Genomic DNA, 57,671 nt, shown 5'->3' on the forward strand with positions numbered 1-57,671 from the left:
AACGAATCGCGCCCGTTGTTGTTGAAAAATAAAATCTGCGACGAAGTGTTTGTCAGCCAGAAACGCAGCGGCATCAGCCGTCAGCTTGCATGGATGATAGTCAAAGAATATGCCGAAGCGGCAGGTATTGCTTCGCTCAGTCCGCACGGCTTGCGCCATGCTTTTGCCACGCATTTGGTCAATCACGGCGTCGATTTGCGTTCGGTCCAGATGATGTTGGGACATTCCGACATCAATACCACGCAGATTTATACCCATGTTGCCAATATCCGTTTGAAAAACATGGTTGATGAACACCATTCCCGTTCATAAATAAAGGCGGCATCTCGAAGATGCCGCCTTTTGTTATCGAGGCCGTCTGAACGGTTATAAAGTTTATTATTTATAAAATAACAATCAAAATACAAATTTACATAGAAAAATTTCAAAACAAAAGGACAGTGCCAATATTGCAATGCAAACCGTTTTTATTTATATTTACGTTCAAGAATAAATCCTACTCTCAATTATAGAGGGTAACAAAATTATTGGAGCACATCATGTTTGTCTGCATCTGCAACGCCATTACTGACCACGACATCAAAGAGACCATCGCCGCCGGTGCAACCACCATGAGTGATTTGCAGGCTCAATTGGGCGTGGCGACTTGTTGCGGTTGCTGCGGCGAATTGGCAGCATCGTTTTTGACTGCAAGCAGTGCCCAAAATACCGTGACTGCCGGTATCAACGTTCAGTCTTAATTTCAGAATACACACAAAGGCCGTCTGAAGGCGTGATAGAAATCCTTGATTTCGTTTCGCGCCTGTTCAGACGGCCTTTGTCATGCCTGTATGGTTTGGCGGCATTTTGCTATACAATGGCCGCTTTTGTCCCTCCGAGAGTAACCGCGATGAAACTGACCTTGATGTTTCGGGAATATTGCAGCCTGTGCCACAAAATGCGCGAACAATTAAAGCCTTATCAGGAGCAGTTTGGATTTGAGCTGGATATTGTCGATGTTGATGAAGATCCGGTTTTAGAAGAAAAGTACAATGAGCTGGTGCCTATTTTGCTGGATGGCGATACCGAAATCTGCCATTGGTTTTTGGACGAAGAAAAACTGAAAGCGCATTTGAGCGCGTAACAAACCGTTGACCATATTGTCTTTCAGACGGCCTTTGGCTATTTATGCTGTCTGAACATTGATTTTATTATGACTGAAAAACTTTCTCCCGATGCGTTGATTGAAGCGGCGCTGTTGACACAAGTCGAACCCTTAAACGAAAAAGCCATGCGAGAATTGTGCGTGCCGCCGTTGTCGCAAGACAAGCTGATTGATGTGTTGGCGCAACTGAAGGCCCGCTGGCAGGACAGGGCTTTGCAACTGGTGCATACCCATGAGGGCTGGTGTTTCCAAATCGCCCAAGCCGCATTTGAACGGCTGGGCAGTCTGCAAGAGCAGCGCGCGCCGCGTTATTCCCGCGCCGTGATGGAGACGCTGGCGATTATTGCCTATCAGCAACCGGTAACGCGTGGCGATATTGAAGGCATACGCGGCGTGGCGGTGTCGCAAAATGTCATGCAAACCTTGCAGGATAGGGGCTGGATTGAAGTCATCGGCCACCGTGATTCTGTCGGCCGTCCGGCTTTGTGGGCGACAACAGCAACATTCCTAAGCGATTTGCGTTTGGAAAGTTTGGAAGAATTGCCGCCGCTGACTGAATTGGGCGAGCTGGTGTTGCCTGATTTAATGGAAACGCTGCCGACAGGCGATGAGGAAGCTGAAGAAGCAGTTGAATCAGGAAGCAGACTGATTAACTGATTTGAATGTAAAGGCCGTCTGAAATAATTGTGTTTCAGACGGCCTTTGTGTTAGTTATTCTAGCGTTTTATAGTATTAAATGAACGCTTTATATCATTGAATAAGCCAGCCAGGGTAACAATATGGCGTGGTGCGTTTAGCAGTTTCTTAAAAAATAATTTGTTTAAAATAAATATCTTAGATAAATCATAAGAAAAATCTGATTTAAACTATAAAAAATCTTAGTTATAATCAGCTTATCTAAAGCTATTCCGCATAGTTGCGGGTAATTTACTAAGGAATACTGCAATGCTGTTGGCACTTTCTTTGCGTGATTTTGTCATTGTTGAAAACCTGAATCTTGATTTTCAAAACGGCTTTACCGTTTTAACGGGTGAAACCGGCGCAGGCAAATCGATTACTCTGGATGCGATTGGCCTGTTGTTGGGCGATAAAGCCGATTACAGCCAAGTGCGCAGCGGCGCCAAAGAAGCGCAGTTGTCGGCTTTGTTCGACATCAGCGGTTTGCCCGAACTGAAAGCGCAGCTGCATGAGCAAGGCCTTTTGGAAGAAGATGCTGAAGAGCTTAGCATCCGCCGTATTATCGATGCCAAGGGTAAAAGCCGCAGTTATATCAATAATCAGGCTGCAACATTGGCGCAACTGAAAGCCATCGGCGAGCAGTTAATCGATATTCACGGCCAAAATGCCCATCATTCGCTGAATCAAGAGTCCGCGCAACGTGAGTTGTTAGATGCGTTCGCCGGCAGCAAAGAGCAGGCAGAAACGGTCAAACAGCTGTATCAAAACTGGGTCAATGCGAAAAAAGCCCTGCAAGAAGCGCAAGAGCAGGCAGAAACCATGGCCATCGAGCGCGAGCGTTTGGAATGGCAGTTTAATGAATTAAACCAATTGGAGCTCAAACCCAACGAATGGGAAACCTTAAGCCAAAGCCACGACAGCCTGGCGCATTCGGCCGAGTTGCTGCAAACCGCCGAGCAGGTGGGCGAAAGCATAGACGGCGACAACGGCATCCAACGTCAAATCTACCAATGCCAAAAACTGCTGGGCAATCTGCAAAACATTGAGCTGCGCTTTGCCGAAAGCCTGAATATGTTGGCAAGTATTGAAGCCGAGTTGGGTGAAATCAGTGCCAATATGCGCGATGTAGCCGGTCGCAGCGATATCGATCCTAATGAATTGGCCGCACAAGAAAGCCGTATGGGCGAATTGATGAGTATGGCGCGCAAATACCGCATTGAGCCGAAAGAGTTGCCGCAAAAGCTGGCAGAAATCGATGAGCGCCTGCAAAACCTGCACGCGGCTGCCGATTTGGAAGCTTTGGAGAATACAGTCGCACGCAATCTTGCCGAATACCACGAAGCCGCCCACGTTCTCTCCGCCATGCGCCATCAGGCAGCCGGCCGTTTGGGCGAAGAGACCACCGAGCATATGCAGCATTTGGCCATGAAGGGCGCACGTTTTGACATCGTCTTGTTGCCGTCTTCGCCGACCGCACATGGTCTGGAGCAGGTGCAATTCCAAGTGGCGGCGAATAAAGGCAATCCGTCCCGACCCTTGAACAAAGTGGCTTCCGGTGGCGAATTAGCGCGTATCAGCTTGGCTTTGCAAGTGGTTGCCAGCCAATATACGCAAGTGCCGACATTGATTTTTGACGAAGTGGATACCGGTATTGGTGGCGGAGTTGCTGAAATGGTCGGTAAAGCTTTGCGTGCCTTAGGTAAAAAACATCAAGTCTTGGCGGTAACCCATCTTCCTCAAGTCGCCTCTTGCGGTGAAAACCATTGGCAGGTCCTCAAGCATAGCGAAGGGGAGCAAACCGTCAGCGAAATCAGTGTTTTGAACCATCATCAGCGCATTGAGGAAATCGCGCGTATGCTGGGCGGCGAAATCATTACCGATACCACACGCAGCCATGCCGCCGAACTCTTGCATTTGGCAGCCGCTTAAAAGCTTCAAGGCCGTCTGAAAATAGAATTCAGACGGCCTTTTCTATATTTTGCCACCTTTTCAGGTAGGCAAAATACAAGGTATGATTATATCGTCTGTTTACAAGGAAATTTTGATGAAAGCCCTGTTTATCGCCGATCCAATGGCAAGTTTTAAAACCTATAAAGACACTACTTACGCCATGATGCGTGAAATGGCAAAGCGCGGTTGGCAGCTTTTTCATACCTTGAGCGGAGAATTGTCCGTCCGTGAAGGCTTGGTGGTGGCTCAGGCGGCGGCATTTGAGTTTGTCGGCGCGAAAAACGATGACGATCACGAATGGTTTAAAGCAGAGGCAAAAGTTCAGACGGCCTTAAAAGATTTCGATGCGGTCATTATGCGCACTGATCCGCCGTTTGATATGCAATATCTGTATGCGACCCAGTTTTTAACTTTGGCAGAGCAGCAGGGCGCAAAAGTATTTAACAGCGGACAAGCAATGCGCGATTTCAATGAGAAATTGGCAATTTTGAACTTCAGCCAGTTTACCGCGCCGACTTTGGTTACCACACGTTCCGCCGATGTCCGTGTCTTTTTGAAAGAACACGGCGACATCATTATCAAACCTTTGGACGGCATGGGCGGCATGGGCATTTTCCGCCTGACCGAATCCGACCCCAATATCGGCAGTATTTTGGAAACCCTGATGCAGCTTGATTCGCGCACCATCATGGCACAACGTTATATTCCTGAAATCGTACATGGCGACAAGCGCATTCTGATTATCGGCGGAGAAGTTGTTCCGTATGCTTTGGCACGTATTCCGCAAAACGGCGAAACACGCGGCAACTTGGCTGCCGGCGGCCGCGGCGTGGCGCAGGAGTTGAGCGAGCGCGACCGTGAGATCGCAGAAACCCTTGTGCCTGAGTTGAAGCGCCGCGGTATTTTGCTTGCCGGTTTGGATGTCATCGGCAGCAACCTGACCGAAGTCAACGTAACCAGCCCGACCGGTTTCCAAGAAATCATGAAGCAAAAAGATTTCGACGTTGCCGCCATGTTCGCAGATGCCGTCGCATCTTGGGCAAAACAATAAATCTAAAGGCCGTCTGAAAATTAACCTGACGGTTCTTTTTCAGACGGCATTCTAATGTTGAGTATATGATGAAACCATCTTCCTACGCATCTGAAAAAAAAGGCAAAAACGGCATCAAGCGCATCATCAATGCGTTTGGTTATTCCAAAGATGGACTGGCTGCCGCGTATCGTTATGAAAGCGCATTTCGCCAAGTTTTTTGGTTGAACCTGATTTTAATTGTCTTGGCATTGTTCCTTGATTTCGGCCTGGTCATCAAAATGGTGCTTGTTGTCGCATCGTTTATTTCACTGATTACCGAATTGTTTAATACCGCCATCGAGGCAGCCGTTGACCATACCTCTACTGAAAAACACGAGCTGGCCAAGCGTGCCAAAGATGCCGGCTCAGCCGCGCAATTAATGGCTTTGTTCATGTTATTTATTGTTTGGATTGTTGCATTAACTGCTTAGAAATGTGGTAATATGGTAATTCATTAGGATTAGATAGTATTAGTTAATCTATATCAAAGTTTTCAGACGGCCTTTGGTTGTAAGATGAAGGCTATATATCCCAGCCATTTGGCAAACACAAGGAGCAAAACATGAAAAAATTAATGGCAACCCTGATTCTGGCAGGCTTGGCAACTTCCGTATCTGCAGCCGGTATCCATATTGAAGATGGTTGGGCCCGTGCCACTGTCGAAGGTATGAAAATGGGTGGCGCATTCATGAAAATCCAAAACGATGAAGCCAAACAAGACTTCTTGGTAGGCGGCAGCAGCCCTGTTGCAGAACGCGTTGAAGTACACACCCATATTAACGACAACGGTGTTATGCGTATGCGCGAAGTTAAAGGCGGCGTGCCTTTGGCTGCAAAAGGCGTAACCGAGCTGAAACCGGGCAGCTACCACGTTATGTTCATGGGTCTGAAAAAACAATTGAAAGAAGGCGAAAAAGTGCCTGTAACCCTGAAATTCAAAAACGCGAAACCTCAAACTGTCGAGCTGGAAGTGAAAACCGCACCTAAAGCCGACATGCAGCACGATCACGGCGCACACGGTGGCGCACATCAGCACTAATTGCTTGAATTTGCATATAAAGGCCGTCTGAAAGTCATTGGGCTTGCAGACGGCCTTTTCTGTCGTCAAATCAAAATGTGCTAAAATCACGCTTTAAAAAATGTATTTGAAACCCACATTCCGCTCATGAATACTCACAACACACCAGCAAACATCATCGTCGGCCTTTCCGGCGGCGTCGATTCATCCGTTACCGCGGCCCTGCTCAAACAGCAAGGCCATCAAATCAGCGGCGTGTTCATGCAGAACTGGGAAGATGATGACAACGACGAATATTGCAGCATTAAACAAGATTCCTTCGATGCTATTGCCGTTGCCGATATCATCGGAATCGATATCGACATCGTCAATTTTGCCGCGCAATATAAAGACAACGTATTTGCTTATTTCCTCAAAGAATACAGCGCGGGCCGCACGCCGAATCCGGATGTCTTGTGCAATGCCGAAATCAAATTCAAATGCTTTTTGGACTATGCCATAGAGCAGGGTGCCGATACCATTGCCACCGGACACTATGCTCGCAAAGAAGTTCGCAACGACGTGCATTACCTGCTAAAAGGTTTGGATCAAAACAAAGACCAAAGCTATTTCCTATACCGCCTCAAGCCTTTCCAACTCGAGCGCGCGATTTTCCCATTGGGCGAGTTGGAAAAGCCTGAAGTCCGCCGTCTTGCCGAAGAATTCAAATTACCGACTGCAACCAAAAAAGACAGTACCGGCATCTGCTTTATCGGTGAACGCCCGTTCCGCGAATTTCTGCAAAAATACCTGCCGACCAATAATGGCAAAATGGTTACCCCTGAAGGCAAAGTAGTCGGCGAACACGTCGGCTTGATGTTTTACACGCTGGGCCAACGCAAAGGCTTGGGTATTGGCGGCGCAGGCGAACCATGGTTTGTCGCGGCCAAGGATTTGACCAAAAACGAACTGATTGTCGTCCAAGGCCATGACCATCCTTTGCTTTATACGCAAAGCCTGATTATGAACGATTTAAGCTTCACATTGCCCGAACGTCCGAAAGAAGGACGCTATACCTGCAAAACGCGCTACCGTATGGCCGACGCGCCTTGTGCGTTGCGTTATTTAGATGATGAAACCATCGAGCTTGTTTTTGACGAGCCGCAGTGGGCAGTAACCCCAGGCCAATCTGCGGTACTGTATGACGGCGATGTGTGCTTGGGCGGCGGCATCATCATGTCCACCGACAAGCCTGTCATCATTACTGCTTAACACAAGGGCCGTCTGAAAACGAAGCGGCAGATTAAATCAAGCCTTTCTGACGGCCTTCATTCTAAAAAAACGACTAAAACAAAGACTGATCAATATGGAAAAACTCTGGCTCAAAAGCTACGAACAAGGTGTAAACCCTGAAATCGATATCTCTCAATACAGCTCTATCAGCGATGTATTTCGTCAAAGTGTCGAGAAATTCGCAGATAAACCTGCTTTTCAAAACATGGGCAAAACGCTGACTTATGCCGAAGTGGGCAAATTGGCGACCGATTTTGCATCTTACCTGCAAAACGTATTGAAACTGCCGCGCGGTGAGCGTGTGGCGATTATGATGCCGAACGTTTTGCAATATCCGATTGCGCTTTTCGGTATTTTGCAGGCAGGTTTGGTGGCAGTGAATACGAATCCGCTTTATACGCCGCGCGAGTTGGAGCATCAGTTGAAAGACAGCGGTGCGACCACGATTGTCGTGTTGGAGAACTTTGCCAATACATTGGAGTTGGTGTTGCCGCGTACGCAAATCAAACATGTGATTGTCGCATCAGTCGGCGAGATGTTTGGCATGATTAAAGGCGCGTTGATGAACTTCGTCATCCGCAAAGTGAAAAAAATGGTGCCGGAATACCGTATTCCCAATACCGTGACTTTTCAGACGGCCTTGAAGCAAGGTGCGGCAAATACGTTCAAACCAGTCGAGTTGACACGCGACGATACTGCCTTGTTGCAATATACAGGCGGCACGACCGGCGTGGCAAAAGGCGCCGTCCTCAGTCACGGCAATATCTGCGCCAATATGTTGCAGGCAAAAGAATGGATTAAAAACAGCCTGCACGAAGGCAAAGAAACGGTTATTGCCGCGTTGCCGCTTTATCATATCTTTGCCTTGACGGTAAACCTGATGATTTTCGCCAATACCGGTTCTAAAATCATCCTGATTACCAACCCTCGCGATATGAAAGGATTTATCGGTGAATTGAAAAAAGAGCCGATTAGCGTGTTCATCGGTGTGAATACCCTGTTTAATGCGATGGTCAACCGTCCGGATTTCGTCGAAGTCGATTTTTCCCGTTTGAAGCTAACTTTGGGCGGCGGTATGGCAACGCAAAAAGCCGTTGCGGAAAAATGGAAAAAAATCACCGGTACGCCGATTGTGGAAGCTTACGGCTTGACCGAAGCCAGCCCGGGCGTATGTTGCAATCCTTTGAATATCGAGGCTTACAGCGGCGGTATCGGTTTGCCGGTTCCTTCGACCGAAGTCGAATTACGCGATGCGAACGGCAAAGAAGTGCCTATCGGACAGCCGGGCGAATTGTGGGTACGCGGTCCGCAAGTGATGAAAGGCTATTGGAACCGTCCTGAAGAAACCGCCAAAGCAATCGATGCACGCGGCTTTTTAGAGACCGGCGACATTGCCGTGATGGATGAAAAAGGCTGGCTGAAGCTGGTGGACCGCAAAAAAGATTTGATTGTGGTATCCGGTTTCAATGTGTATCCGAACGAAATCGAAGAGGTAGTAGCCAGCAACGACAAAGTCTTGGAAGTCGCCTGTATCGGCGTGGCAAGCGAGAAAACCGGTGAAGCGATTAAGGTCTTCGTCGTACGCAAAGACCCGTCTTTGACCAAGGAAGAGCTGATCGATTTCTGCCGTAAAGAGCTGACTGCTTATAAAGTGCCGAAAGACATCGAATTCCGCGACGAGTTGCCAAAATCCAACGTTGGCAAAATCCTGCGCCGCGAGCTGCGCTGATATATAGAATCAGTATGATAAGGCCGTCTGAAAACGCTGTTTTCAGACGGCCTGAAGCTTTTGCCGTTTGCCAGAATATGCTGCTTCAAGTTAAAATCACACATTCCAACATGGGTATCACATCATGACTAAATTTATTTTCGTAACCGGCGGCGTTGTATCTTCTTTGGGTAAAGGTATCGCCGCCGCTTCTATTGCTACTATTCTCGAGTCGCGTGGCTTGAACGTGACCATGCTTAAGCTCGACCCGTATATCAACGTTGACCCGGGTACCATGAGCCCGTTTCAACACGGCGAAGTATTCGTAACCGATGACGGCGCGGAAACCGACCTCGACCTCGGTCACTATGAGCGTTTCATCAACGCCACCATGACCCGCCGCAACAGCTTCAGTACCGGCCAAGTCTATGAAAACGTGATTGCCAAAGAGCGTCGCGGCGACTATTTGGGCGGTACCGTACAAGTGATTCCGCATATTACCGATGAAATCAAACGCCGTATCCATGAAGGCGCGGCCGGTTATGATGTGGCGATTGTCGAAATCGGCGGTACAGTCGGCGATATCGAATCTTTGCCTTTCTTGGAAGCCATCCGTCAAATGCGCAGCCAGCTCGGCCGCAACAATACATTGTTTGCCCACCTGAGCTACGTGCCTTATATTGCCGCTGCCGGCGAAATCAAAACCAAACCGACCCAGCATACCGTTAAAGAAATGTTGAGCATCGGTTTGCAACCTGACATCCTGATCTGCCGTATGGACAGAGAAATGCCTGCGGACGAGCGCCGTAAGATTGCATTGTTCTGTAACGTTGAAGAACGTGCCATCGTGGGCAGCTACGATGTGGACAGCATTTACGAATGCCCTGAAATGCTGCACAACCAAGGCATCGACAGCATCATTACCGAGCAGCTCCAACTGAATGTCAAACAAGCCGATTTGACCGAATGGAAGAAAATCGTTCACGCGATTCGAAATCCGAAACATACCGTCAAAATTGCGATGGTCGGCAAATACGTTGATTTGACCGAGTCCTACAAATCACTGATCGAAGCCCTGAAACATGCCGGTATTCACACTGAAACCGACGTACAAATTACCTTTGTCGACAGCGAAAGCATTGAGAAGGGTAATGGCGACGTTTCCATGCTCAAAGACATGGACGCGATTTTGGTGCCGGGCGGCTTCGGTTCACGCGGCGTGGAAGGCAAAATTGCCGCCGTACGTTATGCACGTGAAAACAACGTACCATACTTGGGCATCTGCTTGGGCATGCAAATTGCCCTGATCGAATACGCCCGCGATGTTGCAGGCTTGAAAGGTGCGAACTCTACCGAGTTTGATTTGAAATGCGCTGCGCCTGTCGTTGCCCTGATTGATGAATGGCAAACTGCAGACGGCAGCGTAGAAACCCGTGACGAATCTGCCGATTTGGGTGGCACCATGCGTTTGGGCGCGCAAGAAGTTGACCTTAAACCGGGCAGCCTTGCCGCAAAAATCTACGGCAGCGAACATATCCGCGAACGTCATCGCCACCGCTACGAGGTCAATAATAACTATGTTCCTCAGTTGGAAAAAGCAGGTTTGGTCATCGGCGGCGTATCCGCAGGCCGCGAGCGTTTGGTTGAAACCATCGAATTGCCAAATCATCCTTGGTTCTTCGCGTGTCAGTTCCATCCGGAATTCACTTCCAATCCGCGCAAAGGCCATCCTTTGTTCAGCGCGTTTGTGAAAGCCGCGTTGGGTAACAAAAAAGCCTGATTGATGTGATTGAAAAAGCACCCGTTTCCGGGTGCTTTTTTGTTTTCAGACGGCCTTAGAAGTTATTTGTTTTCATTGATTTCACGGTCGTTCAAAGGTTGTACGGGACGGTTGTTTTCGCCGCCGATAATGTCGCGCATGGCTTTAAACTGCGCCGCATCTGCCTGAACCGGAGTTTTTAAGACAACCCAAGTAACGTTTTCGCTGCAAATAGGAAAGGCCGTCTGAAATTTCTTTCAGACGGCCTGTTTTATTTGATTATGTTGTAAAAAGTCTAAACTCTAATGAATAAAAGTGTTTCTCAAGATGAAAGTAGTTGTTTGTAGCATTAGAAAACATTAATATTGCTAAACGTGTTTTCACGAGATTTTAACTTTGTTTTGGAGAGAATAATGAAAAAATCGATTATCGCTTTGGTTATTGCCGGTTTGCCGCTGGCTGCATCTGCAGAAGTGATTCTGTATGGTCAAATCAAAAGCAGCGTGACCGTCGGTCAGGTAAAAATCAAAGGTGATGCAGGTTCTGAAACCAGCGCTACCGCAACCAGCATCAATGACAATACCTCCCGCATCGGTTTCAAGGGCAGCGAAAACTTGGGCGGCGATTTAAAAGCCATTTGGCAAGTTGAACAAAAAACAGCCATTACCGGCGGTTCCCAAGGTTTTGCCACTCGTGACTCCTTCATCGGTTTGCAAGGTAACTTCGGTAAGATTCGTGCCGGTAAGCTCAGCAATATGCTGAATGAAATGGATACCATCGATCCATGGATGTACAAAACCAATGCCGCAGGCTTGGGCATCTTTACCCGTACCGGCAACCGTAACGCCGCTGTACGCTACGACAGCCCGGATTTCGGCGGATTCAAATTCAACGTGTCTTACGCACCGCGCGACAACCGCAATCCTTCAGACAAATACACGCACACCAAATCGGCCAAAGACCAATACACCGGCGGCGTGAGCTTCTCTAAAAACGGCTTTACCGCCAATGCGGCTTACGGCCACTACAACGGCGCGTACACCGACAAATCAGGCAAAGTCAAAGCGGCGCAAATCGCCAAAGTCGAAACTTATTACGATAAAGACAATCTCTTTGTCGGTGGCGGCGTACACTATGCCAAAGGCCATGAGACAGGCAACGAATATTTAGGTTATTTCACCGATGGTTTTAATGAGTACAAGGGTAGTGACATTACTGTCGATACAGGCAAATCTGAAGCCGTGAAAGTAGTTGATGCAGCGGTAACTGTCGGCTACAAATTGGGCAATGTTACACCGCGCATTACTTACGCGCACGGCTGGCCTGCCAAGGGCGTGAACAGCGGCGAAAAATTGGTGGATAAATTCGACCAAGTCGTTGTCGGCGGTCAATACACCTTCAGCAAACGCACCGGCGTAGTTGCCCAACTGGCGTATCTGAAAGTCGGCAATAAAACCCGTCTGACTGCAGCCAATAAAGGCGGCGTTGAACAAAAAGCCGCTTCTGTGGGCCTGTATCACAAATTCTAAGCCGTCTTGAATGACAAGGCCGTCTGAAAAATTTCAGACGGCCTTTTTCTTGATTAAAGTGGTTTATTTGTCGTGGTTGGTCAGCGTTGTACCGTGACGGCCGCCGCGTTCTTTCAAACGTTGTACCAAGCCTTCGACCGTTGTCGGCATACCGTCGATACAGAATGCCTGATACAGGGCGGTGTGCAGGGCGTCGTTGCGGCTGAACGCATTGCCGATCAGCTTCCAATCGCCTTTGCGCGGCTTGATCCAGCGGTGGTTTACTGTGTCGCCGTAAGCGAATACTTTGTAAGATGAACGCTTGTCTTTGCTGTAAGTAAAGGACGTGCGGGCGCAATAGAGGCCTTCGACGGAGAGGTTGTCGTAGCCTTTGTCGGAGCGCACATTCAAGACGTAGCGGATGCTGTTGTCAGGCGCAGGCATGATTTGCAGGCTGCTGAGCAGGATTTTGGGCTGCTTGCCGTAGGTTTCGTTGACATAGAGGTCGAACCAATCGCCCGATTGGGTATCGGGCAGGGGTGGCAACTCAGCTTGGTGTTCTTTAAATTCGCGTGCGGCAACTTCTTCAGGGCTTTCCTGATAACGCGTGTTGGTCAGCGTATCCTTTTGGCTGAAACCCAAAGCAAATGCTTGAGTTGCGGCAAGGCTGAGAGCGAGAAGGGCAAAACGGCGCATAGACAGCTCCAAAGTGAAAAACGGCTTTATTTTATGGGCTTGCAGGGTGGGGTGCAAGTAAGTACGGTATAATTGACGTTAATTCTGATTAATATGACGAGTTTTCATCATGAATACACAAACTCTGGATGTCATCGGTTTGAAATGCCCGCTGCCGATTTTGCGTGCCAAAAAAGCTTTGGCGCAAATGCAGGAAGGCGAAGTGCTGACCGTATTGGCTACCGATGGTGGCGCGCCCGGTGATTTTGAAGCGTTTTGCCGTCAGACCGGGCATGTTTTGTTGGAATCGAGCGAAGCCGACGGCGTGTTCAAGCTGGTGTTGAAGCACAGATAAAGGCCGTCTGAAATGTCTAAAGCCGTCACGTTGTCTGCCGCTGTATTGGCTGTCTGCCTGAGTGCATGCGGCAATGAAGGCGTTTTGCCGCAGAACGCTGCCGATTATGCCCAAAATGTAACCGACTTGTTCCGCCAAAGCTGCGTGGCCGCAGACGGCGATGCCGCCCTTGTCGGCGAGTTTGCCAATGCTAATAAACTGGTTTTATTGTCGAAAAAAGATATTGCCGATTTGCCTGCCGGAATGATGGATTTGGAGGCATTAAGCATTTGGAAGAAAACGGAAAACGGCGCAGATTATTATTTGAGCCTGACTGAAGACAGTTGTAGCGTGCGCACGGCTAAAGCCGACGACCATCTGATTTTTAAACAATTTTTGGCTTTGGCAGAAAATCCGCCGCAAGGTTTGAACGCTGAGTTGCGTACCGATAATTTGTCGAAAGCCCCGTTGCCTATGCGTCAGATTTCCTACGCATGGCGCGCGTCTGGCAGTCCGAAAGAAACCTTGTTGACCGTTAAAACAACGTCGTCCGAGCATTTTCCGGTACAGGCTGTTTTTTATTTGACCCATCATTCTTACGACAATAAGGCCGCCATTTTACCTTAGATCAGTTGACGATTGAAACATCAAATCGATAGAAACCGTTACCGCCGAATAAAGGCCGTCTGAAACATTATCAAACCAAACCACTCGAAAGTAAGCTATGCAAACCCTGACCATCATTCGCCCCGACGATATGCACTTACACCTGCGCGACGGCGATGCGCTCAAAGCCGTTGCCCCGTACACCGCCCGACAAATGGGCCGCGCGGTTATCATGCCCAACCTGAAGCCGCCCGTCGTCAGCGTTGTCGATGCCCAAGCATACAAAGCGCGCATTATGGCCGCCCTGCCAGAAGGCAGCACCTTCCAGCCGTTGATGACGCTTTATTTGACCGACAACGCCACTCCCGAACTCGTGCGTGAAGCCAAGGCTGCCGGTATTGTGGCTTTCAAACTCTATCCAGCAGGCGCAACCACCAATTCCGATTCCGGCGTAACCGACTTGTTTAAGCTGATTCCCGTGTTGGAAGAAATGGCGAAACAGGGCATTTTGTTCTTGGTTCACGGCGAAGTGACCGATCCTGAAATCGATATTTTCGACCGTGAGGCCGCCTTTATCGAACGCGTGATGAAGCCGGTTTTGGTGCAAGTGCCAAACCTTAAGGTCGTGTTTGAACACATCACTACTGCCGAAGCAGCACGACTGGTATTGGAAGCTGGCGATAATGTGGCCGCGTCCGTGACGCCGCAACACTTGCTGCTCAACCGCAACGACCTTTTGGTCGGCGGCGTGCGCCCTCATCATTTCTGCCTACCTGTACTCAAACGTGAAACCCACCGTCAGGCTTTGGTTGCCGCCGTTACCGGCGATAAGGCGCACAAATTTTTCCTCGGCACGGACTCTGCGCCACATGCCAAAACTGCCAAAGAAAATGCTTGCGGTTGCGCCGGTATGTTCAGCGCGATGACCGCCATCGAGCTTTATGCCGAAGTGTTTGAGAAAGCAGGCGCATTGGACAAACTGGAAGCCTTTGCTTCTAAAAACGGCCCGCGTTTCTACGGTCTGCCTGAAAATTCTGATACCATCACACTGGTCAAACAAACGCAAACCGTACCTGCTAGCGTACCTTACGGCGATGGCGAGCTTGTACCGATGAGGGCTGGCGGCGAGATTGAATGGACGGTGCAATATTAAATTTGCCGTCAATGAGACATAAAAAGAAACAACCTGCTTGAAAGGGCAGGTTGTTTTTTATTGTCGTTCAGACGACCTGTCATGGGGAGAGGAGGCAGACAAGGCCGTCTGAAAACCGGATTAGAGTGTGTGTTTATTCGGTCAACATGGGTTTCAGCGCTTCCCAAGCCTGCGGCAGTTGGGTAAAGCCGTCCGAAGCCATCAAATGGCCGCCTTCGGGAATATGGGTAACAGGGCTTTTGAGTTTGGCCGCCATGTCCAAAGTCAGTTCGGGCGGAACATGGGTGTCGTTGTCGGAAACCAGACAGTGTTTGGGCATGTCGATTTTGCGCAGGATGTCGAAATCGGGCGACGCTGCTTTAATGTAGGCATCGAGTGCAGGCAGGGGCGGCAGTGTATCGGCAAAACCGGCGGCAAGCAACAGACCGCCGATTTTTTGCGGCTGTTGGCGGCTGAGGAAATGAAGGAGGGTAATGCAGCCTAGGCTGTGGCCGACTAGGAGGGTATGGGCATCGGGCTTGCCGATGTGCTGGTCAAGGGTAAACTGCCACGCGGTCGTGCTTGGTTTGTCGGGATTGGGCATGGCGAGTGAGATTGCTTGTGCGCCGGTGCTTTTGACTTGGGCGCAAAGCCAGTCAAACCAGTTGCCGTGTGGATTGCCTTCAAAGCCATGTACGATATAAACGCGTCGATTCATGTTTCTCCTCCTTCAGACGGCCTGAGACTTTTGTCTAAATCTCTGCCTGTAAGCATTTATTATACCATGTTTGTTTATGTTTTATTGTTTGTTGTTTTGTCAGGATGATTGATTAAGTTTTTGTTGTTAAATGATATTTGCAAGAATAATAAAGCAAACAACACGGCAGGGGCGGATGGCTTTGCCGTGTTGTTCGGGTTTGAAATATATATGGGCCGTCTGAAAAAAAAACAGTTTAGAAATAGCCTTGCTTTTTGCGCTCTTCCATCGCTGCTTCCGATACGCGGTCATCCATGCGCGTGGCGCTGCGTTCGGAAAGGGTCGCGGCGGCGGTTTCGGCAATGATGTCTTCGGGCGTGGCGGCGGTACTGGCAACAGGGCAGGTGCAGGAAATATCGCCGACGGTACGGAAACGGACGTCGCGGATTTGGGTAACTTCTCCTTCGCGCTTCGGCGTCAATGGTGTAACGGGAACAAGTAAGCCGTTGCGTTCGACAACTTCGCGTTTGTGGGTGTAATAAATCGGCGGCAGGGCGAGTTTTTCGTGTGCGATGTATTGCCAGATGTCCAATTCCGTCCAGTTGGAAATCGGGAACACGCGCATGTTTTCGCCTTGGAACAGGCGCGTATTGTAGAGCGACCATAATTCAGGACGTTGGTTTTTAGGATCCCATTGGCCGAACTCGTCGCGGAAAGAGAAGATGCGTTCTTTGGCGCGCGCTTTTTCTTCATCGCGGCGTGCGCCGCCCATCAGCGCATCAAAGCCTTGTTCTTCGATGGTTTCAACCAGCGTAACGGCTTGGGCGGCGTTGCGTGAATCGGTTTCTCGGCGCAAGACGACGCTGCCTTTGCGGATGGACTCTTCTACGCTGCCGACCACAAGTTGTACGCCGGTACGCGCGACCGTGTCATCGCGGAACTGAATCACTTCGGGGTAATTGTGGCCGGTATCGACGTGCAGGAGTTTGAACGGCAGCTTCAGCGGACGGCCTTCGATTTGGAAGGCTTTGACGGCAAGCGCCAGCAATACGACGGAGTCTTTACCTCCGGAAAACAGCAAGGCCGGATTTTGAGCATTGGCAATCACTTCGCGGATGATGTAGATAGACTCGGCTTCGAGCCAGTCGAGGTGGTGGTTTTGGATAGACATTTTTTCTCTCTTTGCAACCTTGGCGATAGCCGATACTTTAGTGAGGCCGTCTGAAAAAGGGAAAGAATGGTTTGTTTGTTGCAAAGATGTTTTTGTTATATTGCAAGGTCGTGTTTTTCAGACGGCCTTTGCGCTTTAACTTATTTTTAACCCGATTTCTCTGACGAAGCGCCTATCTTGGCGTACACTTTGGTCTTTTATAAATGAGAATGGTTTATGTATCACGGCGAGAGATTTAATGCGTACAGCCATTTGGCCGGTTTCTTGTTGGCAGTGGCGGCGTTGGTGCTGATGCTGGTGAAAGCGGTGGAATCGGCGGACGGCTATCGGATTGCCGGTGCACTGACTTACGGAGTCTGCCTGCTGCTTTTGTATTTGGGTTCAACCTTATACCACAGTATTCCGCAGCCGAAGGCCAAGGCGATTTTGCAAAAGGTCGATCATTGCATGATTTATCTTTTGATTGCAGGTAGCTATACGCCGTTTACGCTGATTACCCTTCACGGCGGTTGGGGCTGGTCGCTTTTCGGCGTGTCGTGGGGACTGGCTTTAGTGGGTATCATTCAAGAGCTGACGATTGGGCGCAAAAGTGAGAAACGGCTGCTGTCGATGGTGATTTATGTGTTGATGGGCTGGCTGATTGTGGTGGCGGTATGGCCGCTGATACAGTCGCTTTCGGCTGGTGGATTATTTTGGCTGGTGTTGGGCGGCGTATTGTATAGCGCGGGGATTTATTGGTTTATCAACGATACGAAAATCCGTCACGGCCACGGTATCTGGCACTTGTTTGTCTTGGCAGGCAGTTTAACGCAATTTATCAGCATTTATTTTTATGTGTTGTAGATTCAGACGGCCTGAGACCTTTGCAAAATTCCTTTCCCCCAACAGCCGAAACCTAAACACAGGTTTTCGGCTGTTTTTGTTTCGAATATCCACTGATTTTACCCAAATATCCCCTTAATTCCCCCCGGATACCTGATAATCAGGCATCCGGGCCGCCTTTTAGGCGCAAACAGGCACACTTAGCCTGTTGGCGGCTTTCAATAGGTTCAAACACATCGCCTTCAGATGGCTTTGTGCACTCACTTTAATCAGTCCAAAATAGGCTGCCCGGGCATAGCGGAACTTACGGTGCAGCGTACCGAAACTTTGTTCGACCACATAACGGGTCTTCGACAAATATCGGTTGCGTTTGGTTTGCGCTTCCGACAGCGGATGTTTGCGGTGGGCTTTGCGCATAATGCCGTCCTGCAGTCGACGCTCTTTCAGATGTTGCCGGTTTTCCTTACTGTCATAGCCTTTATCGGCATAGACGGTCGTACCTTTGGGCAGTCCTTCCAACAAAGGCGACAGGTGTTTGCACTCATGGGCATTGGCGGGGGTAATGTGCAGTTTCTCGATATAGCCTTTCTCATCGGTACGGGTATGTTGTTTGTAACCGAGTCTGTATAAACCGTTTTTCTTTATCTAACGGGCATCTCTGTCTTTACTCGGCGTGGTTTGGCCGCTGACTTGTCCTTCTTCATCGACTTCTATGGCCTGGCGCTGTTTGCTGCCGGCGGTCTGAATAATGGTGGCGTCAATGACGGCAGCGGATGCTTTCTTTACTTTTAGGCCTTTTTCGGTCAGTTGGCAGTTAATCAGTTTTAGCAATTCGGACAGGGTGTCGTCTTGCGCCAGCCAGTTGCGGTAGCGGCATAAGGTGCTGTAATCGGGGATGCTCAACTCGTCGAAACGGCAAAACAGGTTGAAGTCGATGCGGGTGATGAGGCTGTGTTCGAGTTCGGGATCGGAGAGGCTGTGCCATTGTCCGAGCAGGACGGCTTTGAACATGGACAACAGGGGATAGGCGGGACGGCCGCGGTGGTCTCGAAGGTAACGGGTTCTTTGACGATTCAGGTATTGTTCGATCGGTTTCCAATCAATCAGCTGATCCAACTTCAATAGTGGGAAACGGTCGATGTGTTTGGCAATCATGGCTTGTGCGGTTTGCTGGAAGAAGGTGCTCATGAGAAATCCCCTAAATGTCTTGGTGGGAATTTAGGGGATTTTGGGGAATTTTGTAAAGGTCTCAAACTGCCTTAGCATTGAATGTCCAGATTCCCGGAATGACGGTTTAGAAGTTACCCTAAACCTCAAAAAAAACCTGCACCTTAATCAGTTGGCGGTTTAGTCCGACTTTTGGGGTGCAGATCAAGCTTTCAGACGGTATTTCCTTTAAAACTTCATTTCAAGCGCGAGGCTGAAGTTCCTGCCCGGTGCGGCATACCTTCCATAGTTACTGTCGCCGCCGTGCCGGTTTGCCGTGCTTTCCGCAGTCTGGCGCAAGGATTCCCAAGTAACGTAGCGGTAGTTGCCGATATTGTAGATAGCCGCCCTCAAGGTCAGCCGTTTTTTCAGATTAAGATAGGCGGAAACATCTGCCGTCGACCAAGCAGACGACGCTCTTTTTGCCGAATATCGTTTTTGATCGCCTGCCAGATAAGCAAGTTCATCAGGGTTTTTCCCTTTGGAATAGGTCAGCATAATGTTTGCGCCCCATTTCCCCTCGGGCTGGTCGTATCCGAACCCCAAAACATAACGCGACGGCTGTACCGCATCCAAAGCATAGCTGCGGAGGGACAGTCCCGGCCGGTTGGATACCGATTTCGGTTTGATACGGTTGTACGCCAAAGTCGTGTACAAACCTTCGGGCAGTTTGTGATACACACCGTTCCAGTCGATTTTTCCCAAGATGTTGATGCCTTGGAGCGACATATTTTGGGCATTGTAATAATCGCGTATATCAATCTCTGTCAATTGTCCTGCCTGATTCGGCAATTTGGTTTTTTGATCGGCAACGGCAATCATATCGGTATAACGGTTGCGGAAGCTGCTGATTTCCAAAAAGCCGAAATCGCCCTTCCACTGCAAACCGATTTCGCGGTTGGCTGCCTTTTCCGATTTCAGGGCAGGACGCTGCCAGCCTTTCGGATAATCGTGATAAATGTCTATCCCGAAAAGTTCTTGGAAGGAGGGCGTTCTGAAGCCGCTGGAGGCGCGGTAAGACAAAGAAAAATGCCGGTTCGGTTTGAACACGATGCCGCTGTTCCACGAACGGTCAACATACCGCCCGCTGCGGACGAGTTCTTCCGACGTGGTAAAGTTTTGCCGGTCGTACCTGCCGCCCAAGCTGAAATCGAAATATTTGCCGATTGAAAAACGGTCGTTCAAAGAAATGTGGATATTGCTGCCGTTGATTTTTCTTGGCACGCATTTGCGGGAACGCAGGGTTTCGATGTAGCCGCAGACCGACCCTTCGACGACTTCGGGCTTACCCAAAAGATACTTGTCTCCCTTATCGGTGTAATCCGAGTATTCCGAAATCCTTGCCGCATTGTGGGAAAGCTGTTCGGGGCGGGAGATCGCTTTGGAAGCATCGTAACCGAAGCCCAAAGTCAGATGGTGTTTCGTCCATTTGTTTTTCAGCGACTTCTCAAACGAGGCATTCAAAACATTGTGCTGTTCGCGGTAGTGGAAACGGTCGCTGCTGTCGTAGGAATACGGCTTGTCTGCCGACGCGCGGCAGGATTTGTCCACGGCAGGATACACGGCGCAATTCAGCTTCAGCGTGTTGTTGTCGGTTGCCACGCCCTGTTTGTCAAACGACAACACCGCCTTGTCCGCCCAATTGTCAGAATACGCTTCGTTTTCATAACGGTACAGCAAACCCATACGGCGGCGGCGGTGATGTTCGTCTATAAATTTGGTGCGGGAATATTTCAAACCTATGCCCTTGACCCATTTTTCTTTGTTTTTATCCCACGCTTCTATATTCGGCACAAAATACAAGCCGTCGCGGAAATCGTTGCCGTCGTACACCCCGCTCTTGTCGCTAAACTTTTTCGCCTCGTCCGTACCGTAATACTGTTTTTCCGTCATATCGCGGATGTCGTAACGCTGTTTGGTATCCTCAAACACGCCGCCGACATAATGCCTGCCGCCGAAGCGGTAGTCCAGCTTGGCAAGCCACGAACCGCTGCGGTAATCCATCGGATCGGGCAATATCCTGCCGCCGCCTGTGTACGATTGGGCGGACAGGTTTTCGTGGCGCGCCTGCGCCTCCCGCACCATCGCTTCTTCTTCACTGTTTAAAGCCTGACCTTTTGAACGGCGTTCTTCCACCCAGCGGTTGAGCTGGTTTTTCAAATATTTCCCGTTGCCCGCCAATTTTGCCACAGGCTTGAGCTCACTCTCGCCCTCCGCCAGGAAATATTCTGCCTTTTTATTCGGACTCTGAATATCGTATGTCTGGCGGAACGCGTCCAAACGGTCTATGCCGTATTCCACCCCGTCCGCAATATCGCCGTGCGGGCGCGTTTCCCGCCCTTGGCGTTCGGTTCGGATTAACAGCCCTTCCCAACCGTCCTTACTGAAACCCGCGCCGAGCGACTTCATAAATTGGCGGTTTTTACTGCCGTAGGCGGTTTTTGCCTGTATCCCCCAACTTTTGCCGTCTGAAATCAGGTCTGCCGCCTCTTTGGTGCGGAGGGAGACTGCTCCGCCGAGCGCACCGCTGCCGTGATCGGAAGAACCGGCACCTTTGTCGATTTCTACCGTACCGACGTTTTCATATTCGATTTCGTTGATTGCACCGCTGCCGCCGCGTCCGCCGTATCCGCTCAATGCACCCTGCACGGTAAACGCCTGTATTTGGGCAACACCGTCGACCGAAACCGCCACACGGTTTTTATCCACGCCCCGTATCGAATAACCGCCGCTCGCGCCGTTACCTTGTTCGACGACGGCCACGCCCGGATCGTAGCGCGTCAGGTCGCGGATACCGAGTACCTGTTCTTTGTTCAACGTTTCCGACGTTTTGACGATTTTGCCCAAACCGGTCGCCTCTTTCGATCGCCGTCCCACTTTGGCGGCACGGACGGTAATCTCCTTCAATGATTGACTTTGCGCCGCATCAGATGCCGCCGTTTCGGGGTTTGCCGCATATGATGGGAAAGCGGCTGCAATGGCCAAGGCGGTCAGGGTAAGCGGGAATGTATGCCTTCTGTTCATCGTGTTGCCTCCTTGTCATCTTTCTTCGCACCAAATACCACACCGATTTTTTGTTGGGGTTCGGCAAAGCTGCCGCCCAATTCCGATGCATGAGGTCCGTAAAAGCCCCCTGTTACATGAAGGTTCTCGGCTTTAAACGGTTTGGAGGATGTTGCACCCCTGCCAAGCAGGTCGATACCTGTATCACGGGTACGTGCTGCTGCATGGAAACCGTTGTGCTCAATAATACCGTTTTCAATATAGAAGGCAGGTTCTACACCATTTTTCTCCATCAGGGTGCCGGAAAGGGACTTGTTGGCAAAGTTAACGTCGAATTCGGCTTTTGCCGCTTTATCCGCATGGTTATCCCATTGGATCGGCGCGCCGATACGGGCTTCCCATGAACCTCTATAGTGGACATTCCCAATTTTGGGGATGTCTGCCTCGGAAGTGCGGATACCTTTTATGAAAAGGTCGATATTCCTGTATGCAGAAGCGGGTTGGACAGGTGATTTTCCATCCGTGCCTACGCTTTCCGCGTTGTTTCCTTCATTTTTTCCTGCTGTATTTGCTTCCCCGTTATCTTCCTCTGCCGGCAACTCGGAAGAAGCATGACCGTCATCGGTATCATTTTCCAAACCGTCTTCACCGTCTTCAGGCTCTAAACTTTCATTTTCATCATCAGGTCCCGCGCCTTCATGATCGGAATCTTCGTCCTCTGTTGCAGTCGGTTTGACGACGGGACGGTCGGTTTGCATCCGTCCGATTTTCACATAGTTCAGAAAATCGCAGCAGGTTCGGATTGTCGTTTTCCTGCCGTCGGCAAGAACGATGGTTTGAGTATCTTTGACCAAGGAGATTTCACGCCCTTCGACAAGGAGTTTGTCAGGATGGGCAAAGTCGGGCATAGGCTCGGCAATAAACGGACGTGCCTTAGGATCGGCAGCTTCGTCGGCGGCAATTTTCAGCGAATCCAAGATTTTGGTATGCGTTTCAGACGGCACGGAGCTATTTTGTTTGCCTGCGAATACGCCGAATACGCTTTTGTCGTTGCTGATAAACCGTCCGGCAAGCTCTTCTCCGTTATCGCCGAAAAAACCGCCCTCAAGCCGCTGATCGGCATCGGCATGGAAAAACAAATGCTCCTTACCGGCATGTTTTTCCGCTAAATCAGGATTGACCTTGGCACTGCCGATAAAGCGGTTGCCGTCCAATTTTGCAGTAATGTTGTAAATGATCAGCGGCTTTTTAGGTTCATCTGGATTATTCTTATTTTGCACATACTGATTTTTAATCAACTTACCTTCCAGGTTTTTTTTGTCGAAATTAACCGTATATTCGGCAGGATGTTTTTCCCTGTCGTCGGCATCCCTAGCCGCATAAGAAGTTGCACCAATATTATTACCATAATATGTGTTATAACCCAAATTCTCACTGGCAACCGCCTGACCTGTCCGATGACGTTTGGCATCGGTCATATATTGCCAGTTACCGGAATATTTCACCGTTCCCGCGCTCGGTAAAGATTGGGAGGGATGTTCTCCGGAATAATATACAAACCCGTCATAACCAAACCGGTGGGTAAACCGCTTACCACCTGAGTTCTGTTTGATTTCGTCTTCTCCTGTTTGAGTATAAACATATCCGGCCCGGACATATTTATATTGATACACAGCATCTTTTGAATCGGACGTGTAGATTTGTGCATTAGGATGCCGTCCTTTGATTTCCTTTTTAAGTTTGTCGACCTGTTCTTGCGGCGTACCGTCTAAAAACAGGATATCCTCCTCTTTAAGCGGCAGATACTCCTCTGCCTGATGCTTATCGGGAATTTCCGTACCGTCTTTGTTATAAAAAGCAATATTCCGCCTTGGCAACCGCATTGCCGCACCGACGGCGGGCTGGTTGACCGGCGTGGTTTCTATAGAAGGTTTGGCAGGAGCCGGAGCAGGAATATCCTCAGGCTTGGAAGGTTTGGAATCTGACGGGGTTTGCGCGGTCGGCGTTGATTCGACAACAGGCTGCACGCCGAAATTGCCGCCGATACAAGATGCCAAAAGTAAGGGCAACAAGACAATGCCGCCATAATTCGGTTTACACATCCCTACTTTTCCTCTATTTGATTAATAATAATTATCATTATATTAATATGCACAGATAATATCAACCCAAGACCTTTGCAAAAAAGCCCTTCCCACGACAGCCGAAATCCAAACACAGGTTTTCGTCTAATTCCGCTCCTAATTACTCCTGATTTTACCCAAATATCCCCTTAATTCCCCTTGGATACCTGATTAATCAGGCATCCGGGCCGCCTTTTAGGCGGCAACAGGCGCACTTAGCCTGTTGGCGGCTTTTAAAAGGTTCAAACACATCGCTTTCAGATGACTTTGTGCACTCACTTTAATCAGCCCGAAATAGGCTGCCCGGGCATAGCGGAATTTACGGTGCAGCGTACCGAAGCTTTGTTCGACTACATAACGGGTCTTCGACAAATATCGGTTGCGTTTGGTTTGTGCTTCCGTCAGCGGGCGGTTGCGGTGGGCTTTGCGCATAATGCCGTCCAGCAACTGATGCCCTTCCAGATGTTGCCGGTTTTCCTTACTGTCATAGCCTTTGTCGGCATAGACGGTCGTACCTTCGGCAATACCTTCCAGCAAAGGCAACAGATGGTTGCACTCATGGGTATTGGCGGGAGTGATGTACAGTTTCTCGATATAGCCTTCCTCATCGGTACGGGTATGTTGTTTGTAACCGAGTTTGTAAAGGCCGTTTTTCTTTATCCAACGGGCATCGCTGTCTTTACTCGGTGTGGTTTGACCTCTGACTTGTCCTTTGTTATTGACTTCTATAGCCTGACGCTGTTTGCTGCCGGCAGTCTGAATAATGGTGGCGTCAACGACGGCAGCAGATGCTTTCTCTACTTTTAGGCCTTTTTCGGTCAGTTGTCGGTTAATCAGTTCCAGCAATTCGGACAGGGTGTCGTCTTGCGCCAGCCAATTGCGGTAGCGGCATAAGGTGCTGTAATCGGGGATGCTCAGTTCGTCAAAACGGCAAAACAGGTTGAAATCGATGCGGGTGATGAGGCTGTGTTTGAGTTCGGGATCGGAGAGGCTGTGCCATTGTCCGAGCAGGACGGCTTTGAACATGGACAACAGGAGATAGGCGGGACGGCCGCGGTGGTCTCTAAGGTAACGGGTTCTTTGATGATTCAGGTACTGTTCGATCGGCTGCCAATCAATCACTTGATCCAACTTCAATAGTGGGAAGCGGTCGATGTGTTTGGCGATCATGGCTTGGGCGGTTTGCTGAAAGAAGGTGCTCATGGAAAATCCCCTAAATGTCTTGGTGGGAATTTAGGGGATTTTGGGGAATTTTGCAAAGGTCTCGGCCTGAAATAAAAAAACCTCTCAGTTTGACTGAGAGGTTTTTGTTTGTCGTTAACCTGGGTTTTTGTCGTGGAATTCGTGGAATTCATAGTTGTAGGTCAGCTCTTTTCCGGCTTTGGTTTGCGCCAGATAATCGTCGTAAACCGCACGGATTTCCTTACGTAGCAGGAAAAGGGCGATTAAGTTCGGCAAGACCATAAAGCCGTTGAACATATCGGACATGCTCCAAACCAAATCCACTTTGCCCAAGGTGCCCAATACGATGGCCACTAAAACCAGTGCGCGGTAGATGCCCAAGTGTTTGCCACGGAATAGGAAGCGGATATTGGATTCGCCGAAGTAGTACCAGCCGATGATGGTGGTAAAGGCGAAGAAGGTCAGACAGACGGCGAGCAATTGCGAACCGAAACCCGGGAAGGCTTTGTTAAAAGCCAGTTGGGTAACCGCCGCGCCGGTTTCGCCGGACAAGTTAGCGTCGGTCAGCAGGATAATCAGCGCAGTTGCCGTGCAGACCATCAGCGTATCGATGAAGATACCGATAAACGCGGCCATACCTTGTTGCACAGGGTGTTTGACGTTGGCGGTCGCATGAGCGTGCGGGGTCGAACCCATACCGGCTTCATTGGAAAACAGGCCGCGTGCCACACCGAAGCGGACGGCCTCGCGCATACCGATACCGGCCGCACCGCCCAATACCGCTTCAGGATTGAAGGCGGCGACAAAGATACTGTGGAACATCGGGATGATGTGGTCGGAGAATTTGAACAAAATAATTACGGCACATAAGATGTAAATCACCGCCATAAACGGCACGACAAATTGCGCGATACCGGCAATGCGGTTGATGCCGCCGATGATGATCAGGCCGGCGAATACCGCCAAAGCAATGCCGACAGCCATCGGAGGAATATCGAAAGCCAAATTCATGGCCGAGGCAATGGAATTGGATTGGGTTGCGTTACCGATGAAGCCTAGCGCGATAATCAAGGCGATGGAGAAAAAGCCGGACAGGAAACGCGCCGCACCACGGCCGATTTTCGGCGTCAGACCATGCGTAATGTAAAATGCAGGGCCGCCGATGTATTTTCCGTGGCTGACCACGCGGTATTTTTGCGCCAAAACGGCTTCTGCAAAAATGGTAGACATGCCCAAAATGGCAGACAACCACATCCAAAAAATGGCACCCGGGCCACCGGCAGTAATCGCAGTGGCGACACCGGCAACGTTACCGGTACCGATTTGAGCAGAAATCGCCACGGCAAGCGCTTGAAATTGAGACAGAGATTTGCCTTCGTGGTCTTTGTCTTTTTTGCTGAACAAGCCGCCGAAAACGGATTTGAAACCCGTCCCCAATTTGGTCACTTGCGGCGCGCCCAAGTACAGGGTAAAAAACAGGCCGATACCGATTAAGGCATAAATCAGCAGGTAGTCCCAAAGAACCTGATTGACTGCACCCACCAGAGCAGACAATATTTCTTCCATAATAAAACCTTTAATAAAAACAATAAAAATAAAATGATACGGGTAACTACTCCCACTCATTTTTCGCGTTTGGCAATATCGGCGAGCAGGCCGTTTTGCCATTCGATACCGGTTAAGTTGTTAACAATTTTGACCGATTTTGTCATCATACCGTAAACCTTCGTGAATTAAAACGAAAAACTGACAAAGGTTTGCCGCAAATGTGCTTCTTTATTTAAAAAAGTTTTTTTTGTTTTCAGACGGCCTTTTTTGCAAATATTCGGGCCGTCTGAATATTTTGGGTAAAGACAACTTATGATAAAATGCACGCCTTACAAATGAAGCAAATTCCGCCTCAACGCGTGAAAAAACGAAAGGAATCAACATGGCAGGCCATAGTAAGTGGGCAAATATCCAACACAAAAAAGCCCGACAAGATGCCAAACGCGGCAAAATCTTCACCCGTCTGATTAAAGAAATTACCGTTGCTGCCCGCATGGGCGGCGGCGATCCCGGCGCAAACCCGCGCCTGCGTCTGGCTTTGGAAAAAGCCGCTGAAAACAATATGCCTAAAGACAACGTGCAACGTGCCATCGATAAAGGTACGGGCAATCTGGAAGGCGTGGAATACATCGAGTTGCGTTACGAAGGCTACGGCATTGGCGGCGCGGCTTTGATGGTGGACTGTCTGACCGACAACAAAACCCGTACCGTTGCCGATGTGCGTCACGCGTTCACTAAAAACGGCGGTAATTTGGGTACCGACGGCTGCGTAGCGTTCAACTTCGTTCATCAAGGCTATTTGGTGTTTGAACCGGGCGTTGACGAAGATGCGCTGATGGAAGCGGCTTTGGAAGCCGGTGCGGAAGATGTGATCACCAACGACGACGGTTCCATCGAAGTGGTTACCGCGCCGAACGACTGGGCGGGCGTGAAAGCAGCATTAGAAGCCGCAGGCTACAAATCTGTTGACGGCGACGTTACCATGCGCGCCCAAAACGAAACCGAGTTGAGCGGCGAAGATGCGGTTAAGATGCAAAAACTGATTGACGCATTGGAAGATTTGGATGACGTACAAGACGTTTACACTTCTGCCGTGTTGAATCTGGATTAAACAGTTTAAAGAATAAAAGGCCGTCTGAAATTTCAGACGGCCTTTTTATATCGAAACCAATCAGATTTTTCTGGTTTTCAACCAAGCCCAAAGCAGCAGTAATACCACGAAGCTGAAATACAAAATACTCCACACCGGCAGGGCGACGCCGAATAGATAGTCCGGCTCGGCGCAGTTGCCAAAGCCGCGGACGATGGGTTCAAACCAATCGAACAAAGGCCAGTCGCGCAGGCGGAAGGTCCAAGGTGCGCCGCAAGAAGGGGCGGTGCCGGGCGGCAGGCTTTGCAACCAAATTTGATAGGCGGCGACACCGGCGCCGTAAACGGCCGGGGCGGCAATCAACAATGCCGAGAGCAAACGGGCAAATTTGGAAGATTGGGAACTGAACGCCGTAACAATGGCCAACAGCCCGACACCTAATACGCACAAGCGTTGCAGGATGCACAATACGCACGGGTTCATGCCCAAAACGTATTGGGAAATAAAGGAGCCGCAGGCGGCAAATATGGAGAGGACGACTAAAAATAAAACAGTCTTGCGGAAAAAGTTCATCACATAAAACCTTTCAGACGGCCTGGACGCAAAACAGCCGCTAAATAATGTTTACTTTAACACAAAACGCATATGCTTTTTTTGGTTTGACGGTTTTTTGCGTATGTTTGTTGGTATTGCATAACCATAAATATGGAAACAAAAATGTGTTCCATATCGAAAAGGCCGTCTGAAATGTTCAGACGGCCTTTAGGGGAGAGACGTTTTATTTTTTCCCGTGAGATTTTTTGACGTCTGCTTCAGTAATCGTACCGCCGCCATTATTAAAGGCGTTCATGATGTAAGTGGCAACGGCGGCGACATCGGCATCATTGATGGCGGTAGAAGGCATGAAGCCGTTGTAAGGTTTGCCGTTCACTTTAATCGGGCCGTTGATGCCCTTGGTCATGCTTTGCAACAGGACTTGCGGTTTTTTGTTGATATAGTCGGACTGGAACAGTGGCGGGAACATGGCGCCACGGCCTTCGCCCTTTTTGCCGTGGCAGGCGGCGCAGTTGGTTTCGTAAATCTTTTGTCCTTTGCTCATCAGCGTGGCATCAGCGGCAAAAGCGGTTGGGAGGCTGAGTGCGGTCAGAAGGAGCAGGTTAGGGCGGAGTGCAGTCATGATGTGTTCCTTTTTGAGTAGTGTTTTTGATGGCTACACGCTTGGTTTGCGTTTGAATAACTTGATGATAACGCTAAAGGCCGTCTGAAAGTGGATTTTTCAGACGGCCTTTGGTTTAGGTCAAATCCAGCCTTGCAGATTGGCCCGGCTTAAGTGGGCAAGTGCGGCAATCCAGTCGGCGGAATCGTTGAGGCAGGGGATGTAACGGTATTCTTTGCCGCCGGCGGCGTGGAATTGTTCGCGTCCCATAATGGCGATTTCTTCCATGGTTTCGAGGCAGTCGGCCATGAAACCGGGGCAGAAGACGTCGAGTTTGGTCGTGCCTTGTTTCGGAAGCTCATCAAACAAGGCTTGCGTGCTGGGCTTGACCCATTGGGATTTGCCAAACTGGCTTTGGAAAGAAACGATGTATTCTTGTTCGGACAAGCCCAATGCCTGCGCGAGCAGTTTGGCGGTATGGTGGCACTCGTCAGGATAGGGGTCGCCGTCGTCGTGATGCTTTTGCGGAATGCCGTGGAAACTCAACATCAGTTTTTCACCGCGTCCGTTTTGGGCCCAATAGGCTTCGATGTGCTGCTTCATGGCTTGGATATAGGCGGCATCGTCGTAATAACGGGAGACGGTGCGGACACTCATTTGGTTGCGTTGCAGCAATAATTCTTGAAACACTTTGTCCAAGGCTGCGCCGGTAGAAGAGCCGGCATATTGCGGATAAAGCGGGATGACCAGCAATTTGCCTACGCCTTGGGCTTTGAGTTCCGCCAAAACGTCGGCAACGCTTGGGTTGCCGTAAGTCATGGCATGACGGACGATGACATCGGGCAAATGTTTGGCCAGGGCTTCTGCTTGGCGGTGTGTGTAAACCTCAAGCGGTGAACCTTCTTTAAACCAAACTTTTTCATAGGCATGCGCACTTTTTTTGGGGCGAAAGGTCAATACCAAACCGCGCAATATCGGTTGCCATAAGAGCTTGGGCAATTCGACAACGCGTTGATCAGACAGAAATTCTTTCAAGTAAGGCTTGACTGCGGCAGCAGTGGGCGCGTCAGGCGTGCCGAGGTTGAGCAGCAGGACGGCGGTGCGGTTTTGTGCGGTGTAGGCTAGGGCCGGTTCGGTATGGAAACGAGACATGGTTGTGCTTTATTAATGAAGAATATTGAGGCCGTCTGAAAAGCAGTTTGAATCAAAACCTGGTTTCAGACGGCCTTTAAAAGGATTAATCCACACCGCGGGCGCGGTTTTCATGGAATTGCGCCTGCCAATCGGCAAATTTGCCTTGTTCGATGGCTTCGCGCATTTCTGCCATGATGACTTGGTAGAAGTGCAGGTTGTGGATGGTGTTGAGCTGTGCGCCCAAGATTTCGCCGACTCGGTGCAGGTGGTGCAGGTAGGAGCGGCTGAAGTTTTGGCATGCGTAGCAGGTGCAGCTTTCATCAATCGGACGCTTGTCGAGTTTGTGTTTGGCGTTTTTGATTTTCAAATCGCCAAAACGGGTAAACAGCCAGCCGTTACGCGCATTGCGGGTGGGCATGACGCAGTCGAACATATCCACACCGTGTGCCACGCCGTACACCAAGTCTTCAGGCGTGCCGACACCCATCAAGTAATGTGGCTTGTGTTCCGGCAGGATAGGGCCGACGGCGCGCAACATACGGTACATTTCGGGCTTAGGTTCGCCAACGGATAAGCCGCCGATGGCCAAGCCGGGAAAGTCGAGTTCTTCCAAACCTTTCAACGATTCTTCGCGCAAATCTTCATACATCGCGCCTTGGACAATACCAAACAACGCATTCGGATTTTTCAGGTCTTCAAAAGCTTTTTTGCTTCGCTCCGCCCAGCGCAGGCTCATTTGCAGCGATTTTTGCGCTTGGCTGTGTGTTGCTTCGCCAGGGGTACATTCGTCCAGCTGCATCACGATGTCGGAATTCAACACAGTTTGGATTTTCATCGACACTTCTGGTGAGAGGAACAGTTTGTCGCCGTTGATCGGGCTTTGGAATGTACAGCCTTCTTCGGTCAGCTTGCGCATATCGGACAACGAGAATACTTGAAAACCGCCCGAGTCGGTCAAAATCGGCTTATCCCAGCCGATAAATTCGTGCAGGCCGCCGAATTGTTCGATGACTTCCAAACCTGGGCGCAGCCACAGATGGTAAGTGTTGCCTAAAATGATTTGTGCTTTGATGTCATGCAGGTTTTGTGGGTTCATTGCTTTGACCGAACCGTAAGTGCCGACAGGCATAAATACCGGCGTTTCGATTTTGCCGTGGTTCAATTCCAAAGTGCCGCGTCGGGCATGACCGTCTTTTTTGTGTAAGGTAAATTTGAGCATAGTAATAATAGATTGGACGTTCGCGTGTGTGCGAAATGAAAGGGCAGATTATAAAGGATTTTTCGTTGGTTGACGGCTGGATTTTATCTTTGTCAAAACAATGCTTCAGACGGCCTGAATGACGGAGGAAATAAAAAATGAGGTATAAATCAAACAAAAATATTCAGGCCGTCTGAAAAGTATTTACAGATGCTTGCAAAAGGGAACACGCTTCGTTACAATAAGCGACTTAGATGAAGGCACATAGCTCAGTTGGTTAGAGCACCACCTTGACATGGTGGGGGTCGTTGGTTCGAGTCCAATTGTGCCTACCAAATTTCCATAACGGCTTTATGCCGTTATTTTTTAATGTTTTGGAGCTTTCTGATGTTGAACATTACCTTGCCGGACGGTTCGGTCCGCCAATACGAATCACCCGTTACCGTGGCGCAAATTGCAGCGTCTATCGGTGCAGGTTTGGCAAAGGCAACGGTAGCGGGCAAGGTTAACGGTAAATTGGTGGATGCTTGCGATCCGATTACCGAAGATGCTCATGTTCAAATCATTACGCCTAAAGACAAAGAGGGCGTGGAAATTATCCGCCACTCCTGCGCGCACTTGGTCGGTCATGCGGTCAAGCAGCTCTACCCAGATGCAAAAATGGTTATCGGCCCGGTGATTGAAGACGGGTTCTATTACGATATTGCGACTGAAAAACCGTTTACGCCTGATGATGTGGCTGCTATCGAAGCGCGCATGAAAGAGTTGATTGCACAAGACTATGACGTTATTAAAGTAATGACGCCTCGTGCAGAAACCATCAAAATTTTCCAAGATCGCGGCGAAGAGTACAAATTGCGTCTGATTGAAGATATGCCTGAAGTGGAAGCAATGGGTATGTATCATCATCAAGAATACGTCGATATGTGCCGCGGTCCTCACGTTCCCAATACCCGTTTCTTGAAAAACTTTAAGCTGACCAAGCTGGCAGGCGCATACTGGCGCGGCGACAGCAACAATGAAATGTTGCAACGTGTTTACGGTACGGCTTGGGCAAGTAAAGACGAATTGAAAGCCTATATCCAACGCATCGAGGAAGCGGAAAAACGCGACCACCGTAAGCTGGGTAAACAATTGGATTTGTTCCACCTGCAAGATGAAGCACCGGGCATGGTGTTCTGGCATCCTAAAGGCTGGGCTTTGTGGCAAGTGATTGAGCAGCATATGCGTAAAGAGCTGAATGCTGCCGGTTATAAAGAGGTTAAAACGCCTCAGATTATGGATAAAACCTTCTGGGAAAAATCCGGCCACTGGGAAAACTATAAAGACAATATGTTCGTGACCAGTTCAGAAAAACGCGAATACGCGGTTAAACCGATGAACTGTCCGGGTCATGTGCAAATTTTCAATAACGGTTTGCGCTCATATCGCGATTTGCCAATGCGTTTGGCTGAGTTCGGTTCTTGCCATCGCAATGAACCAAGCGGTGCATTGCATGGTCTGATGCGTGTTCGCGGTTTTGTGCAAGATGATGCGCATATCTTCTGTACCGAAGATCAAATCGTTGATGAAGCACGTGCATTCAATGAATTGCTTGTTCGCATTTACAAACAATTCGGCTTCCATGATGTTGCTGTGAAGTTGTCCCTCCGCCCTGAACAACGTGCAGGTTCTGACGAAGTTTGGGATAAGGCCGAACAAGGCCTGCGTGATGCATTGACCGCTTGCGGCGTAGAGTGGGAAGAGTTGCCTGGTGAAGGTGCATTCTATGGTCCTAAGATTGAGTACCATGTCAAAGATGCCTTGGGTCGCTCTTGGCAGTGCGGTACCCTGCAGTTGGACTTCGTATTGCCGGAGCGTTTAAATGCTGAATATGTAACTGAAAACAACGACCGTGCGCGTCCTGTAATGTTGCACCGTGCTATTTTGGGTTCATTGGAGCGCTTCATCGGTATTCTGATTGAAAACCATGCGGGTTCATTCCCATTGTGGCTTGCGCCGGTTCAAATGGTGATTATGAATATCACCGAGAACCAAGCAGATTATTGTCGCGAAGTGGCTGCCAAATTGCAGGCGGCAGGCTTCCGTGTCGAATTGGATTTGCGTAACGAAAAAATCGGTTACAAAATCCGCGACAACAGCCAATACCGTTTCCCTTATCAAATCGTTGTCGGCGATAAAGAGAAACAAGAAAACAAAGTTGCGGTACGCCGCAAAGCGGAAGACTTGGGTTCTTTGAATGTAGATGATTTTATTGCGCAATTGCAGCAAGAAATCATTGACGCCCTCGTCAATCATTAATTTTTATAGGAGTATTCATCATCGCTCAAGAACGCGAAGCACGAATCAATGGTGAAATTACCGCCAAAGAAGTGCGATTAATCAGTGAGTCAGGCGATCAGCTTGGTGTCGTTTCAGTTCGTGAAGCTCTGGCTATGGCCGAAGAGCAAGATGTCGATTTGGTAGAAATTTCCCCGACTGCCAAACCGCCCGTATGCAAACTGATGGATTACGGTAAATACAAATACCAACAAGCCAAAAAGCGCGACGAAGCTAAGAAAAACCAAAAGCAGGTACAAATCAAGGAAATTAAATTCCGTCCGGGTACTGATGAAGGCGACTATCAAATCAAGATGCGCAACATCAACCGCTTCCTTGCCGATGGTGACAAAGTCAAAGTGACATTGCGTTTCCGCGGTCGTGAGATGGCCCACCAACAATTGGGCGCCCAACTGCTTGAACGCGTAAAAGAAGAGTTGGCTGAAGTGGCACAAATCGAGTCCTTCCCTAAAATGGAAGGCCGTCAAATGGTGATGATGATTGTGCCTAAGAAAAAATAAAGCTATAATGCAAGGCTTATTTCGATTGCCGCTCGGAATAAGGTTTAATTAGCGGCAAAAACCGTGGTATTTTGGGTTCCAAGTGTTTGAAATTTATTTCAAAACCCCTTATACCTTATCTAATAACGAATGGAGTTTTCCAATGCCTAAAATGAAAACCAAGTCTAGCGCGAAAAAACGCTTTAAAGTACTGGGTAACGGTGGTGTAAAACGCGGTCATGCGTTCAAAAGTCACATCCTGACCAAAAAAACCACTAAAACTAAACGTCAATTGCGCGGCACCGCTATGGTGGATTCACGCGATTTGGCTTCTGTTGCTAAAATGTTGCCCTACGCTTAAGGAGTTTAGAATATGCCACGCGTAAAACGCGGTGTTACCGCTCGTGCTCGTCACCAAAAAGTCTTCGCGTTAGCCAAAGGCTACCGCGGTCGTCGTAAAAACGTTTACCGTGTTGCCAAACAAGCGGTAATGAAAGCCGGTCAATACGCATACCGTGACCGTCGCCAACGCAAACGTCAATTCCGTCAACTGTGGATCGTTCGTATCAATGCAGGTGCCCGTGAAAATGGTCTCTCTTACAGCAAATTCATGAACGGCCTGAAACGCGCTGCTATCGAAATCGACCGCAAAGTATTGGCTGATTTGGCTGTATTCGACAAAGCTGCATTTGCACAATTGGTTGAAAAAGCTAAAGCTGCTTTGGCTGCTTAATTCGATAAGATTATTTAAAAAGGAAGCTTATGCTTCCTTTTTTCTTTTCTTAAAGAAATCCTATGTAGTTGATTTTCTTTCTTTAAACTCTATTTTTTTATACTAATTTGCGATAAAATAGGTCTCTCTTATCAAACGGATTGGCCGCAGTAAGACAAAAGGCCGTCTGAACGGGTTTGTAATCAAATCCAACAGACGGCTTTGTTGTTTCAGACGGCCTGCCACCAACAAACAGACGATAAACCACCATGGAAAATGTAAACCGTATCGTTGCAGAAGGTATTGCCGCTATTGAAGCCGCGCAAGACTTCAATGCCTTAGAACAAATTAAAGCACGCTATCTTGGTAAAACCGGCGAATTGACCGGACTTTTGAAAACTTTGGGTCAAATGTCTCCTGAAGAGCGTAAAACCATAGGCGCGCACATCAACGAATGCAAAAATCAGTTTCAGACGGCCTTTAATACCAAACGCGATGCCCTGAATGAAGCTAAGCTGCAAGCCCAATTGGCTGCAGAAGCCTTGGATATTACTTTGCCGGGCCGTGCGCAAGAGCATGGCGGTTTGCATCCGGTTACTTTGACTTTGCAACGTGTGGTTGAGCTGTTTCACGGTATGGGTTTTGAAGTGGCGGACGGCCCTGAAATCGAAGACGATTTCCACAATTTCCAAGCCTTGAATATACCTGCAAATCACCCTGCACGTGCGATGCAAGATACCTTCTATGTTGAAAACGGCGACGTTTTGCGTACACACACTTCGCCTATTCAAATCCGCTATATGCTCGATAAAAAAGAGCCGCCTATCCGAATTATTGCTCCCGGCCGCGTTTACCGCGTGGACAGTGATGCCACTCACTCGCCTATGTTCCATCAAGCCGAAGGTTTGTGGGTAGAAGAGGGCGTAACTTTTGCCGACTTAAAAGCAGTGTTCACTGACTTTATCCGTCGCTTCTTTGAACGCGATGACCTGCAAGTACGTTTCCGTCCGTCTTTCTTCCCGTTCACCGAGCCTTCTGCCGAAATCGACATCATGGGCGAAAACGGCAAATGGTTGGAAGTAGGCGGTTGCGGTATGGTACATCCTAACGTGTTGAAAAATGTGAATATCGACCCTGAAAAATATACCGGTTTCGCTTTCGGCATCGGTCTCGACCGCTTTGCCATGTTGCGCTACAACGTGAACGACTTGCGCCTGTTCTTCGATAATGATTTGAACTTCTTGAAGCAGTTTAAATAAATTTCAGATGGTCTTTTGATAGGCCGTCTGAAAAGTAAATAGATATTACTGATTTCGTCTGATAAAAATTTGTTTCAGACGGCCTGATAGTAGAGAAAATAATATGCAATTTCCTTATTCATGGCTGAAAACCCAAGCCAATCCTGATCTTTCTGCCGATAAACTGGAACATCTTTTGACCATGGCCGGTTTGGAAGTGGAAGAGATCGATACTGCTGCCCCTGCTTTCAGTGGCGTGGTTGTTGCCGAAGTGAAATCCGTTGAGAAACACCCTGATGCAGACCGTTTGAACGTTACCCAAGTTGATGCCGGTACGGGCGAGTTGGTTCAGATTGTTTGTGGTGCGCCGAATGTCAAGCCGGGTATTAAAGTGCCGTGTTCGTTGCCGGGTGCCGTTTTGCCGGGTAACTTTAAAATTAAGCCGACTAAAATGCGCGGCGTACCATCAAACGGTATGTTGTGTTCGACCAATGAACTGGGTTTGCCAGATGATGGTGTAGACGGTCTGCACATTCTGCCTGAAGATGCGCCTGTCGGTACCAACATCCGCGAATACTTGGATTTGGACGATACGCTGTTTACGTTGAAAATTACGCCTAACCGCGCTGATTGCTTGAGCGTTAAGGGTATTGCGCGTGAGGTTTCTGCGTTGACTCAATGTGCGTTTAGGCCTGTTGAAATTCAGACGGCCTCTATCGGCAGTGAGAAAAAACAGGCTGTCCGTATTGACGCACCGGCCGACTGCGGCCGTTTTATCAGTCGCGTTATTGAAAATGTCAATGCGAAAGCGGCTACTCCCGATTGGATGAAACAACGTTTGGAACGCAGCGGTATCCGCAGCATTTCCGCATTGGTGGACATCGGCAACTATGTGATGCTGGAAATCGGTCAGCCTATGCATGTTTTCGATGCTGACAAGCTGTCAGGCAGTTTGATTGTCCGCCGTGCTCAAAATGGCGAGACTTTGGCGTGTCTGAACGAGAAGACGGTTACTTTGGCTGACAATACACTGGTGGTCGCTGATGAAAAAGGTGCGTTGAGCTTGGCAGGTTTGATGGGCGGCGAGGCAAGCGCGGTTTCTGATGAGACGCAAAATATTGTGTTGGAAGCTGCTTGGTTTGTACCGGAGATTATTGCCGGTAAATCCCGTCAATACGGTTTTGGTTCGGATTCTTCTTTCCGTTTTGAACGCGGTGTGGACTACTGCTTGCAAGCTGATGCCATTGAGCGTGCTACCGAATTGGTGGTACAGATTTGCGGTGGTGCAGCCGGTGAAATGGTTGAGGCACAAGGAAAATTGCCTGAGGCAAAACAGGTTGAATTGCGTTTAGGCCGTCTGAAAACGGTATTGGGCGTTGAAATCCCTGCTGAGCAAGTCGAAATTATCTTGCAACATTTGGGTTTGCAGCCTGAGAAAACCGCAGAAGGCTTCCGTGTCACTTCTCCTAGCTTCCGTTTTGACATCGAAATCGAAGCCGATTTGATTGAAGAAATCGGCCGCGTTTACGGTTATGAAAATATTCCCGACGACTATACTTCAGGTCGTCTGAAAATGTTGGCTTTGCCTGAAACCAAACGCCCGCGTTTTGCGGTTTATAACGAAATGGCGGCTCGCGGTTACCGCGAAGTGGTCAGCTATGCGTTTGTGGATGAGCAATGGGAGCAAGACTTTGCTGCCAATACCAATCCTATCCGCCTGCAAAATCCGTTGGCGGCGCAGTATGCCGTCATGCGTTCTACGCTTATCGGCGGTTTGGTGGAAGTTTTGCAAAACAATTTGAACCGCAAGCAAAACCGAGTACGCGTGTTTGAAATTGCCCGTGTGTTCAGCAAAGATTTGACTGATCAATTTGTTCAAAACGAACGTATCGGCGGTTTGTGGTATGGCTCCGTATTTCCTGAGCAATGGGGTGAAAAAACACGCAACGTAGATTTTTACGATATGAAAGCCGATGTTGAGAGCCTTTTGAAAAACAAGGAAGTATCCTTTGTTAAGACCGAACATCCGGCATTGCATCCTGGTCGTGCCGCCAATATTGTTTCAGACGGCAAAGTAGTTGGTTTTGTTGGCGAGTTGCATCCGAAATGGCTGCAAAAATATGATTTGCCACAAGCGCCGCTGGTATTTGAAATCGATATGGATGCGGTATTGGGTCGTGAGAAAACCCGTTATCAGTCTGTATCCAAATTCCAACCTGCACGCCGAGATTTGGCATTTGTAATGCCTGAAGCTGTGACGCATGATGATTTGTTAAATGTCCTGAAAGCGGCGGCGAACAAGCTGGTTCAAGAAATCAGTGTGTTTGACGTTTACCGCGGTACGGGCGTGCCTGAAGGCATGAAGAGCGTTGCCGTCAAAATCATTTTGCAAGATATGGAAAATACGCTGACAGATGACGTCATTGAGCCTTTGGTTGCGAAAATGATTAAAGCGGCAGCCGAAAAAGGCGCACAGCTTCGCGCTTAACATAAGATAAAAGTTGTCGCCAAAAATCACCAATAATATTTGATTTTTTGGTGAGGACTTGATTTTTAAAAGAATTTTGGTAATAATTGCACCAGTTTGAATGAAGGTAAACACATGACACTAACTAAAGCAGAATTGGCTGATATTTTGGTCGACAAAGTCAGCAACGTCACCAAGAATGATGCCAAAGAAATCGTCGAGCTCTTTTTTGAAGAAATCCGCAGCACTTTGGCGCGTGGTGAAGAAATTAAAATTTCCGGTTTCGGTAATTTCCAATTACGCGACAAACCTCAACGCCCTGGCCGTAACCCTAAAACAGGCGAAGAAGTGCCGATTACCGCACGCCGTGTGGTAACTTTCCATGCCAGCCAAAAACTCAAAGGCATGGTGGAGCATTACTATGACAAACAACAATAATCCGGTTATTCCTGCCAAGCGTTATTTTACGTTGGATGAAATGTGCCACTTGGTGCAAATCAGTCCGGCTCAGTTTGCCCAATGGCAACATGAAAATAATGTTGTGATTGGATACGGTGGCGATCGATATACGCGCTCAGATGTTGTTAAGTTGTTGAAACTGAAAGATACGTTTGAACCATATATCGATACGTTCAGCCGTGGCGCTTTGGATGCAAACGGCAATCCTGCCGCCAATGCGGAAGAAGTCCGTCATGGTCTGACGCAAATTTTGTCTGATTTGGAGCGTCATCTAGGTTCTGAACAACAAAACCATCATGTTGAGCTGTAATCGATAGGGAAACTCTGATCAAAAGTGCGAAAGCATACAAAGATTTGCATAATTGATTCTAATAAAGGCTGTTTGAATGATTTTCAGACGGCCTTTATTGTTTTATATTGCTTTCAAAATATCAGAATCTTGATTGCAAATGATTCTATGAAATAGCCGTAAATGTTATACTTAGCCTCTTGTTTGCCGACTGGGAAGAAACAGTCATTAGATAATGCGGATAAATGCCGCTTTTTCATGGCAGACTGAGGTTTTTAAAACAAATGTAACGGCAGAATAAACAGGCTGCCGGACAACATTCAAATCGATGAAATGGATAGCAGAAAATGAGCAGAATCCAACAAACTTTCTCAGTGCTCAATGGCGCAAAAGCACTGATTCCTTATATTACAGTGGGTGATCCCAACCTTGAGACAACCTTGGCATTGATGCATAGCCTGGTGGCTAATGGTGCTGATATTTTGGAACTGGGTGTGCCGTTTTCTGACCCGATGGCGGATGGCCCGACTATTCAACGTGCGGCTGAAAGGGCGTTGGCAAATCATGTTTCTTTGCACGACGTATTGGAAACAGTACGCTTGTTCCGTCAAACCAATGATAAAACGCCGGTTGTCTTGATGGGCTATTTGAACCCTGTACATAAAATGGGCTATCAGGCGTTTGCGCAAGCGGCTGCCGACGCGGGCGTGGATGGCGTATTGACTGTGGATTCTCCGGTAGAAACCATTACCCCGCTGCATGACTCATTGAAAGCGCAAGGTATTGATTGTATTTTCCTTATTGCGCCAACAACGACTGAGGAGCGTATTCAAACGATTGCCAAAGTAGCCGGCGGTTTTGTGTATTATGTATCGCTCAAAGGCGTGACCGGTGCGGCAAGTTTGGATACTGAAGAAGTTTCGCGTAAAATAGAGCTTTTGCGCAAATACATCGATATTCCGATTGGTGTCGGCTTCGGCATCAATAATGCGGAGAGTGCGCGTAAGATTGGTGCGGTAGCGGATGCCGTTATTGTCGGCAGCCGTATCGTCAAAGAGATTGAAAGCCACGCAGGTAGCGAGGCCGAAGCAGTAGGCGCGTTGGTTAAAGAGTTGAAAGACGCGATTCGCTAAATTTTTCCATTCCATTGTTTCAGACGGCCTTACGTTCAACTGGCCGTCTGAATTCTGAATTCCAAGGAGTCATTCATGAGCTGGCTAGATAAAATTCTTCCTCCGAAAATTAAAAACCGAAGCAGTTCGTCCAGCGTCCCTGAAGGCCTGTGGCACAAATGTCCGTCTTGTTCGGCAACGGTTTATTCAACCGAGTTGAAGCAAAACAGCGAAGTCTGCCCGAAATGTAATCACCACAATCCGCTTTCTGCGCGCGAACGTTTGAATCTACTTTTGGATGAAGAAGGCCGTGAAGAGATTGCAGCCAATATTAAACCGACCGACCCGCTGAAATTCAAAGACAGCAAAAAATATCCCGACCGCCTCGCGGCTGCGCGTAAAGCAACCGGTGAAGACGATGCATTGGTTGTTATGAAAGGCACCATGAACGGCCTGCCTGTCGTAGTGGCTGCGTTTGAATTCCGTTTTATCGGCGGCTCTATGGGTTCGGTCGTGGGTGAGCGTTTCGTTCAGGGTGTACGTCGTGCCGTTGCAGATAATTGTTCGTTTATTTGCGTGGCGGCTTCCGGTGGTGCGCGTATGCAGGAAGGGATTAACTCTTTGATGCAGATGACGAAGACCAGCGCGGCTTTGCATTTGCTGACTGAAAAACGTCTGCCGTTTATTTCCGTATTGACTGACCCGACCATGGGCGGCGTGTCTGCCAGCTTTGCCTTCTTGGGTGATGTGGTTTTAGCAGAACCGAATGCGCTGATTGGTTTTGCCGGTCCGCGCGTTATCGAGCAGACTGTACGCGAAACCTTGCCGGAAGGTTTCCAACGTGCAGAATTCTTGTTGGAGAAGGGGGCAATCGACCAAATCGTCGATCGCCGTTCCATGAAAAAACGTATCAGCGATTTGATTACTTTGTTGCGTCATGAAGGTAAAGTAACTGCTGCTTGATTGGCACAATAAGAAAGGCCGTCTGAAAATAATATTTCAGACGGCCTTTTTGATTATTGAGGATTAAGCAGTCAATGCGGCTTTTAAAATCTTGTTGACTTCACCCATGTCGGCTTTGCCGGCCAGGCGGGTTTTCAATACGCCCATGACTTTGCCCATATCTGCCATGCCTGATGCACCGGTTTCTGCAATGACTGCTTCAACAACAGTCTTGATTTCTTCTGCAGACATCATTTGCGGCAGGTAGCAGTTGAGGATTTCGATTTCCGCGTTTTCTTTGTCAGCCAAATCTTGACGGCCGGCTTCGGTGTAGATTTTGGCGCTGTCTTTGCGCTGTTTTACCATTTTGGTCAGGATAGAGATGACTTTTGCGTCATCGGCTTCAGTGCGCTCATCTACTTCAAATTGTTTGATGGCGGCATTAATCAGGCGGATGGTGCTTAAAGACACTTGGTCTTTGGCACGCATGGCGGTTTTCATGTCTTCGGTTAATTGTGTTTTTAGGCTCATAATGTTCTCACTTTATATCAATAAAAAAGTGCCGTCTGAAAAATAAAACACACCGCAAAGCTGCCCTTGCGGTGTGTCGTTTATCACAGGGCAGGCCTGTAATTAGTACATTTTAGGAGGCAGTTGTTGGCTGCGCAGACGTTTTTGCAGACGTTTGGCTGCAGCAGCTTTTTTGCGTTTGCGTTCGGTAGTTGGTTTTTCGTACGCTTCACGGGCGCGCAACTCGGTCAACAGACCGGTTTTTTCTACGGCACGTTTGAAACGACGCATGGCAACTTCAAATGGTTCATTCTCTTTAACACGAATAGCAGGCATTTTATTTCCTTTAAATTTTGTTCAATCAAACCGTTTTAAGAAATAGAGGACGGTTTGTCATAATGGGGTAGTTGTTGTATCGCTGGTTTGCCGAGGGCAGGGCGGGATACGCGCCGTGATGTAAACATCACCTCCTAACAAGTCGGCTTTTGCCGTGCAAGTGACCTTTTCGGTCAGAAACAATCGGGCGATTATCTTATAAACCCGATAGTCTGTCAAGATTGCAGGCCGTCTGAATATTTGATTCTGTCTCACTTTTCAGACGGCCTATCGGGTATTAATAACGGCCGGGAACCGTACCCATACGTTGTTTCAACGAAGTTTGCGGTTCGTTGAACAATGACGCGTAATAAGTCGCGTTGGTCATGACTTTTTTCACGTAATCGCGGGTTTCGGTAAATGGGATGGTTTCGGCGTAAATAGCGCCTTCCAAAGGCGAAGAAGCCTGCCAGTTGCGGGCGCGGCCTGGGCCGGCGTTGTAGCCTGCGGTGGCCATCACTTCGTTATTTTGCAGGCGGCGTTTGGCATCTGCCATGTACCACGTACCCATGCGGATATTGCCGTCCATGGTGTAGAGTTCGCTGCTGCTCATGCCGATTTTGCCGGCGATTTCGCGGGCGGTTGCAGGCATGACCTGCATCAGGCCTTGTGCGCCGACGCTGGATTGCGCGCCCATGACAAAGCGGCTCTCTTGGCGAATCAAACCGTAAACCCATGCCGGGTCAACGCCTGCCTGTGTGGCATAGCGGACGGTCAGGTCTTTAAACGGAGAGATATAGCGCAGTTTGTAGTTGAGTTTGTGGTCGGTACGGTCTGCGCTGTTGATCGCCATGTCGTAGAACTGGTTGTCAAAAGCGACTTGTGCGGCAGTCAGCAGATTGTCTTCGTTGAAGTCGCGGGTGGCAAAACGCCATTCTGCCTGTGCCTGACGGCGCATTTTGGAATCGCCGTTGCTTTGGCTGTTTTTAAACAGAACCAATGCGCGTTTGATGGCGCCGTCTTCGCTCATGCGGCGGACGTCTCTGGCATCGGCATCGGAAACATTGTTGCGCGTATTGATGCGGCGGCCCAGTTCTTCACCAGCCAATACGGCGTAGAAATTGCGGCCGGAAGCAGCGGCTTTTTCATACATTTCTTTGGCTTGGCTGTTTTTGCCTTGTGCGGCAAAGCTGCGACCCAGCCAATATTGCCATGTCGGGTCTTTTTGCAGTTTTTCAGGCATATGCTGAATCACGCTTGCCAATTCGTCCCAACGTTGCAGGCGCAAGGCGGCGCGTGCGTACCATTCCAATTGCTCGTCGGTCAGTTGCTTGCGGTCGGAAACGCGGCCGTAGTAGCTCAAAGCAGTCGGCATGTTTTGGCTTTGTGCATGGTAGTGGCCCAATACGCCCCATGCGAAGCTGCGTTGTTCGCGGCTGAGGCCGGATTCCATGTCGGACAGGGTGGCGGCGGCAGAAGCGGATTTGCGTGCATCTTTGCCGATTACGCTCAACAGGCTGTATTCGGTCGCACCTTGCGCGCCACCTTCAAACGGGCTGCCCAATGCGGCGGCGAGGTTGCGTGCATCCGTGGTTTGGCTGTTGCTCAACAAGCCGCGCACGCGACGCCATGCGTCGTTGGTGTTCAGACGGCCTGAAGCTGCCGTACTTTCAACCAAGCGGGTACAGCCGGCAGGCAGTTTGCCGGTCACGCGAACCAGCTCGGCGGCTTTGCTGTAATTGCCGCTGCTCAAATCGGCATAACATTGCACTTCTTGTGCGACGCCGGCGGCGTTCAATTTACTGAATTCTTGACGGAACAAATCCCACTGGCCGCGCGCGCCCAAGGTTTTCAGCCATTCGTTGCGGACGTTTTCAGCCATTGCGCTGTCGCTGGCTTGGGATAAAAATTGTTGTACCCAAGCATCGTCGCCGCGTTTGGCAGCATCGATGGCGCTTTGGTATTGGCTGTAATCGGACAGGACTTTGGATTCGCTGTCGGCGCGGCGTGAAGGGATAGAAGTGGATTTAGGCTGAACGACGCTTTCGGTTTTCGAAGCAGTCGGTGTGTTTTGGGTGGCGCACGCCGATAAAACAGCGGCGGTAATCAAGCTGAGGGAGAGAGGGAAAAGACGTTGAACGTTCATTGGATACCGTGTCGTTTTTAGAATCAAAATAGCTGCTTATTTTAAATGATTTATGCGGAATAACCGAATTACAAACTGATATTTACATTTTCAAAGCCCGGAAATGACTCAGGCCGTCTGAAATATGAAACACTTTTGAGTATTCCTAATTCAGACGGCCTGTTATGAAGGAAGTCGTCAATCGGGTTTGTGTTCGATATAGTCTTGCGGTTTGTCGGCTTTGTTGGTGCGCGTAACCGTATATTCGCCTTCGATAATGTCTTCATCATCTTTGGCGGAGCTGTAAGTCTGGCGGCTTTGGAAAGACTGCGTAGAAGAAACGGCCGCGTTACCTTTAAATGGAATCAGCAAGAGCAGGGCAACGGCGGTTGAAATAAAGCCGGGGCTGAGCAGGAAAACCGCGGCGGCAGTATAGCGAATCGGCCACAGCATCTGATAGAGGGAAATGTTTTGTCCGCTGCGGACGGCTGCGCCTGCGAGCAATAAGCCGGAGATGCCGGTATGGCGCAGCATAAAGATACCGCTGATAAAGCTGAGAGCCATCAAAAATAGCGTCCAACCGCCGCCAAGCCAGTCGGCAACCCAGACGATGGACATGATTTCCAAAAAGATTAAAACCAAAAAACCGATTCCAAAATACTGCATAAGTGTTTGTTCCTTCATTCAACGGATAGTGTCGATTGTGTTTTATCTAGATAAAGATAAACCTTATTTTTTCAAGCAAATGCTGTGTGAAAAAGGGTAAACGGGTGATGAGGCCGTCTGAACGGAGATATAAAGAAGGCAGATGTTTCAGACGGCCTTTAGATATTCTATCGCATCACATTGTTCCAATCACTTTCAAAATAACTGACGAGAATTTGGTTGTTCAAATAATTTGCTTCAACCTTGCGCCTTGCCATATCGGACGGAAAACGGAACATTTCGGCAACGGTCTGGGCATTAAGATAGCGGGTGGGTACATCGAATTTTTGCGGAATGGGGAAGTTTTGGTCGAAGCCTGCCAACACAAATCCCCATTCGCCAAAGGAAGGGACGTAAACATGATAGGGCGCAGTATTCAACTTGGCCGCTTCGAGGGTGGCAACGACCGACCAGTAGGCGTTGGGGGCGAAGTAGGGCGAGGTGGATTGGACGACGATTTTGCCCTGCGGCTGAAGATGGCGGGCGACGAGGCGGTACATGGGGACGGAGTAGAGTTTGCCCAGCGAGAAATTGGACGGGTCGGGCAGGTCGATGATGATAACGTCGAATTTTTCAGACGACCTTTCCAGCCATTTGGCGGCATCGTCGTTGACGACGTGCATTTTGGGATGGGACAGCGAACCTTGGTTGAGCGCGCTCAAGGTGGCAGAGGTTTTAAAGGTGGCGGTCATGTCGGGGTCGAGATCGACCAAAGTAACATTTTTGATCTGCGGATATTTTAAGACTTCGCGTGCCGCTAATCCATCGCCGCCGCCAAGAATCAGGACGCGTTCGGCGTTCGGCACCATCTGCATGGCAGGCAGAACGAGTGCTTCATGGTAACGTGCTTCGTCGCGTGAGGAGAATTGCAGGTTGCCGTTGATATAGAGGCGGGTGTCGTCTTTCCAGCGTGTAACGACCAGCCGTTGGTAGGGCGAATGGCTTTGATAGACGACGGGGTCGCCGAAATAGCTTTGTTCGGCTTTGAAAGAGATACGGTCGGCGTAGACGAAGGCGGCGGCGAGGACGGACAAGACAATCAGCGCGCGCAGGCAGATGGCGTGGTAGCGGGGTAATTCGGATTTGAATACACGCGCGGTCAGATAGGCGACGGCGGCGTTGAAAATGCCAAACAACAAGGCGGAACGTGCCATGCCGAGTTTGGGGGCGAGCAGGAGCGGGAAGAGCAGGGAAACGGCAAGTGCGCCCAAATAGTCGAAGGTCAGGACTTTGGAAACGAGTTCTTTAAATTCCGCCCCTTTTTGGTTTAACACACGCATGACCAAAGGAATTTCCATGCCGACAACCATGCCGACAATCAGTACAAAAGCGTAGAGCAGGGTGCGGAACGGGGCAGCGGATAAACCGAAGGCCACAAATAATGCCAGCGCGGAAATGCCGCCGATGATGCCGACCAGAAGTTCGATTTCGATAAAGCGGTGCAATACGTCTTTATCTTTAATGTATTGGGTCAGGTGTGCGCCGATACCCATTGAAAACAGATAAAGCCCGATGACGGAGGAAAACTGCAAAATACTGTCGCCCAAAAGATAGCTTGCGAGCGCGGCAATGATGAGCTCGTAAGCGAGGCCGCAGCTGGCGACGATAAAAACGGAGATGATGAGGGTGCGGTGGGCGTTCATGATGACGTTTTTGTTGCTTGAGTGTGGGCAATGTAATGATTTTTAAGGTGGGCTGCAAGTTTATTTATAGGATGTAGAAAAGGCCGTCTGAACGAATTGTTTCAGACGGCCTTTAATCTGTCAGGCATTAATAGCGGTGTTTAAATACCATGCCCACTGCGTAAGAAGATTTTTTCGGCAAATCTTTGTCGTATTTCGGATTGACGTTTTCTTTCAACCAGCCGGCGCCGAGTGTGGCAGTTGTCCGTTTGGAGAAGCTGTAATCAGTGCTGACGGCAACGTGTTTGTAGTCTTCGCCGATAGAGCTTTTACCGTAGGCGAAGCCGATTTGAGGTTTGAAATTGCCTACTTTGTATGAGCCGGACACCATAAACTCTTTGGTGTTGTTGATTTCTTTGTCGTAAGAACCAGCTACGTTGCCTGCCGCATCTTTCCATACGCCCCAGCAGCTGAAGCCGTCACAAGTGTTTTTGGCGTATTGGAACGCGGCATCGACGGAGATTTTGTCTTTGCTGTATCCGGCCATGAATGCATGGGCTTGGAAGTCTTTGGTTTCGGTCGGAGAGTCGTTGGGTGCGTATTCGGCAGCGTAGTGGGCGTTAAAGCCGTTGTTTGGGTGGTTGTAGTCCACACCCCAGCCGAAAACCCAGTCGCCGTCACGTTTTTTGTCCGGATTCCAGTCGTTGTTGTTGCGTGCGGCATTGGAACCTGGGGAAACGTTGAATTTGAATTGGAAACCGTTTTTCCAAGGAGACTCATAAGCCATAGAAACGCGACGTTGGCCGAAGCGGGAAATTTTGCCGAATTCCAAAATCGAGCTGTTGGTGTCGAACGGGTTCAGATAAATGCTGTTCATGGGCGTACTGATGTAACCCATTTTGACGGTGCCAAGGTTTTTGTAGCTGTTGAGAGCGACGTATGAGTCGGCAGTACCCCAGCCGCCCCAGCGGTCGGAATCGAAGTAAATAAAGGAGCCAAGTTGCCATTTCAGCCATAAGTCGTTGTTGAGTCGTACTTCATCGGAGAGATAAAGACTGGAACTTTTATCGGAAATGGTTGTATTGGTGACGCCGGTTTTATTGTTGTGTTCGACCTCGGTCATGATGTAGATGGTACCGCTCATTTTAGGTTCGGCGTGGGCGAAGCTTATGGAAGAGCCGATGAGGGTAATGGCAACAAAACAAGATAACTTGTTCATTTTGTTCTCCTTTTATGTCTTTTATTAATTGGGGATTGGGGAATTTGGATAATCTTATTTGACAAATTATAAAAAATCAATACATTTGTAACTTATCGTAGGATAAATTGAAAAATAGTTTTCAGTTACGTATTTTTGTGTTAATTTGCCAACAATCTTGGATGACCCATTGTTATTCTGATGGAATATGTAGTTTATAACACTATTTTTATGGTTTGAAATAGACGATTTAACTATGCTGGAAAAAATCTAAATTAATGTAGTTGAGTGTAGCTTGAATAATTCAGGCCGTCTGAAAAAGAAGAATACCTAAAAGAAGGAATGAAATATGGCTGGAAAAACCTATCCGCTGTTGGCTGCATCATTGGCTGCTGTATTCGCATTGTCGGCGTGCGGCCGTGATGTTAAGCCTGCTCCTGAGTTTAAACGTACCGATTATGAGCGCGTGGTGGTCAGCAACGGCGTCGAGCCGGGTACGCTGGATCCGCAGATGAGCGGCGATATGGCGGCCGGTGCGATTATCCGTCAGTTGATGGATGGTTTGGTCGGTACGGATGCCGAAGGTAAAACCATTCCTGCTTTGGCGGAAAAATGGGAGAGCGAGGGCGAGCGTATTTGGACCTTCCATCTGCGTGATGCCAAATGGAGTAACGGCGATCCGATTACTGCCGAAGATTTCGTGTACAGCTTCCGCCGTCTTGCCGATCCAGCCACCGGCGCACCTTTCGGCAGCTATTTGGTCGATGCCCAAGTGGAAAATGCGGAAGATATATTAAACGGCAAAGCCAAGCCTGAGACATTGGGCGTCAAGGCATTGGACGCAAAGACCCTGCAATTTACGCTGATTGCGCCCGTGCCTTATTTCCCCGATATGCTGATTCAGCAATTCACATTTCCGGTTCACCGCGCCACTGTTGAAAAATACGGCAATAAGTGGACGCAGCCTGGTCAGTATGTTTCCAGTGGCGCTTATCTGTTAACGGATTGGAAAGTCAACAGCCACATTAATATGGAACGCAATCCCAATTATTACGATAAAGACAAAGTAGCCATTCCGAAGGCGGTTTTCTTGTCAGGCAGCGGCGAGTACAACCGTTATCGCGCCAATGAAATTGATGTGACTTACGGTATTCCCAGCGATCAGGTTAAAGTGGCGGATATTGAGTTTCCGGGACAAGTGAAACGTACAACTTCTTTGTGCAGCTGGTATTTAGAGCCGAACCACGAAGCGGCGCCATTTAACGATCCGCGCGTCCGTAAGGCGCTCAATATGCTGACGCGCCGCGACATCGTCGTCAAAGTGGGCGGCCGTGGCGATACGCCTGCGTTCCAATTGACGCCGCCGCAAATGCAGGGCGTGATTCCTGTTTATCCGGAGTGGAAAGAGTGGACGCCTGAAAAACGCATCGAAACCGCACGCAAACTGTTGAATGAAGCAGGCTACAACGATGACCACCCGCTTGAGTTTGATATTTTGTACAGCACCAGCGAAGCATCCAAAAAACAAATTACTGCCGTGCAGTCGGTGTGGAAAGCCGCCATTCCGTTTATCCGTCCGACTTTGTCCAACGAGGAATGGAAAACTTATTTGGATACGCGCGCACAAGGCAATTTCAAAGTTTCGTTCAGCGGCTGGTGTTCCGATTTCAATGATGCGGCGGGTATGCTCAATATCTTGAAATCCAACAACTCAAACAATGCATTCCGCTACAAAAGCGCGGCGTTTGATACATTTATGAACAATACGCTGAAAGATGGTGTCAGCAAGGAAGCGCGTAGCCAGCTCTATGCCGATGCGGAGAAGCAGCTTCAAGAAGACGCTACACTGATTCCGTTGTATCATCAGGTTGAAGTGCGTATGGTCAAACCCGATATTATCGGCTATTCCGACAAAGACCCTTTACGGAACTACACAGTCAAGAACTGGTCGTTCGCACCGAAAAAATAGATTGATTATAGACAGCACAAGTTTTCAGACGGCCTTGATGACAGAGGCCGTCTGAAACAATAGGAGATATAACACATGAAATCTGTACAACAACGTTTGTCCGCTTTACGCGAAGCCATGAAAAAACATGGCGTAGACGCGTTTGTCATTCCTTCCGCCGATCCGCACCTTTCCGAATACCTGCCCGAGCATTGGCAGGCACGTCGCGATTTTTCCGGCTTTACCGGTTCGGCCGGCACTTTGGTGGTAACCGCCGATAAAGCAGGCGTGTGGACGGACAGCCGCTATTGGGAACAGGCAGGTCAACAGCTTGCGCCAAACGGCATCGAGCTGCAAAAAATGGGCGTTGATGCGCCTTATACCGAGTGGTTGGCACAAAATCTGCCCGAGGGCGCAGTGGTCGGCGCGCCTGCCGATATGTTCGCACTCAGCGGTGAGCGCGGTTTGAAACAGGCACTTGCCGCCAAAAACATCCGCCTCGAATATCCTGAAACTTTGTTGGACGAAGTATGGGACGACCGTCCTGCATTGCCGACTCCGGAAATCTACGTTCACCATCCCGACTACGTTTCCGAAACTGCGGCCGAAAAACTGGCCCGTATCCGTACGGCCATGAAAGAGCAGGGCGCAGATGCACATTTGGTTTCTTCTTTGGATGACATTGCTTGGATTACCAATCTGCGCGGTGATGATGTGCCGTTCAACCCTGTGTTCTTGTCCCATCTGTTTATCAGTCAAGACAAAGCCGTATTGTTTACTGATGCAGGCCGTCTGAAAGCCGAATCTGCCGAAGCTTTGAAAGCGGCAGGTTTTGAAGTATTGCCTTATGCGCAAGCGGCGGACTATTTGGCAGGCGTTAAGGGCGCATTGCTGATTGATCCGAACAAAACCGCTGTCGGTACTTTGCGCCGCCTGCCTGAAGACGTCCGTTTGATTGAAGCCATCCACCCAAGTACATTCTTCAAATCAGTCAAATCCGATGCCGACATTACCCATATCCGCAATACCATGGCGGAAGACGGCGCGGCATTGTGCGGCTTCTTTGCCGAGTTTGAACAAATCTTGGCAGACGGCGGCGAATTGAGCGAGCTGGACATCGACGGCATGCTCTATAAACACCGCAGCCAACGTCCCGGCTTTATTTCGCCAAGTTTCGACACCATCGCCGGCTACAATGCCAATGCCGCCTTGCCTCATTACAGCGCGACACCGGAAAACAACAGCAAAATCAAAGGCGACGGTATGCTGCTGATTGACTCCGGCGGCCAATACTGGGGCGGTACGACCGACATCACGCGTGTGGTGCCTGTCGGCAATCCGAGTGCGGCCATGAAGCGCGATTACACTTTGGTGTTGAAAGCGCATATTTCTCTGGCGGAAACCATTTTCCCTGAAAACATCAAAGGCCCGATGATTGATGCCATCTGTCGTAAATCACTCTGGCAGGCGCAATGTGATTACGGTCACGGTACAGGTCATGGCGTGGGCTATTTCCTCAATGTGCATGAAGGTCCGCAAAGCATTGCCGTTGCCGCCGTGCCGCAACCGCATCACGCGATGAAGTCAGGCATGCTGACTTCCAACGAGCCGGGTCTTTACCGTCCGGGCAAATGGGGTATCCGTATCGAAAGCCTGGTAATCAACCGTCCGGTTGAAAACCCAGAGGAAACCGAGTTCGGCAAATTCCTGTATTTTGAGACCGTTACCCTCTGTCCAATCGATACGCGCCTGATCGATACCAAACTGATGACCGGCAGCGAAATCGAATGGCTGAACCAATATCACGCCGAAGTGCGCCGCCGTCTCGAGCCTTTGACAGAAGGCGCGGCCAAAGCATGGCTGATTGAACGCACCGAACCTTTGGCGCGTTAACGTGAAAGGCCGTCTGAAACGGCGGATACAAAGTTTCAGACGGCCTTATCACAACAATTATCTAAAAACTAAAAAACCTTACCCGACTCCGAATAAAAACAATAACCCGGTCGGAATAGAGAGAGAAACCGGCGCGGCGACGTTACAGACGCCTGCTGCCATTCATCCGATTTCCGCTTCAGGTCAGCTTTGTTTTCACGAGTCCGGTATGTTCAGACAGGACAGCCTGATTATGTTGAAATTCATCATCAAACGGATATGTGCTTCCATCCCGACCATGCTGGTGTTGATTACCGTATCGTTTTTTCTGATGCGGCTTGCACCGGGCAGCCCGTTCACAGGCGAACGCAATTTGCCGCCTGCGGTCATGGCCAACATCGAAGCCAAATACCACCTCAATGACCCGATGTACCTCCAATATTTCCACTACCTCAAGCAGTTGGCGCAGGGGGATTTGGGGCCGTCGTTCAAATATAAAGATTTCAGCGTTAATGAGTTGCTTGCCCAATCCCTGCCAGTATCGGCAGAACTTGGTTTCTACGCCTTTTTTGCCGCCATCTTCGGCATGTTTATCGGCATCATCGCCGCCTTAAAACAAAACAGCTGGCTGGATTATTCGCTAATGAGCGGCGCGATGACCGGTATCGTTGTTCCCAGTTTTGTGATGGCGCCGGTATTGGTGCTGGTGTTTGCTGTCAGACTGCAATGGCTGCCTGCAGGCGGCTGGAACGATGGCGCACTGATGAATTTGATTCTGCCTGTCGTTACTTTGTCCATCGGTTATGTGTCCAGTATCGCGCGGATTACGCGGGGTGCGATGATTGAAGTATTGAACAGCCCCTTTATCCGTACGGCACGCGCCAAAGGCCTGCCCATGAGCCGCATCATCCTGCGCCATGCGCTGCGTCCCGCCATGCTGCCGATTGTTTCTTTCTTAGGCCCGGCATTCGTTGGCATCATTACCGGCTCCATTGTGATTGAAAACGTGTTCGGTATTCCCGGCGTCGGACAATTATTTGTCAACGGCGCGCTCAACCGCGACTACGGCATGATTTTGGGTTTGACGATTTTGGTGGGCATTATGACCATTTTGTTCAACGCCATCCTCGATATTCTGTATGCCATTATTGACCCGAAAATCCGTTATTAATCCCATTTGCGCAAAGGCCGTCTGAAACGTTCAGACGGCCTGAAGAAAGAATAAAAAGCGAGAGAGAACATTATGTTATTCAAAAAGAAGCAGACTCAGGCCCTCGCAGAGGCAGCAGAATACGCCCAAGTGCACGGCAAAAGCCTGTGGAGCGACGCATGGCGGCGTTTTAAACAAAACAAAGCGGCGGTGTACAGCATTATTATCCTGTTGCTGATCAGTATTTTTGTGATTGTGGCACCATGGATTGTCCGCTACACCTACGACTTCACCGACTGGGACAATATGCAGATTCCGCCGTCCCTTTCTACTCATCACTATCTGGGTACGGACTTGCTCGGCCGTGATTTGCTGTCGCGTGCGGCAACCGGCGGACGTATTTCCTTGCTGGTCGGTGTGGCCGGCGCATTGGTGGCTGTTGTCATCGGTACGCTTTATGGCGCGATTGCCGGCTTTATCGGCGGTAAGCTCGATTCGCTGATGATGCGCTTTTTGGAAATTTTGAACGCGTTTCCGTTTATGTTTTTCGTCATTCTGCTGACCACATTCTTCGGCCGCAACTTGCTTTTGATTTTTGCCGCCGTGGGTTTGGTGTCTTGGCTGGACGTGGCGCGTATCGTGCGCGGCCAAACCTTGAGCTTGAAGCATAAAGAGTTTGTCGAAGCGGCACGTGTGAGCGGCGTGGCAAAACGTAAAATCGTAACGCGCCACATTATTCCGAATGTTTTGGGTGTGGTGATGGTGTATGCCTCTTTGCTGGTACCGGGCATGATTATGTTTGAATCCTTCTTGAGCTTCTTGGGCTTGGGTGTGCAAGAGCCGATGACCAGTTGGGGTTCGATGCTGCAAGAAGGCGCAATTTCGATGGAAGCCGCACCATGGCAGCTGCTCGTGCCGAGTTTCTTCTTGGTAACCACTTTGTTCTGTTTCAACTTTATCGGCGACGGCCTGCGCGATGCGCTCGACCCGAAAGACCGCTAAACCACAACCAAAAGGATAATCAAAATGACAAAACAGTTACTGGTTGTAGAAAATCTGGACATCAATTTTGAATTGCATGAAAAAAACGTGCACGCCGTGCGTAATGTCAGCTTTAAAGTGGCAGAGGGCGAAACATTGGCTTTGGTCGGCGAGTCCGGCTCGGGCAAGTCTGTAACATCTATGTCCGTTATGCGCCTGTTGCCTGAAAAGTTTGCCCGTTATGGCAAAGATTCGCGCATTACTTTTGACGGCATTTCCATTTTGGATGCCGATGAGAAAACCCTGCGTGATTTGCGCGGCAACCGCATCAGCGTGATTTTCCAAGAGCCGATGACCTCGCTCAATCCGTTTATGCGTATCGGTGCGCAACTGATTGAAGCGGCGCGTGTGCACAATAAAAAGCTCGGCCGCAAAGAAGCAGGGCTGAAGGCATTGGCATTGTTGGAGCGTGTGGGCATCAAAGAAGCCGAACGCCGCATGAAACAATATCCACACGAGTTTTCCGGCGGCCAGCTGCAACGCATCATGATTGCCATGGCACTCATTAATGAACCTGACCTGCTGATTGCCGACGAACCGACCACGGCTTTGGATGTAACCATTCAAGCCGAGATTCTCGATTTGCTCCACGATTTGCAACAGCAAATGGGCATGGCGATTATCTTCATTACCCACGATTTGGGTTTGGCGGAACACTATTCCAAAACCGTCTGCGTCATGCGCAACGGAGAAATTGTCGAGCGCGGCAAAATCAAAGAAGTTTTTGCCCATCCGAAGCACGAATATACCGCCGAACTCATCAATGCCATTCCCAAAGGCATGAAAGAGCCGGAAGAAAACAACGCCGGTGTGTTAATCGATGCCGATAATGTCAATGTTTCTTTCGTATTGAAGCAAAGCTTTTTTGGCAAGCCGCTCAAAACTTTCGACGCCGTCAAAGGCATCAGCCTCAAAATAAAAGAAGGGGAAACATTGGGCGTTGTCGGCGAGTCCGGTTCCGGAAAATCCACGCTGGGCAAAGCCGTCATGCAGATGCTGCCTTATACCGGCCATATCTTCTTTGAAGGCAAAGACCTGAAAAACTATACAGCCGAGGAAGCATGCCGTCTGAAATCGCAACGGCAAATTGTGTTCCAAGATCCGTTCGGTTCGCTTTCCCCACGCCTTACAGTTGGTGAAATTATTGGTGAAGGTTTGACGGTTCATCATCCTGAGATGACTAAAAAAGAACGTATCCAGCGCGTTTTGGAAGTCATGAAGGAAGTGTCCCTGCCGCTTGACGCGCTCAACCGTTATCCGCATGAATTCTCCGGCGGCCAGCGTCAGCGTATAGCTATTGCACGCGCCGTTATCCTGCGCCCGAAATTCATTCTTTTGGACGAGCCGACTTCTGCACTTGACCGTTCCGTACAATCCAAAGTAGTCGAGCTTTTGCGCGATTTGCAAAAGAAATACGGCCTGACTTATATGTTCATCAGTCATGATTTGTCTGTCGTGCGCGCCGTTAGCGATAATGTGATCGTGATGAAGCAGGGCGAAATGGTTGAGTACGGCAGCGCGGATCAGATTTTCCACCATCCGCAAAACGATTACACCAAACGTTTGATTAACGCCGCATTTGATTTGTAGAAAAGGAAAAGGCCGTCTGAAAAGAAATTTTCAGACGGCCTTTTTAAGCGGAGGCTTTTTTCATCTAATGAGCGATTGCTTATGCCTGTACGGCATCCAATGCCTGCGCCAAGTCGGCAAGCAAATCGTCGATATGCTCGATACCCACGCTCAGGCGTACCATGTCGGGGCTGACGCCTGCTGCGGCGAGTTCTGCATCGTCAAGCTGACGGTGGGTCGTTGTGGCAGGATGGGTAGCCAGCGATTTGGCATCGCCGATATTCACCAAACGCAGGAAGAGTTGCAGTGCGTCAATGAATTTCGCGCCGGCTTCACGACCGCCTTTAATACCAAAACTCAGCAAACCTGAGGCTTTTCCGCCGTAGTCGCGGTCAATCAAAGCTTTATACGGACTGTCAGGCAGTGCAGGATAGTTCACCCATTCGACCCGCGGATGTTTCTTTAAGAATTCGGCTACTTTTAGGGCGTTTTCGCAATGACGTTCCATACGCAGGGCGAGGGTTTCCAAACCTTGAAGCAGTAAAAATGCGCTGTGCGGAGACAGGGCGGCACCGGTATTACGCAATGGGACGACACGGGCACGGGCGATATAGGCTGCCGCACCAAAATGTTCGCAGTAGTTTACGCCGTGGTAAGACGGATCAGGCTGATTGAAGGTTTTTTCAAAACGCGGATTGCCTGCCCATTGGAATTTGCCGCCGTCGATAATGGCACCGCCAATCGTTGTGCCGTGGCCGCCGATGTATTTTGTCAGAGATTGGATAACAATGTCGGCTCCGTGTTCTATCGGGCGGAACAATGTAGGCGTAGCAACGGTGTTGTCCACCATTAGTGGTAGCCCTTGAGCGTGCGCGGCTTGGGCGAATGCTGGAATATCAACGACATTGATGGCAGGATTGCCGATAGATTCGCAATACACCAGTTTGGTGCGGCTGTCGGTATTGGCGGCGATTTCTTCGGGTTTGGCCGGATCGATAAAGCGTACTTCTATGCCTTGGCGCGGCAGGCTGTGAGCAAAGAAATTGTATGTGCCGCCGTAGAGGGTTTTGGTTGCAATGATGTTGTCGCCTGCTTCAGCCAAGGTTTGAACGGCATAGGTAATTGCCGCCATACCGCTGGCGACAGCCAATGCGGCGATACCGCCTTCCAAACGGGCAACGCGTTCTTCCAAAACGGCAGTGGTCGGATTCATCATACGGGTGTAGATATTGCCCGCTACATCAAGGTTGAACAAGTCTGCGCCGTGTTGCGTGTTGTCGAAAGTGTAGGAAGTGGTTTGGTAAATGGGGACAGCAGCGGATTTGGTAGTTGGTTCGGATTGATAGCCTGCATGCAGGGCAATGGTTTCCCGTTTCATTTAAATATCCTTGTAGCGATTAAATAATGATAAATAGAGGCCAGCAGATTCGGATTTGAAGGGCAAACTTTCCATAACGGAAAAGTTCGGTATGTAGCAGCATACAGCCTTTCCTATAAGAAAGATTACCCTGAGCGACACTCAACTGACCCAAGAAGAACGATATCACATTCAAGACCTGTCCTACCACCACACCATCATCGAATGACACCCCATCATAATGCCGTTTACCGCGACCTTCTCCAAGATAAAAGCAACGGCAGTACTCTTTGGCAACAGCTCAGAATATGCAGCAAACCCTACCGCAAATGATACGGCAGCACACGGCTCTGAGGCAAAATGCACGATCGCGTCGGCATAGGAAAAGCCCCACATGGTTGAGCAAAAATTCCGCATTGGTGATGGGTAGGCAGATACCATTGACGGCAAAGATTAGAAAAGCGGAGACCTTGGCAAAAATCCCTCAAATTCCTAAATGTCTGGGTAGGACTTTAGGGATTTGGGGGAGTTTTAAAGGTTTTAGGCCGTCTGAAACTGCGTTATAGAAAGTTTCAGACGGCCCTTGGGTATTCTTTGGATTTGAAAATAAAAAAAGACTTGAATCATCAAGTCTCGCATTTCATTTTTACTGGATAAAAAATATCAAGAATGGCGGAAGCGGTGAGATTCGAACTCACGGAGGGCTATCAACCCTCGACGGTTTTCAAGACCGTTGCATTAAACCGCTCTGCCACGCTTCCGTTCTTGAAGCCGTAATACTAATGGAACTTACGGCCTTTGCCAAGAGGTATTTTAGAAAAAATATCTAGGATTCTGTTTTTATTTAGATTGTTCTTTACGCATGAATACCCATTCGGCTTCGTTTGAAGCTGCTTCATTGAATGAATAGCCTTCGTAGTCGAAGTTTTTGAGCATTTCAGGCTCGGTAATGCCGTGTTCTGCCGCGTAGCGCACCATCAAACCGCGCGCACGCTTGGCGTAGAAGCTGATGATTTTGTATTTGCCGTTTTTCTC

Annotated in this window: 52 protein-coding genes, 2 tRNA genes and 2 pseudogenes (2 of these 56 running past the window's edge); 34 read left to right on the forward strand and 22 right to left on the reverse strand. The window is 49.3% G+C overall.

Annotation, left to right across the window (positions count from 1 at the left end):
* From xerD to ACTHTU_RS03830, 11 genes are all read left to right on the forward strand, one after another.
* Window positions 1–312 carry the 3' portion of a site-specific tyrosine recombinase XerD gene (gene xerD / locus ACTHTU_RS03780; protein ID WP_440361800.1) on the forward strand. It extends 567 nt beyond the left edge of the window, so only the last 312 of its 879 coding nucleotides appear in the window; its start codon lies off the left edge, out of view; it ends in the stop codon at window positions 310–312.
* A 227-nt stretch (window positions 313–539) separates the two neighbouring features.
* The gene (locus ACTHTU_RS03785; protein ID WP_003681978.1) at window positions 540–740 is read left to right on the forward strand and encodes a (2Fe-2S)-binding protein; all 201 of its coding nucleotides are present in this window, start codon (window positions 540–542) and stop codon (window positions 738–740) included.
* 149 nt (window positions 741–889) lie between these two features.
* Complete coding sequence (locus ACTHTU_RS03790) at window positions 890–1,123, forward strand: glutaredoxin family protein (protein WP_440361865.1); 234 nt, start codon at window positions 890–892, stop codon at window positions 1,121–1,123.
* Window positions 1,124–1,192: 69 nt separating this feature from the next.
* Complete coding sequence (gene scpB, locus ACTHTU_RS03795; RefSeq protein WP_440361801.1) at window positions 1,193–1,801, forward strand: SMC-Scp complex subunit ScpB; 609 nt, start codon at window positions 1,193–1,195, stop codon at window positions 1,799–1,801.
* A 288-nt stretch (window positions 1,802–2,089) separates the two neighbouring features.
* Window positions 2,090–3,751, forward strand: coding sequence for a DNA repair protein RecN (recN, locus tag ACTHTU_RS03800; RefSeq protein WP_440361802.1), 1,662 nt, complete (start codon window positions 2,090–2,092; stop codon window positions 3,749–3,751).
* Between the two features lie 115 nt (window positions 3,752–3,866).
* Window positions 3,867–4,823 carry a glutathione synthase gene (gene gshB / locus ACTHTU_RS03805; RefSeq protein WP_440361803.1) on the forward strand — a complete coding sequence of 319 codons (957 nt, stop codon included), beginning with the start codon at window positions 3,867–3,869 and terminating at the stop codon, window positions 4,821–4,823.
* A gap of 68 nt (window positions 4,824–4,891) precedes the next feature.
* Complete coding sequence (locus tag ACTHTU_RS03810) at window positions 4,892–5,275, forward strand: diacylglycerol kinase (protein ID WP_440361866.1); 384 nt, start codon at window positions 4,892–4,894, stop codon at window positions 5,273–5,275.
* Window positions 5,276–5,406: 131 nt separating this feature from the next.
* A complete protein-coding gene (locus ACTHTU_RS03815) occupies window positions 5,407–5,883 on the forward strand; it encodes a copper chaperone PCu(A)C (protein WP_049331348.1) in 477 nt (158 codons plus the stop codon).
* Between the two features lie 126 nt (window positions 5,884–6,009).
* The gene (gene mnmA, locus ACTHTU_RS03820; RefSeq protein ID WP_440361804.1) at window positions 6,010–7,113 is read left to right on the forward strand and encodes a tRNA 2-thiouridine(34) synthase MnmA; all 1,104 of its coding nucleotides are present in this window, start codon (window positions 6,010–6,012) and stop codon (window positions 7,111–7,113) included.
* Window positions 7,114–7,207: 94 nt separating this feature from the next.
* Entirely contained in the window at window positions 7,208–8,863 is a 1,656-nt protein-coding gene (locus tag ACTHTU_RS03825) for an AMP-binding protein (protein WP_440361805.1), read from the forward strand.
* A 124-nt stretch (window positions 8,864–8,987) separates the two neighbouring features.
* Complete coding sequence (locus ACTHTU_RS03830; RefSeq protein WP_049350648.1) at window positions 8,988–10,622, forward strand: CTP synthase; 1,635 nt, start codon at window positions 8,988–8,990, stop codon at window positions 10,620–10,622.
* A 62-nt stretch (window positions 10,623–10,684) separates the two neighbouring features.
* Here ACTHTU_RS03830 and ACTHTU_RS03835 read toward each other — a convergent pair whose 3' ends face one another.
* The gene (locus ACTHTU_RS03835) at window positions 10,685–10,834 is read right to left on the reverse strand and encodes a carbonic anhydrase family protein (protein ID WP_440361867.1); all 150 of its coding nucleotides are present in this window, start codon (window positions 10,832–10,834) and stop codon (window positions 10,685–10,687) included.
* Window positions 10,835–11,014: 180 nt separating this feature from the next.
* Here ACTHTU_RS03835 and ACTHTU_RS03840 point away from each other — a divergent pair, with 180 nt between their 5' ends.
* Window positions 11,015–12,130, forward strand: coding sequence for a porin (locus tag ACTHTU_RS03840; RefSeq protein WP_440361806.1), 1,116 nt, complete (start codon window positions 11,015–11,017; stop codon window positions 12,128–12,130).
* Window positions 12,131–12,193: 63 nt separating this feature from the next.
* Here the strand turns inward: ACTHTU_RS03840 and ACTHTU_RS03845 are convergent, their stop codons facing one another.
* The gene (locus tag ACTHTU_RS03845; protein WP_440361807.1) at window positions 12,194–12,805 is read right to left on the reverse strand and encodes a CNP1-like family protein; all 612 of its coding nucleotides are present in this window, start codon (window positions 12,803–12,805) and stop codon (window positions 12,194–12,196) included.
* A 109-nt stretch (window positions 12,806–12,914) separates the two neighbouring features.
* Between ACTHTU_RS03845 and ACTHTU_RS03850 the strand changes: the two genes are divergently transcribed.
* The 3 genes from ACTHTU_RS03850 to pyrC all read left to right on the forward strand — a co-directional run bounded on the left by ACTHTU_RS03850 (window position 12,915) and on the right by pyrC (window position 14,877).
* Complete coding sequence (locus ACTHTU_RS03850) at window positions 12,915–13,139, forward strand: sulfurtransferase TusA family protein (protein WP_250579234.1); 225 nt, start codon at window positions 12,915–12,917, stop codon at window positions 13,137–13,139.
* A gap of 12 nt (window positions 13,140–13,151) precedes the next feature.
* Window positions 13,152–13,745: an NMCC_0638 family (lipo)protein gene (locus ACTHTU_RS03855; RefSeq protein WP_440361808.1), complete on the forward strand. Its 594-nt coding sequence runs from the start codon at window positions 13,152–13,154 to the stop codon at window positions 13,743–13,745.
* A 97-nt stretch (window positions 13,746–13,842) separates the two neighbouring features.
* The gene (pyrC, locus tag ACTHTU_RS03860) at window positions 13,843–14,877 is read left to right on the forward strand and encodes a dihydroorotase (RefSeq protein ID WP_440361809.1); all 1,035 of its coding nucleotides are present in this window, start codon (window positions 13,843–13,845) and stop codon (window positions 14,875–14,877) included.
* A 133-nt stretch (window positions 14,878–15,010) separates the two neighbouring features.
* On the opposite strand, the gene ACTHTU_RS03865 is transcribed toward pyrC, so the two are convergent.
* On the reverse strand, window positions 15,011–15,574 hold the full coding sequence (locus ACTHTU_RS03865) for an RBBP9/YdeN family alpha/beta hydrolase (protein ID WP_440361810.1): 564 nt from the start codon (window positions 15,572–15,574) through the stop codon (window positions 15,011–15,013).
* Between the two features lie 235 nt (window positions 15,575–15,809).
* Window positions 15,810–16,751 (reverse strand): sulfate adenylyltransferase subunit CysD, encoded by a 942-nt coding sequence (gene cysD, locus ACTHTU_RS03870; protein ID WP_440361868.1) that lies wholly within the window; start codon window positions 16,749–16,751, stop codon window positions 15,810–15,812.
* 189 nt (window positions 16,752–16,940) lie between these two features.
* On the opposite strand from cysD, the gene trhA reads away from it, so the two are divergent.
* Complete coding sequence (gene trhA, locus ACTHTU_RS03875) at window positions 16,941–17,567, forward strand: PAQR family membrane homeostasis protein TrhA (RefSeq protein WP_315038698.1); 627 nt, start codon at window positions 16,941–16,943, stop codon at window positions 17,565–17,567.
* 159 nt (window positions 17,568–17,726) lie between these two features.
* Here the strand turns inward: trhA and ACTHTU_RS03880 are convergent.
* From ACTHTU_RS03880 to ACTHTU_RS03900, 5 genes and pseudogenes are all read right to left on the reverse strand, one after another.
* Window positions 17,727–18,734, reverse strand: a pseudogene (locus ACTHTU_RS03880) (IS5 family transposase).
* A 207-nt stretch (window positions 18,735–18,941) separates the two neighbouring features.
* Entirely contained in the window at window positions 18,942–21,776 is a 2,835-nt protein-coding gene (locus tag ACTHTU_RS03885) for a lactoferrin/transferrin family TonB-dependent receptor (RefSeq protein WP_440361811.1), read from the reverse strand.
* Complete coding sequence (locus ACTHTU_RS03890) at window positions 21,773–23,857, reverse strand: transferrin-binding protein-like solute binding protein (RefSeq protein WP_049328591.1); 2,085 nt, start codon at window positions 23,855–23,857, stop codon at window positions 21,773–21,775. Before ACTHTU_RS03890 ends, ACTHTU_RS03885 begins: the two co-directional genes overlap by 4 nt.
* A 216-nt stretch (window positions 23,858–24,073) precedes the next feature.
* On the reverse strand, window positions 24,074–25,081 hold the full coding sequence (locus tag ACTHTU_RS03895; RefSeq protein WP_440361812.1) for an IS5 family transposase: 1,008 nt from the start codon (window positions 25,079–25,081) through the stop codon (window positions 24,074–24,076).
* Between the two features lie 114 nt (window positions 25,082–25,195).
* The gene (locus tag ACTHTU_RS03900) at window positions 25,196–26,626 is read right to left on the reverse strand and encodes an alanine/glycine:cation symporter family protein (RefSeq protein WP_440361813.1); all 1,431 of its coding nucleotides are present in this window, start codon (window positions 26,624–26,626) and stop codon (window positions 25,196–25,198) included.
* A 364-nt stretch (window positions 26,627–26,990) separates the two neighbouring features.
* Here ACTHTU_RS03900 and ACTHTU_RS03905 point away from each other — a divergent pair, with 364 nt between their 5' ends.
* Entirely contained in the window at window positions 26,991–27,719 is a 729-nt protein-coding gene (locus tag ACTHTU_RS03905; protein WP_049331317.1) for a YebC/PmpR family DNA-binding transcriptional regulator, read from the forward strand.
* A gap of 60 nt (window positions 27,720–27,779) precedes the next feature.
* Here the strand turns inward: ACTHTU_RS03905 and ACTHTU_RS03910 are convergent, their stop codons facing one another.
* The 4 genes from ACTHTU_RS03910 to tgt all read right to left on the reverse strand — a co-directional run bounded on the left by ACTHTU_RS03910 (window position 27,780) and on the right by tgt (window position 31,207).
* Window positions 27,780–28,271 carry a disulfide bond formation protein B gene (locus ACTHTU_RS03910; RefSeq protein ID WP_440361814.1) on the reverse strand — a complete coding sequence of 164 codons (492 nt, stop codon included), beginning with the start codon at window positions 28,269–28,271 and terminating at the stop codon, window positions 27,780–27,782.
* Window positions 28,272–28,476: 205 nt separating this feature from the next.
* Entirely contained in the window at window positions 28,477–28,875 is a 399-nt protein-coding gene (locus ACTHTU_RS03915; RefSeq protein ID WP_440361815.1) for a c-type cytochrome, read from the reverse strand.
* Between the two features lie 120 nt (window positions 28,876–28,995).
* Complete coding sequence (gene hemH / locus ACTHTU_RS03920; protein WP_440361816.1) at window positions 28,996–30,006, reverse strand: ferrochelatase; 1,011 nt, start codon at window positions 30,004–30,006, stop codon at window positions 28,996–28,998.
* A gap of 85 nt (window positions 30,007–30,091) precedes the next feature.
* On the reverse strand, window positions 30,092–31,207 hold the full coding sequence (gene tgt, locus ACTHTU_RS03925; RefSeq protein ID WP_003745960.1) for a tRNA guanosine(34) transglycosylase Tgt: 1,116 nt from the start codon (window positions 31,205–31,207) through the stop codon (window positions 30,092–30,094).
* Window positions 31,208–31,444: 237 nt separating this feature from the next.
* Here tgt and ACTHTU_RS03930 point away from each other — a divergent pair.
* The 11 genes from ACTHTU_RS03930 (at window position 31,445) to accD (ending at window position 41,245) form a co-directional block, all read left to right on the forward strand.
* Window positions 31,445–31,521: transfer RNA gene (locus ACTHTU_RS03930), tRNA-Val, on the forward strand.
* 52 nt (window positions 31,522–31,573) lie between these two features.
* Window positions 31,574–33,487: a threonine--tRNA ligase gene (thrS, locus tag ACTHTU_RS03935; RefSeq protein WP_440361817.1), complete on the forward strand. Its 1,914-nt coding sequence runs from the start codon at window positions 31,574–31,576 to the stop codon at window positions 33,485–33,487.
* Between the two features lie 17 nt (window positions 33,488–33,504).
* Window positions 33,505–34,026, forward strand: coding sequence for a translation initiation factor IF-3 (gene infC / locus ACTHTU_RS03940; RefSeq protein ID WP_440361869.1), 522 nt, complete (start codon window positions 33,505–33,507; stop codon window positions 34,024–34,026).
* Between the two features lie 142 nt (window positions 34,027–34,168).
* Window positions 34,169–34,366 (forward strand): 50S ribosomal protein L35, encoded by a 198-nt coding sequence (gene rpmI, locus ACTHTU_RS03945; protein ID WP_003675505.1) that lies wholly within the window; start codon window positions 34,169–34,171, stop codon window positions 34,364–34,366.
* A gap of 12 nt (window positions 34,367–34,378) precedes the next feature.
* Window positions 34,379–34,738, forward strand: coding sequence for a 50S ribosomal protein L20 (rplT, locus tag ACTHTU_RS03950; protein ID WP_003675502.1), 360 nt, complete (start codon window positions 34,379–34,381; stop codon window positions 34,736–34,738).
* A 248-nt stretch (window positions 34,739–34,986) separates the two neighbouring features.
* Entirely contained in the window at window positions 34,987–35,976 is a 990-nt protein-coding gene (gene pheS / locus ACTHTU_RS03955; RefSeq protein WP_070814423.1) for a phenylalanine--tRNA ligase subunit alpha, read from the forward strand.
* A gap of 103 nt (window positions 35,977–36,079) precedes the next feature.
* On the forward strand, window positions 36,080–38,443 hold the full coding sequence (gene pheT, locus ACTHTU_RS03960) for a phenylalanine--tRNA ligase subunit beta (RefSeq protein ID WP_440361818.1): 2,364 nt from the start codon (window positions 36,080–36,082) through the stop codon (window positions 38,441–38,443).
* A 114-nt stretch (window positions 38,444–38,557) separates the two neighbouring features.
* Window positions 38,558–38,860: an integration host factor subunit alpha gene (locus tag ACTHTU_RS03965; RefSeq protein WP_003680933.1), complete on the forward strand. Its 303-nt coding sequence runs from the start codon at window positions 38,558–38,560 to the stop codon at window positions 38,858–38,860.
* Window positions 38,844–39,191: a hypothetical protein gene (locus ACTHTU_RS03970; protein ID WP_440361819.1), complete on the forward strand. Its 348-nt coding sequence runs from the start codon at window positions 38,844–38,846 to the stop codon at window positions 39,189–39,191. The genes ACTHTU_RS03965 and ACTHTU_RS03970 overlap by 17 nt, the downstream gene beginning before the upstream one ends.
* 326 nt (window positions 39,192–39,517) lie before the next feature.
* Window positions 39,518–40,303 (forward strand): tryptophan synthase subunit alpha, encoded by a 786-nt coding sequence (trpA, locus tag ACTHTU_RS03975; protein WP_049335528.1) that lies wholly within the window; start codon window positions 39,518–39,520, stop codon window positions 40,301–40,303.
* A 75-nt stretch (window positions 40,304–40,378) separates the two neighbouring features.
* Entirely contained in the window at window positions 40,379–41,245 is an 867-nt protein-coding gene (accD, locus tag ACTHTU_RS03980; protein WP_049331298.1) for an acetyl-CoA carboxylase, carboxyltransferase subunit beta, read from the forward strand.
* A 63-nt stretch (window positions 41,246–41,308) separates the two neighbouring features.
* On the opposite strand, the gene ACTHTU_RS03985 is transcribed toward accD, so the two are convergent.
* The 6 genes from ACTHTU_RS03985 to ACTHTU_RS04010 all read right to left on the reverse strand — a co-directional run bounded on the left by ACTHTU_RS03985 (window position 41,309) and on the right by ACTHTU_RS04010 (window position 47,720).
* A complete protein-coding gene (locus ACTHTU_RS03985) occupies window positions 41,309–41,755 on the reverse strand; it encodes a GatB/YqeY domain-containing protein (protein WP_049344106.1) in 447 nt (148 codons plus the stop codon).
* 102 nt (window positions 41,756–41,857) lie between these two features.
* Window positions 41,858–42,070 carry a 30S ribosomal protein S21 gene (rpsU, locus tag ACTHTU_RS03990; protein WP_003680926.1) on the reverse strand — a complete coding sequence of 71 codons (213 nt, stop codon included), beginning with the start codon at window positions 42,068–42,070 and terminating at the stop codon, window positions 41,858–41,860.
* A 277-nt stretch (window positions 42,071–42,347) separates the two neighbouring features.
* A complete protein-coding gene (locus tag ACTHTU_RS03995) occupies window positions 42,348–44,195 on the reverse strand; it encodes a transglycosylase SLT domain-containing protein (RefSeq protein ID WP_440361820.1) in 1,848 nt (615 codons plus the stop codon).
* Between the two features lie 177 nt (window positions 44,196–44,372).
* The gene (locus ACTHTU_RS04000) at window positions 44,373–44,840 is read right to left on the reverse strand and encodes an FxsA family protein (RefSeq protein WP_049351167.1); all 468 of its coding nucleotides are present in this window, start codon (window positions 44,838–44,840) and stop codon (window positions 44,373–44,375) included.
* A gap of 167 nt (window positions 44,841–45,007) precedes the next feature.
* Complete coding sequence (locus ACTHTU_RS04005; protein WP_318250411.1) at window positions 45,008–46,525, reverse strand: polyamine aminopropyltransferase; 1,518 nt, start codon at window positions 46,523–46,525, stop codon at window positions 45,008–45,010.
* A gap of 124 nt (window positions 46,526–46,649) precedes the next feature.
* A complete protein-coding gene (locus ACTHTU_RS04010; protein ID WP_440361821.1) occupies window positions 46,650–47,720 on the reverse strand; it encodes a porin in 1,071 nt (356 codons plus the stop codon).
* A 328-nt stretch (window positions 47,721–48,048) separates the two neighbouring features.
* On the opposite strand from ACTHTU_RS04010, the gene ACTHTU_RS04015 reads away from it, so the two are divergent.
* From ACTHTU_RS04015 to ACTHTU_RS04035, 5 genes are all read left to right on the forward strand, one after another.
* Window positions 48,049–49,668 (forward strand): ABC transporter substrate-binding protein, encoded by a 1,620-nt coding sequence (locus ACTHTU_RS04015; RefSeq protein ID WP_440361822.1) that lies wholly within the window; start codon window positions 48,049–48,051, stop codon window positions 49,666–49,668.
* Between the two features lie 75 nt (window positions 49,669–49,743).
* Window positions 49,744–51,540: an aminopeptidase P family protein gene (locus ACTHTU_RS04020; protein WP_440361823.1), complete on the forward strand. Its 1,797-nt coding sequence runs from the start codon at window positions 49,744–49,746 to the stop codon at window positions 51,538–51,540.
* A gap of 232 nt (window positions 51,541–51,772) precedes the next feature.
* Window positions 51,773–52,690 (forward strand): oligopeptide ABC transporter permease OppB, encoded by a 918-nt coding sequence (gene oppB, locus ACTHTU_RS04025; protein WP_440361870.1) that lies wholly within the window; start codon window positions 51,773–51,775, stop codon window positions 52,688–52,690.
* Between the two features lie 72 nt (window positions 52,691–52,762).
* The gene (gene oppC / locus ACTHTU_RS04030) at window positions 52,763–53,671 is read left to right on the forward strand and encodes an oligopeptide ABC transporter permease OppC (RefSeq protein WP_049335539.1); all 909 of its coding nucleotides are present in this window, start codon (window positions 52,763–52,765) and stop codon (window positions 53,669–53,671) included.
* A gap of 24 nt (window positions 53,672–53,695) precedes the next feature.
* Complete coding sequence (locus ACTHTU_RS04035) at window positions 53,696–55,300, forward strand: ABC transporter ATP-binding protein (RefSeq protein WP_049335541.1); 1,605 nt, start codon at window positions 53,696–53,698, stop codon at window positions 55,298–55,300.
* Between the two features lie 79 nt (window positions 55,301–55,379).
* Here ACTHTU_RS04035 and ACTHTU_RS04040 read toward each other — a convergent pair whose 3' ends face one another.
* Window positions 55,380–56,657 carry an O-acetylhomoserine aminocarboxypropyltransferase/cysteine synthase family protein gene (locus tag ACTHTU_RS04040; protein WP_049335542.1) on the reverse strand — a complete coding sequence of 426 codons (1,278 nt, stop codon included), beginning with the start codon at window positions 56,655–56,657 and terminating at the stop codon, window positions 55,380–55,382.
* 195 nt (window positions 56,658–56,852) lie between these two features.
* Between ACTHTU_RS04040 and ACTHTU_RS04045 the strand changes: the two are divergent.
* Window positions 56,853–57,063: pseudogene (locus tag ACTHTU_RS04045) on the forward strand (IS30 family transposase); the annotation flags it as partial.
* A gap of 243 nt (window positions 57,064–57,306) precedes the next feature.
* On the opposite strand, the gene ACTHTU_RS04050 reads toward ACTHTU_RS04045, so the two are convergent.
* Window positions 57,307–57,397, reverse strand: a tRNA-Ser gene (locus tag ACTHTU_RS04050).
* A 79-nt stretch (window positions 57,398–57,476) separates the two neighbouring features.
* Window positions 57,477–57,671, reverse strand: the end of a protein-coding gene (yaaA, locus tag ACTHTU_RS04055; RefSeq protein ID WP_440361824.1) for a peroxide stress protein YaaA. 585 nt of this gene lie beyond the right edge of the window; the window shows 195 of its 780 coding nt (coding positions 586–780); its start codon lies off the right edge, out of view; its stop codon occupies window positions 57,477–57,479.

This window comes from Neisseria sp. P0020.S005, assembly GCF_051957055.1.
Taxonomy (GTDB): domain Bacteria; phylum Pseudomonadota; class Gammaproteobacteria; order Burkholderiales; family Neisseriaceae; genus Neisseria; species Neisseria subflava_A.

Excerpts from the sequence above, each read along its gene's own strand:
- gshB (WP_440361803.1), top strand. The coding sequence starts at position 3,867 with ATGAAAGCCCTGTTTATCGCCGATCCAATGGCAAGTTTTAAAACCTAT.
- tgt (WP_003745960.1), bottom strand. The coding sequence starts at position 31,207 with ATGCTCAAATTTACCTTACACAAAAAAGACGGTCATGCCCGACGCGGC.
- oppB (WP_440361870.1), top strand. The coding sequence starts at position 51,773 with ATGTTGAAATTCATCATCAAACGGATATGTGCTTCCATCCCGACCATG.
- ACTHTU_RS03885 (WP_440361811.1), bottom strand. The coding sequence starts at position 21,776 with ATGAACAGAAGGCATACATTCCCGCTTACCCTGACCGCCTTGGCCATT.
- ACTHTU_RS03910 (WP_440361814.1), bottom strand. The coding sequence starts at position 28,271 with ATGAACTTTTTCCGCAAGACTGTTTTATTTTTAGTCGTCCTCTCCATA.
- ACTHTU_RS04020 (WP_440361823.1), top strand. The coding sequence starts at position 49,744 with ATGAAATCTGTACAACAACGTTTGTCCGCTTTACGCGAAGCCATGAAA.
- ACTHTU_RS03790 (WP_440361865.1), top strand. The coding sequence starts at position 890 with ATGAAACTGACCTTGATGTTTCGGGAATATTGCAGCCTGTGCCACAAA.
- accD (WP_049331298.1), top strand. The coding sequence starts at position 40,379 with ATGAGCTGGCTAGATAAAATTCTTCCTCCGAAAATTAAAAACCGAAGC.
- thrS (WP_440361817.1), top strand. The coding sequence starts at position 31,574 with ATGTTGAACATTACCTTGCCGGACGGTTCGGTCCGCCAATACGAATCA.
- ACTHTU_RS03905 (WP_049331317.1), top strand. The coding sequence starts at position 26,991 with ATGGCAGGCCATAGTAAGTGGGCAAATATCCAACACAAAAAAGCCCGA.
- ACTHTU_RS03985 (WP_049344106.1), bottom strand. The coding sequence starts at position 41,755 with ATGAGCCTAAAAACACAATTAACCGAAGACATGAAAACCGCCATGCGT.
- scpB (WP_440361801.1), top strand. The coding sequence starts at position 1,193 with ATGACTGAAAAACTTTCTCCCGATGCGTTGATTGAAGCGGCGCTGTTG.
- pheS (WP_070814423.1), top strand. The coding sequence starts at position 34,987 with ATGGAAAATGTAAACCGTATCGTTGCAGAAGGTATTGCCGCTATTGAA.
- ACTHTU_RS04040 (WP_049335542.1), bottom strand. The coding sequence starts at position 56,657 with ATGAAACGGGAAACCATTGCCCTGCATGCAGGCTATCAATCCGAACCA.
- pheT (WP_440361818.1), top strand. The coding sequence starts at position 36,080 with ATGCAATTTCCTTATTCATGGCTGAAAACCCAAGCCAATCCTGATCTT.
- ACTHTU_RS03825 (WP_440361805.1), top strand. The coding sequence starts at position 7,208 with ATGGAAAAACTCTGGCTCAAAAGCTACGAACAAGGTGTAAACCCTGAA.
- rpmI (WP_003675505.1), top strand. The coding sequence starts at position 34,169 with ATGCCTAAAATGAAAACCAAGTCTAGCGCGAAAAAACGCTTTAAAGTA.
- ACTHTU_RS03815 (WP_049331348.1), top strand. The coding sequence starts at position 5,407 with ATGAAAAAATTAATGGCAACCCTGATTCTGGCAGGCTTGGCAACTTCC.
- ACTHTU_RS03890 (WP_049328591.1), bottom strand. The coding sequence starts at position 23,857 with ATGTGTAAACCGAATTATGGCGGCATTGTCTTGTTGCCCTTACTTTTG.
- ACTHTU_RS03895 (WP_440361812.1), bottom strand. The coding sequence starts at position 25,081 with ATGAGCACCTTCTTTCAGCAAACCGCCCAAGCCATGATCGCCAAACAC.
- mnmA (WP_440361804.1), top strand. The coding sequence starts at position 6,010 with ATGAATACTCACAACACACCAGCAAACATCATCGTCGGCCTTTCCGGC.
- ACTHTU_RS04015 (WP_440361822.1), top strand. The coding sequence starts at position 48,049 with ATGGCTGGAAAAACCTATCCGCTGTTGGCTGCATCATTGGCTGCTGTA.
- ACTHTU_RS03915 (WP_440361815.1), bottom strand. The coding sequence starts at position 28,875 with ATGACTGCACTCCGCCCTAACCTGCTCCTTCTGACCGCACTCAGCCTC.
- ACTHTU_RS03810 (WP_440361866.1), top strand. The coding sequence starts at position 4,892 with ATGAAACCATCTTCCTACGCATCTGAAAAAAAAGGCAAAAACGGCATC.
- ACTHTU_RS03965 (WP_003680933.1), top strand. The coding sequence starts at position 38,558 with ATGACACTAACTAAAGCAGAATTGGCTGATATTTTGGTCGACAAAGTC.
- ACTHTU_RS03840 (WP_440361806.1), top strand. The coding sequence starts at position 11,015 with ATGAAAAAATCGATTATCGCTTTGGTTATTGCCGGTTTGCCGCTGGCT.
- ACTHTU_RS04000 (WP_049351167.1), bottom strand. The coding sequence starts at position 44,840 with ATGCAGTATTTTGGAATCGGTTTTTTGGTTTTAATCTTTTTGGAAATC.
- ACTHTU_RS03995 (WP_440361820.1), bottom strand. The coding sequence starts at position 44,195 with ATGAACGTTCAACGTCTTTTCCCTCTCTCCCTCAGCTTGATTACCGCC.
- ACTHTU_RS04035 (WP_049335541.1), top strand. The coding sequence starts at position 53,696 with ATGACAAAACAGTTACTGGTTGTAGAAAATCTGGACATCAATTTTGAA.
- ACTHTU_RS03845 (WP_440361807.1), bottom strand. The coding sequence starts at position 12,805 with ATGCGCCGTTTTGCCCTTCTCGCTCTCAGCCTTGCCGCAACTCAAGCA.
- ACTHTU_RS03900 (WP_440361813.1), bottom strand. The coding sequence starts at position 26,626 with ATGGAAGAAATATTGTCTGCTCTGGTGGGTGCAGTCAATCAGGTTCTT.
- oppC (WP_049335539.1), top strand. The coding sequence starts at position 52,763 with ATGTTATTCAAAAAGAAGCAGACTCAGGCCCTCGCAGAGGCAGCAGAA.
- ACTHTU_RS03830 (WP_049350648.1), top strand. The coding sequence starts at position 8,988 with ATGACTAAATTTATTTTCGTAACCGGCGGCGTTGTATCTTCTTTGGGT.
- ACTHTU_RS04010 (WP_440361821.1), bottom strand. The coding sequence starts at position 47,720 with ATGAACAAGTTATCTTGTTTTGTTGCCATTACCCTCATCGGCTCTTCC.
- ACTHTU_RS03865 (WP_440361810.1), bottom strand. The coding sequence starts at position 15,574 with ATGAATCGACGCGTTTATATCGTACATGGCTTTGAAGGCAATCCACAC.
- ACTHTU_RS03785 (WP_003681978.1), top strand. The coding sequence starts at position 540 with ATGTTTGTCTGCATCTGCAACGCCATTACTGACCACGACATCAAAGAG.
- rpsU (WP_003680926.1), bottom strand. The coding sequence starts at position 42,070 with ATGCCTGCTATTCGTGTTAAAGAGAATGAACCATTTGAAGTTGCCATG.
- trhA (WP_315038698.1), top strand. The coding sequence starts at position 16,941 with ATGTATCACGGCGAGAGATTTAATGCGTACAGCCATTTGGCCGGTTTC.
- ACTHTU_RS03855 (WP_440361808.1), top strand. The coding sequence starts at position 13,152 with ATGTCTAAAGCCGTCACGTTGTCTGCCGCTGTATTGGCTGTCTGCCTG.
- trpA (WP_049335528.1), top strand. The coding sequence starts at position 39,518 with ATGAGCAGAATCCAACAAACTTTCTCAGTGCTCAATGGCGCAAAAGCA.
- ACTHTU_RS03850 (WP_250579234.1), top strand. The coding sequence starts at position 12,915 with ATGAATACACAAACTCTGGATGTCATCGGTTTGAAATGCCCGCTGCCG.
- recN (WP_440361802.1), top strand. The coding sequence starts at position 2,090 with ATGCTGTTGGCACTTTCTTTGCGTGATTTTGTCATTGTTGAAAACCTG.
- ACTHTU_RS03970 (WP_440361819.1), top strand. The coding sequence starts at position 38,844 with ATGACAAACAACAATAATCCGGTTATTCCTGCCAAGCGTTATTTTACG.
- rplT (WP_003675502.1), top strand. The coding sequence starts at position 34,379 with ATGCCACGCGTAAAACGCGGTGTTACCGCTCGTGCTCGTCACCAAAAA.
- pyrC (WP_440361809.1), top strand. The coding sequence starts at position 13,843 with ATGCAAACCCTGACCATCATTCGCCCCGACGATATGCACTTACACCTG.
- hemH (WP_440361816.1), bottom strand. The coding sequence starts at position 30,006 with ATGTCTCGTTTCCATACCGAACCGGCCCTAGCCTACACCGCACAAAAC.